This window comes from Pseudomonas sp. ICMP 8385 (assembly GCF_002699915.1).
Lineage (GTDB): Bacteria > Pseudomonadota > Gammaproteobacteria > Pseudomonadales > Pseudomonadaceae > Aquipseudomonas > Aquipseudomonas gessardii.
The window spans coordinates 1-57,671 of the sequence record NZ_LKBY01000089.1; the positions used below are offsets into that span (position 1 = coordinate 1).

The 57,671-nt window shown below is 60.4% G+C and carries 46 protein-coding genes, 4 tRNA genes and 1 riboswitch (1 of these 51 running past the window's edge); of the genes, 33 read left to right on the forward strand and 17 right to left on the reverse strand.

From position 1 onward, the window contains the following. The 5 genes from AO268_RS08620 to AO268_RS08640 form a co-directional block, all read right to left on the reverse strand. Positions 1-821 (reverse strand): ribonucleotide-diphosphate reductase subunit beta (locus AO268_RS08620; RefSeq protein WP_099168439.1); only part of this gene is annotated, 821 nt, incomplete at its 3' end. Positions 822-1,303: 482 nt separating this feature from the next. Next, complete coding sequence (locus tag AO268_RS08625) at positions 1,304-2,587, reverse strand: ABC transporter substrate-binding protein (protein ID WP_099168440.1); 1,284 nt, start codon at positions 2,585-2,587, stop codon at positions 1,304-1,306. 41 nt (positions 2,588-2,628) lie between these two features. Next, complete coding sequence (locus AO268_RS08630) at positions 2,629-3,894, reverse strand: DUF1479 domain-containing protein (RefSeq protein WP_099168441.1); 1,266 nt, start codon at positions 3,892-3,894, stop codon at positions 2,629-2,631. 139 nt (positions 3,895-4,033) lie between these two features. Continuing rightward, positions 4,034-4,894, reverse strand: a complete 861-nt coding sequence (locus tag AO268_RS08635) for a helix-turn-helix domain-containing protein (RefSeq protein WP_099168442.1) — start codon at positions 4,892-4,894, stop codon at positions 4,034-4,036. Positions 4,895-5,029: 135 nt separating this feature from the next. Beyond that, the gene (locus AO268_RS08640) at positions 5,030-5,299 is read right to left on the reverse strand and encodes a DUF2790 domain-containing protein (RefSeq protein WP_076962901.1); all 270 of its coding nucleotides are present in this window, start codon (positions 5,297-5,299) and stop codon (positions 5,030-5,032) included. A gap of 393 nt (positions 5,300-5,692) precedes the next feature. On the opposite strand from AO268_RS08640, the gene acs reads away from it, so the two are divergent. The 7 genes from acs (at position 5,693) to argR (ending at position 13,695) form a co-directional block, all read left to right on the forward strand. Next, positions 5,693-7,648, forward strand: a complete 1,956-nt coding sequence (acs, locus tag AO268_RS08645) for an acetate--CoA ligase (protein WP_076962900.1) — start codon at positions 5,693-5,695, stop codon at positions 7,646-7,648. Positions 7,649-8,319: 671 nt separating this feature from the next. Continuing rightward, positions 8,320-9,105, forward strand: a complete 786-nt coding sequence (locus AO268_RS08650) for an ABC transporter substrate-binding protein (RefSeq protein ID WP_099168443.1) — start codon at positions 8,320-8,322, stop codon at positions 9,103-9,105. 91 nt (positions 9,106-9,196) lie between these two features. Beyond that, entirely contained in the window at positions 9,197-9,886 is a 690-nt protein-coding gene (locus tag AO268_RS08655) for an ABC transporter permease (protein WP_029294434.1), read from the forward strand. Next, on the forward strand, positions 9,883-10,581 hold the full coding sequence (locus AO268_RS08660; RefSeq protein WP_076962898.1) for an ABC transporter permease: 699 nt from the start codon (positions 9,883-9,885) through the stop codon (positions 10,579-10,581). Before AO268_RS08655 ends, AO268_RS08660 begins: the two co-directional genes overlap by 4 nt. Before the next feature lies 1 nt (position 10,582). Beyond that, positions 10,583-11,695, forward strand: coding sequence for a succinylglutamate desuccinylase/aspartoacylase family protein (locus AO268_RS08665; protein ID WP_099168444.1), 1,113 nt, complete (start codon positions 10,583-10,585; stop codon positions 11,693-11,695). A gap of 27 nt (positions 11,696-11,722) precedes the next feature. Further along, positions 11,723-12,487 carry an ABC transporter ATP-binding protein gene (locus tag AO268_RS08670; RefSeq protein WP_076962896.1) on the forward strand — a complete coding sequence of 255 codons (765 nt, stop codon included), beginning with the start codon at positions 11,723-11,725 and terminating at the stop codon, positions 12,485-12,487. 227 nt (positions 12,488-12,714) lie between these two features. Then, positions 12,715-13,695, forward strand: coding sequence for a transcriptional regulator ArgR (gene argR, locus AO268_RS08675; protein WP_076962895.1), 981 nt, complete (start codon positions 12,715-12,717; stop codon positions 13,693-13,695). A gap of 9 nt (positions 13,696-13,704) precedes the next feature. Here argR and AO268_RS08680 read toward each other — a convergent pair whose 3' ends face one another. Further along, positions 13,705-19,635 (reverse strand): dermonecrotic toxin domain-containing protein, encoded by a 5,931-nt coding sequence (locus tag AO268_RS08680; RefSeq protein WP_099168445.1) that lies wholly within the window; start codon positions 19,633-19,635, stop codon positions 13,705-13,707. Positions 19,636-19,938: 303 nt separating this feature from the next. On the opposite strand from AO268_RS08680, the gene AO268_RS08685 reads away from it, so the two are divergent. The 7 genes from AO268_RS08685 to astE all read left to right on the forward strand — a co-directional run bounded on the left by AO268_RS08685 (position 19,939) and on the right by astE (position 27,778). Next, the gene (locus AO268_RS08685) at positions 19,939-21,159 is read left to right on the forward strand and encodes an aspartate aminotransferase family protein (protein WP_076962893.1); all 1,221 of its coding nucleotides are present in this window, start codon (positions 19,939-19,941) and stop codon (positions 21,157-21,159) included. Between the two features lie 193 nt (positions 21,160-21,352). After that, positions 21,353-22,372, forward strand: a complete 1,020-nt coding sequence (gene aruF / locus AO268_RS08690) for an arginine/ornithine succinyltransferase subunit alpha (RefSeq protein ID WP_076962892.1) — start codon at positions 21,353-21,355, stop codon at positions 22,370-22,372. A 50-nt stretch (positions 22,373-22,422) separates the two neighbouring features. Further along, positions 22,423-23,448 carry an arginine N-succinyltransferase gene (gene astA / locus AO268_RS08695; protein WP_099168446.1) on the forward strand — a complete coding sequence of 342 codons (1,026 nt, stop codon included), beginning with the start codon at positions 22,423-22,425 and terminating at the stop codon, positions 23,446-23,448. Beyond that, the gene (gene astD / locus AO268_RS08700; protein ID WP_176561352.1) at positions 23,445-24,914 is read left to right on the forward strand and encodes a succinylglutamate-semialdehyde dehydrogenase; all 1,470 of its coding nucleotides are present in this window, start codon (positions 23,445-23,447) and stop codon (positions 24,912-24,914) included. Before astA ends, astD begins: the two co-directional genes overlap by 4 nt. 185 nt (positions 24,915-25,099) lie before the next feature. Continuing rightward, a complete protein-coding gene (gene astB / locus AO268_RS08705; protein WP_099168448.1) occupies positions 25,100-26,446 on the forward strand; it encodes an N-succinylarginine dihydrolase in 1,347 nt (448 codons plus the stop codon). Between the two features lie 24 nt (positions 26,447-26,470). Beyond that, on the forward strand, positions 26,471-26,761 hold the full coding sequence (locus AO268_RS08710; RefSeq protein WP_029294458.1) for a hypothetical protein: 291 nt from the start codon (positions 26,471-26,473) through the stop codon (positions 26,759-26,761). A 12-nt stretch (positions 26,762-26,773) separates the two neighbouring features. Beyond that, on the forward strand, positions 26,774-27,778 hold the full coding sequence (astE, locus tag AO268_RS08715) for a succinylglutamate desuccinylase (protein ID WP_076962888.1): 1,005 nt from the start codon (positions 26,774-26,776) through the stop codon (positions 27,776-27,778). A 6-nt stretch (positions 27,779-27,784) separates the two neighbouring features. Here the strand turns inward: astE and AO268_RS08720 are convergent, their stop codons facing one another. Continuing rightward, entirely contained in the window at positions 27,785-29,350 is a 1,566-nt protein-coding gene (locus tag AO268_RS08720) for a M91 family zinc metallopeptidase (protein WP_141562801.1), read from the reverse strand. Between the two features lie 148 nt (positions 29,351-29,498). Next, entirely contained in the window at positions 29,499-30,008 is a 510-nt protein-coding gene (locus AO268_RS08725; RefSeq protein WP_099168450.1) for a 6,7-dimethyl-8-ribityllumazine synthase, read from the reverse strand. 113 nt (positions 30,009-30,121) lie between these two features. Beyond that, positions 30,122-30,291, reverse strand: a riboswitch (FMN riboswitch). A gap of 184 nt (positions 30,292-30,475) precedes the next feature. Here AO268_RS08725 and ltaE point away from each other — a divergent pair. The 8 genes from ltaE to mgtE all read left to right on the forward strand — a co-directional run bounded on the left by ltaE (position 30,476) and on the right by mgtE (position 38,267). Further along, the gene (ltaE, locus tag AO268_RS08730) at positions 30,476-31,480 is read left to right on the forward strand and encodes a low-specificity L-threonine aldolase (protein WP_076962885.1); all 1,005 of its coding nucleotides are present in this window, start codon (positions 30,476-30,478) and stop codon (positions 31,478-31,480) included. A gap of 147 nt (positions 31,481-31,627) precedes the next feature. Next, on the forward strand, positions 31,628-34,246 hold the full coding sequence (gene alaS / locus AO268_RS08735) for an alanine--tRNA ligase (protein ID WP_099168451.1): 2,619 nt from the start codon (positions 31,628-31,630) through the stop codon (positions 34,244-34,246). Positions 34,247-34,343: 97 nt separating this feature from the next. Further along, positions 34,344-35,585, forward strand: coding sequence for an aspartate kinase (locus AO268_RS08740; protein WP_038442619.1), 1,242 nt, complete (start codon positions 34,344-34,346; stop codon positions 35,583-35,585). 183 nt (positions 35,586-35,768) lie between these two features. Beyond that, entirely contained in the window at positions 35,769-35,957 is a 189-nt protein-coding gene (gene csrA, locus AO268_RS08745) for a carbon storage regulator CsrA (protein ID WP_003178872.1), read from the forward strand. 62 nt (positions 35,958-36,019) lie between these two features. Further along, positions 36,020-36,110 (forward strand) — tRNA-Ser (locus AO268_RS08750). Between the two features lie 108 nt (positions 36,111-36,218). Further along, positions 36,219-36,295 (forward strand) — tRNA-Arg (locus AO268_RS08755). Between the two features lie 72 nt (positions 36,296-36,367). Continuing rightward, positions 36,368-36,444, forward strand: a tRNA-Arg gene (locus tag AO268_RS08760). 380 nt (positions 36,445-36,824) lie between these two features. Beyond that, positions 36,825-38,267: a magnesium transporter gene (gene mgtE / locus AO268_RS08765; protein ID WP_076962883.1), complete on the forward strand. Its 1,443-nt coding sequence runs from the start codon at positions 36,825-36,827 to the stop codon at positions 38,265-38,267. 97 nt (positions 38,268-38,364) lie between these two features. Here mgtE and AO268_RS08770 read toward each other — a convergent pair whose 3' ends face one another. The 3 genes from AO268_RS08770 to AO268_RS08785 form a co-directional block, all read right to left on the reverse strand. After that, a complete protein-coding gene (locus AO268_RS08770) occupies positions 38,365-38,691 on the reverse strand; it encodes an Arc family DNA-binding protein (RefSeq protein ID WP_076962882.1) in 327 nt (108 codons plus the stop codon). A 423-nt stretch (positions 38,692-39,114) separates the two neighbouring features. Then, on the reverse strand, positions 39,115-39,294 hold the full coding sequence (locus AO268_RS08780) for a PA3371 family protein (protein ID WP_099168453.1): 180 nt from the start codon (positions 39,292-39,294) through the stop codon (positions 39,115-39,117). Between the two features lie 11 nt (positions 39,295-39,305). Next, positions 39,306-39,530 carry a hypothetical protein gene (locus AO268_RS08785; protein ID WP_076962880.1) on the reverse strand — a complete coding sequence of 75 codons (225 nt, stop codon included), beginning with the start codon at positions 39,528-39,530 and terminating at the stop codon, positions 39,306-39,308. 330 nt (positions 39,531-39,860) lie between these two features. Between AO268_RS08785 and AO268_RS08790 the strand changes: the two genes are divergently transcribed. Continuing rightward, positions 39,861-39,937: transfer RNA gene (locus AO268_RS08790), tRNA-Arg, on the forward strand. Positions 39,938-40,297: 360 nt separating this feature from the next. Beyond that, positions 40,298-41,677 carry an MFS transporter gene (locus tag AO268_RS08795; RefSeq protein ID WP_099168454.1) on the forward strand — a complete coding sequence of 460 codons (1,380 nt, stop codon included), beginning with the start codon at positions 40,298-40,300 and terminating at the stop codon, positions 41,675-41,677. A 60-nt stretch (positions 41,678-41,737) separates the two neighbouring features. On the opposite strand, the gene AO268_RS08800 is transcribed toward AO268_RS08795, so the two are convergent. The 4 genes from AO268_RS08800 to flgA all read right to left on the reverse strand — a co-directional run bounded on the left by AO268_RS08800 (position 41,738) and on the right by flgA (position 44,322). Then, positions 41,738-42,487, reverse strand: a complete 750-nt coding sequence (locus tag AO268_RS08800) for a flagellar brake protein (RefSeq protein WP_076962878.1) — start codon at positions 42,485-42,487, stop codon at positions 41,738-41,740. Positions 42,488-42,582: 95 nt separating this feature from the next. Further along, a complete protein-coding gene (locus AO268_RS08805) occupies positions 42,583-43,050 on the reverse strand; it encodes a flagella synthesis protein FlgN (RefSeq protein ID WP_076962877.1) in 468 nt (155 codons plus the stop codon). 48 nt (positions 43,051-43,098) lie between these two features. Beyond that, positions 43,099-43,416, reverse strand: coding sequence for a flagellar biosynthesis anti-sigma factor FlgM (flgM, locus tag AO268_RS08810; RefSeq protein ID WP_076962876.1), 318 nt, complete (start codon positions 43,414-43,416; stop codon positions 43,099-43,101). 141 nt (positions 43,417-43,557) lie between these two features. Further along, the gene (gene flgA / locus AO268_RS08815) at positions 43,558-44,322 is read right to left on the reverse strand and encodes a flagellar basal body P-ring formation chaperone FlgA (RefSeq protein ID WP_076962875.1); all 765 of its coding nucleotides are present in this window, start codon (positions 44,320-44,322) and stop codon (positions 43,558-43,560) included. Positions 44,323-44,403: 81 nt separating this feature from the next. Between flgA and AO268_RS08820 the strand changes: the two genes are divergently transcribed. The 7 genes from AO268_RS08820 to AO268_RS32680 all read left to right on the forward strand — a co-directional run bounded on the left by AO268_RS08820 (position 44,404) and on the right by AO268_RS32680 (position 50,741). After that, positions 44,404-45,336 (forward strand): chemotaxis protein CheV, encoded by a 933-nt coding sequence (locus tag AO268_RS08820; protein WP_099168455.1) that lies wholly within the window; start codon positions 44,404-44,406, stop codon positions 45,334-45,336. A 43-nt stretch (positions 45,337-45,379) separates the two neighbouring features. Next, positions 45,380-46,207: a protein-glutamate O-methyltransferase CheR gene (gene cheR / locus AO268_RS08825; protein WP_076962873.1), complete on the forward strand. Its 828-nt coding sequence runs from the start codon at positions 45,380-45,382 to the stop codon at positions 46,205-46,207. 313 nt (positions 46,208-46,520) lie between these two features. Further along, positions 46,521-46,928, forward strand: coding sequence for a flagellar basal body rod protein FlgB (flgB, locus tag AO268_RS08830; protein WP_099168456.1), 408 nt, complete (start codon positions 46,521-46,523; stop codon positions 46,926-46,928). A gap of 3 nt (positions 46,929-46,931) precedes the next feature. Beyond that, positions 46,932-47,375, forward strand: a complete 444-nt coding sequence (flgC, locus tag AO268_RS08835; protein ID WP_076962870.1) for a flagellar basal body rod protein FlgC — start codon at positions 46,932-46,934, stop codon at positions 47,373-47,375. A 16-nt stretch (positions 47,376-47,391) separates the two neighbouring features. Further along, the gene (flgD, locus tag AO268_RS08840) at positions 47,392-48,123 is read left to right on the forward strand and encodes a flagellar hook assembly protein FlgD (protein WP_076962869.1); all 732 of its coding nucleotides are present in this window, start codon (positions 47,392-47,394) and stop codon (positions 48,121-48,123) included. A gap of 31 nt (positions 48,124-48,154) precedes the next feature. After that, entirely contained in the window at positions 48,155-49,456 is a 1,302-nt protein-coding gene (gene flgE / locus AO268_RS08845) for a flagellar hook protein FlgE (protein ID WP_076962868.1), read from the forward strand. 169 nt (positions 49,457-49,625) lie between these two features. Beyond that, complete coding sequence (locus AO268_RS32680; RefSeq protein WP_169901616.1) at positions 49,626-50,741, forward strand: hypothetical protein; 1,116 nt, start codon at positions 49,626-49,628, stop codon at positions 50,739-50,741. Positions 50,742-50,898: 157 nt separating this feature from the next. Here the strand turns inward: AO268_RS32680 and AO268_RS08855 are convergent, their stop codons facing one another. Then, on the reverse strand, positions 50,899-53,790 hold the full coding sequence (locus tag AO268_RS08855; protein ID WP_076964184.1) for a ribonucleoside-diphosphate reductase subunit alpha: 2,892 nt from the start codon (positions 53,788-53,790) through the stop codon (positions 50,899-50,901). Between the two features lie 786 nt (positions 53,791-54,576). Between AO268_RS08855 and AO268_RS08860 the strand changes: the two genes are divergently transcribed. Then, positions 54,577-55,302 carry a response regulator gene (locus tag AO268_RS08860; RefSeq protein WP_099168458.1) on the forward strand — a complete coding sequence of 242 codons (726 nt, stop codon included), beginning with the start codon at positions 54,577-54,579 and terminating at the stop codon, positions 55,300-55,302. Then, positions 55,299-56,909, forward strand: coding sequence for an ATP-binding protein (locus AO268_RS08865; protein WP_076964182.1), 1,611 nt, complete (start codon positions 55,299-55,301; stop codon positions 56,907-56,909). The genes AO268_RS08860 and AO268_RS08865 overlap by 4 nt, the downstream gene beginning before the upstream one ends. A gap of 86 nt (positions 56,910-56,995) precedes the next feature. Here AO268_RS08865 and AO268_RS08870 read toward each other — a convergent pair whose 3' ends face one another. Beyond that, positions 56,996-57,671, reverse strand: partial view of a 4'-phosphopantetheinyl transferase family protein gene (locus AO268_RS08870; RefSeq protein ID WP_099168459.1) — the 3' portion only. It continues 41 nt past the right edge of the window; the window shows 676 of its 717 coding nt (coding positions 42-717); its start codon lies beyond the right edge, outside the window; the stop codon is at positions 56,996-56,998.

The following is a 57,671-nucleotide window of genomic DNA, read 5'->3' on the forward strand; positions in this document are numbered from 1 at the left end:
ATGGACAGGATCTGGGTGAAGCCGCAATAGAAGAAGATGCCTTCCAGGACGCAGTAGTAGGCGACCAGGTTGCGCAGCAGTTCCTTGTCGGTGTCGACGGTGCCGGTCTCGAACTTCGGGTCGGAGATCGAGCGCGTATATTTCAGGCCCCAGGCGGCCTTTTTGGCGACCGATGGGATCTCGTGGTACATGTTGAAGATCTCGCCTTCATCCATGGCCAGCGATTCGATGCAGTACTGGTAGGCGTGGGTGTGGATCGCCTCTTCAAAGGCCTGGCGCAGGATGTACTGGCGGCACTCCGGGTTGGTGATCAGGCGGTACACGGCCAGGACCAGGTTGTTGGCCACCAGGGAATCGGCGGTGGAGAAGAAGCCCAGGTTGCGCATGACGATGCGGCGTTCGTCGTCGGTCAGGCCTTCGGGGTTTTTCCACAGGGCGATGTCGGCGGTCATGTTGACCTCTTGCGGCATCCAGTGGTTGGCGCAGCCGTCGAGGTATTTCTGCCAGGCCCAGTCGTATTTGAAGGGGACAAGTTGGTTGAGGTCGGCGCGGCAGTTGATCATGCGCTTTTCGTCAACGGCGACACGGGCGGCGGCGCCTTCGAGTTCGGCCAGGCCTTCGGCGATGTCGAGTTTGTCCAGGGCGGCCTTGGCGCGCACGATGGCGGCGGAGTCATTGGCAGTGACGGCGCGGGCTTCGAGGGCGGCAGCGGCGCCGGCACCGTCGAGGCGGTCCATGTTGGCTTCGGTGGCGTGGCCGGCGTTGGCGCCTTTAGCGGCGACTTCGCCTTCTTCTTTGTCGAATTCGTCCCAGCTCAGCATGACGTGTCGTCTCCTGCGTGAGGGCCAATGGTGCCCGTGTGAAACCGGATGGTTGGGTGTTCACACGGCCCAGGGGCCGCGGTGGATCTTTAAGGAATCGTTTGTTGCAACAGCTCGCGCAGGCACTAAACGGAATAGGGCTACGGGTACTCTGCTTGAAGCCTGAGGGGCGGAGCGACAGTGTCGTACTCCTGCGGGGTCTCAGGCTTGGCTCGTTACCCCCATGTAAAGGGATATTGCAGGCCCGATTTACCCGCGCATTATAGGGAAAAATTTGCCTTTGTGTTGCGGCGGATGGTCTCGGTGGGCGGCCAATTTGATGGCGCTTGCGGCCAGAGTGCGGGTTTGCAAGGGTTTGCCCGGTGCGGATTTTTTTGACCGGCGGTCGGCGCTGCTTTTAAGGCACGGGTCTGGGGGCGGCCGCAGGTCGATTCGGCCCCGCCGTTCTTGCGCCCCTTGGCGCAAGAGCGGGCCACAGGGCGTTACTGCGCCGCGGCCTGAATACTGGCCAACATCTGCTTCCCTGCCTTGGCCGGGTCCGCGTCTTTATCGCTCATAAAGTGGCTGACCACATCAAATACCGCCCCTTGCACCGCCTGGGAGGTCGACATATTGAACGCCATGCTCGGCGCCAGGGTGCCGGCTTTCTCGGCTGCGGCAAAGTCTTTGGCAGAGGCCTGGGCGCAGCTGTCGAATTGGCTCATGTCCAGGCCGGTGATCACCGGGATGGAGCCTTTGTTCTGATTGAATACCGTTTGAAATTGCGGCTCCAGGGCGATCTTGGCCAGGTCGTCGCGCGCGGCATTGTTACCTGGCGTGTCGTTTTTACTGGACAGCTTGAACATCGCCAGGGAGTCGATGGTGTAGCTATAGAGGCCTTGGGAACCGGGGAAGGGCACGCATTCATAATCGATACCGGCTTGCTTGCCGGCCGCGCTCCATTCGCTCTTGGCCCAGTCGCCCATGATCTGCATGCCGGCCTGGCCCTTGATGACCTTGGCGGTTTCCATGTTCCAGTCCTGGCCCGCACCATTGGGGTCCATGTAGGTCTTGAGTTTGCGCAGCGCAACAAACACTTCGGTCATTTGGGGGCCGGTGAAGGTGGCTTCGTCGTGATCGATAAAGGCTTTTTTAAAACCGTCCGCACCGAGGAGGCTCAGCACCAGGCCCTCAAATACCGTGGTGTCCTGCCAGGGTTGGCCGCCGTGGGCGATCGCGATAAAACCGGCGGCCTTGAGTTTGTCGCCGGCGGCATACAGCTCTTCGAGGGTGGTCGGCGCCTGGGGCACGCCAGCCTGCTTGAGCACAGCGGGGTTGGTCCAGAGCCAGTTGATACGGTGGATATTCAGCGGTACGGCAACATAATGACCATCATATTTCATGAGCTGAGCAATGCTCTGGGGCAGCCGGTTATCCCACTGATTGGCCTTGGCCACGTCATCGATGCTGGTCAGCAAGCCCAGATTGCCCCACTCCTGGATATCCGGGCCCTTGAGCTGTGCGGCGGAGGGCGGGTTGCCGGACACGGCGCGGGTCTTGAGCACGGTCATGGCCGCTGCGCCCCCGCCACCGGCGACGGCACTGTTTTGCCAGGTGAAGCCGTCTTTTTCGATCAGTTGCTTGAGCACGTCCACAGACTTGGCTTCCCCGCCCGAGGTCCAGTAATGCACGACTTCCACGCGGCCCTTGCCCTCTGCGCCATGGGCGCTGAAGGTGCAGAGGCTGGCGAGGGAGGTGGCAACGGCAAGGCGATTGACGATTTTCATAGGGGGTGGCCCTTTTTGTTTTTGTGGTGAGAGGAGGGTGCTTATTCCAGCCCCAGCCCTTTGCGGCCGAGGGCGTTCAGTTGCCCGGTCATGAAGCGGTCGCGCCAGTGCTTTTCGTAGTCCTCGCGGGGGAAGTCATCGGGCGAGGCGCCTTGTTCAAAGGCCCGCAGCACGTCCCTGGCATAACGTAGGTTTTTCGGACACATGGGCGCAGCCGGTACGTACATCACATTGCCCCAGCCCTGCTGGTTTTCGACGGGAGCGACGCTATGGACTACATCGCAGTGCCACCACACCGAATCGCCGGCCTGCACGTCCGGGATCGGGGTCATGCCCTGGACCAGCAGCGGGTGCCACTGCTCCAGGATCGGCAGCACCTTACCCGGCACGACGCCACACAATTCATCCTCGGGCACATCATCCAGCAGCGGGCGCAGCAGCAGGTAGGCCATGGCCTTGGGGATCGGCAAGGTATGCAGTACGCCCTGGTCGGCAGTCATGTCGCACAGCGCGGTCCAACCCTGGAAGGTGCGGAAGGCCGAGCATTTGGTGCCTGGGTAGGCATATTCATCGACTTCGGTGCGATGGGCGGCATCCCAGGGGTCGTAGGATTTGAAGTCATTGCAGTAGATTTTCTCGAACACCTTCAGGTAGGCCGGGTGCAGCCAGCGCTCCAGCGCCCCGGAGTCGGTGTGCGGGCCCAGGCCCTTGGACGTGGTGCCGGGCGGGCGCCGCCGCACGCGGTCCGGGTACAGGGCATTGGTATCCGGGTCGAACCACTGACGGCCGTGGGATTCGATGGTCCACAGGCGGTTCAAAAAGGCTTGGGCACAGCCCATGCGCTCATGCTGGCGCAGTTGCATCTGGGCCTGGGACCAGTAGATCGGGAAGATTTCCGGGCGCGAGGCCTCCAGGTTGCCGAAGAAGTTGTCGGCAGGGCCACGGTAAACCGCGTCGAATTGGTTGTGGTCCAGGTAGTCCAACAGGCTCTTGTCCCATCCCAGCACCTGCTGCCTGGGGAAGTGGTTGCGGATCACCAGGCAGCCTCGGCGCTTGATCAGGGCGCGTTGTGCTTCTGTGACCTGGCCGTTGGCGAGGGTGGCAAAGTCGAGTTCGGGCCAGGCGGAGCCGGTCTGGGCTTGCTGGGTCTTGATCGAGGCGATTTCCGTGGCGATAAAGGCGCTGACTTCGGCAAACAGCGCAGGCACGTCGCCGATCTGTGCGCGCAGTACCTTTTTCATGGCGACGATGCTGCGTTTGTAGTCGTCGGGTAGCTCGGCACTGGCGAAGGATGGGGCGTTGTTCATGGGGTGGCCTGCATTTTTATTATTCATGCAGGTATGGAATCACTCCGAACGGCCTGGGCGGCAGCCTTATTTGGCGCGTTGAGCAATACGATTGTGGCGTTTGCTCCTGGCCCGGTAGAGGAATCAGCTTGGTGATGCCCTACTGGAAGTGATACCCATGCTGGCCACGGAAGTCTGAAGGTGTCATGCCTTTGTGTGCCTTGAACTGCCGGTTGAACAGGGCCTGGGAGGCGTAGCCGACCTGTTCGGCGATGGTGCTGACGGCCAGCTTGCTTTGCATCAGCAGGGCGCAGGCGTGCCCGATGCGCAGCCGCACGATGTAGTCCAATGCCGTGCAGCGTGTGTGTTTGCGGAACATGCGGTGGAAGGCGGAAACGCTGACGCAGGCCATTTGGGCCAACCCAGGAATGCTCAGGGGCTGTGCATAGTGACCGTGCAGGTAATCCAGGACCCGACGGATGCGCGCGTCTTCAATGATGTGAGGCGTGTCTTGCACGGCAATACGCTGCGCCGCGACATCCTGCGACAGGGTATTGAGCACGGTCAGCAGGGAAATCAGGCGCTGGGAGGCGTCTTGCTCGACCATGGCCTCGATCACCGGGCGCAGTGCGCGTGAGGTGGCGTCGCTGAAACTCAGTGCATGTTGCGCGGCCGCGAGCAGGGCACGGGTCGATGCCATTTCCGGGAACAGCTTGACCAGCGAGTCGGCCCAGGCCTCGGAAAACCAGATGACCAGGGCAATGTGCGGTTGGGCCGGGTCGATCGTCTCGGCCGACGACCAGCTATGGGGAACGTTCGGGCCCACCAGCACCAGGTCGCCATCATCGTAGCGTGCCACATCGTTGCTGATGTAACGGTGCCCACGACTGTTGAGGGTGAGGGTCAGTTCGTATTCGGGGTGGTGATGCCATTCAAACGGGATCGCCTGCGGCAGGCGCCTGTTGAGCAGGGTCCAGGAGGTATTGGCCTCGGTGGGGATTTTCTCGAAACTGGCTCTCATGAACCCATCCTGCCCGGCAGCGTCAGTAGCGACGCCACAATCGTAGCATTCGGGGGGCAGTGAACAAGCTTCTTGGCCGCAAGAACGATTCCTTGCGGCGAATATTGTCAGGGTAAGTTTCAACTAACTAAATTATTAGCCGTTAGAGCAACCACTGCCCATGACTTTGTAATTAAGGATATGACGCTGGCCCTGGTGATCTTCATATTCCATGCGTGCTGGAACAACTTCGCAGACATTGGGAATAGCACTCATGGACACCACCTTGGCAATATCCAGATCAGTGGAGTAGGTGTATTCCTCAACAATGGCGGTGTGCTGGCTGGCTACGTCAGTCGGGATCTCGTCGGCCAGGGCGGCGGTGGCGCACAAGCTGGCAAGGGCCATAACTAATAAAGCTTTCATTTCCAATTTACCTTTTTACAGTCGAAGGGGGGCACGGGGCCCTTGTGAGGCCACGTGTGTAACTTGAGTAGAGAGTTCGGATTAACGTGCCTTCGTGGGGGCTGCAACTTGGTTAATCACGGTGCCTTGTTGGCGAGGTTGATTTTAGGCGCCTGGGTTACATTCATATACCCGTGCTTTTGATAAACACTATTGGCGGTTTTCGTAACAATCCACGACAGAGGTTTTTTTAGATGCCGAGAAAAGCGCCACAGGCCCCGAGCCAGAGCATTGCAAGGGGATAACAGGGCAATTTGTAGGGGCTTGTTACTACCATCGTCGAATGGTTCTATAGGCCTACCCCGGCTACAACAGGGGCATACAACAACAACTATTGTCACCGAGGTAAGAAAGATGAGTGCGGCTTCCCTGTACCCCGTTCGCCCCGAAGTAGCAGCCAACACGCTGACTGACGAGGCGACCTACAAGGCCATGTACCAGCAGTCGGTGGTCAACCCCGACGGTTTCTGGCGCGAGCAAGCCAAGCGTCTTGACTGGATCAAGCCTTTCACCACGGTCAAGCAGACCTCGTTCGACGACCACCATGTCGATATCAAATGGTTTGCTGACGGCACCCTTAACGTTTCCTACAACTGCCTGGACCGTCACCTCGCCGAGCGCGGCGACCAGGCGGCGATCATCTGGGAAGGCGACGACCCTTCCGAGAGCCGCACCATCACCTACCGCGAGCTGCATGAACAAGTGTGCAAGTTCGCCAACGCCCTGCGTGGCCAGGACGTGCACCGCGGCGACGTGGTGACCATCTATATGCCAATGATCCCCGAAGCCGTGGTCGCCATGCTGGCCTGTACCCGCATCGGCGCGATCCACTCGGTCGTCTTTGGCGGTTTTTCCCCTGAGGCCCTGGCCGGTCGCATCATCGACTGCAAATCCAAGGTGGTGATCACCGCCGACGAAGGCATCCGTGCCGGCAAGAAAGTGCCGCTCAAGGCCAATGTCGACGACGCCCTGACCAACCCGGAAACCAGCAGCATCCAGAAAGTCATCGTGTGCAAGCGCACCAATGGCCAGATCAAGTGGAACCAGCATCGCGACATCTGGTACGAAGACCTGATGAAAGTGGCGGGCACGGTCTGCGCGCCCAAAGAGATGGGCGCCGAAGAAGCGCTGTTCATCCTTTATACCTCCGGCTCCACCGGCAAGCCCAAGGGCGTGCAACACACCACCGGCGGCTACCTGTTGTACGCGGCGCTGACCCACGAGCGCGTGTTCGACTACCGCCCGGGCGAAGTCTACTGGTGCACCGCCGACGTCGGCTGGGTCACTGGCCACACCTATATTGTCTACGGCCCGCTGGCCAATGGCGCGACCACGCTGCTGTTCGAGGGCGTGCCGAACTACCCGGATATCACGCGGGTGGGGAAAATCGTCGACAAACACAAGGTCAATATCCTCTACACCGCGCCGACCGCGATCCGCGCGATGATGGCTTCCGGCACCGCCGCCTGCGAAGGCACCGATGGCAGCAGCCTGCGCCTGTTGGGTTCGGTGGGTGAGCCGATCAACCCGGAAGCGTGGGACTGGTACTACAAAAACGTCGGCCAATCCCGTTGCCCGATTGTCGATACCTGGTGGCAGACCGAAACCGGCGCGACCCTGATGAGCCCGTTGCCGGGGGCCCACGCCCTCAAACCAGGGTCGGCGGCACGTCCGTTCTTTGGGGTGGTGCCGGCGTTGGTGGACAACCTGGGCAACATCATCGAGGGCGCCGCCGAAGGCAACCTGGTGATCCTCGATTCGTGGCCGGGCCAGGCGCGTACCCTGTATGGCGACCATGACCGTTTCGTCGACACGTACTTCAAGACCTTCCGTGGCATGTACTTCACCGGTGACGGTGCGCGTCGCGATGAAGACGGCTACTGGTGGATCACCGGCCGTGTGGATGACGTGCTCAACGTTTCCGGGCACCGCATGGGCACCGCCGAGATCGAAAGCGCCATGGTTGCCCACCCGAAAGTCACCGAGGCGGCCGTGGTTGGCGTACCTCACGACATCAAGGGCCAGGGCATCTATGTGTATGTCACCCTGAAAAACGGCGAAGAGCCGAGCGAAGCGTTGCGCCTGGAGCTGAAAAACTGGGTGCGCAAGGAAATCGGCCCGATCGCTTCGCCGGATGTGATCCAGTGGGCGCCGGGCTTGCCGAAAACCCGTTCGGGGAAAATCATGCGCCGTATCCTGCGCAAGATTGCCACGGCCGAGTATGACGGGCTGGGGGATATCTCCACCCTGGCTGACCCGAGCGTGGTGCAGCATCTGATCGATACCCACAAGACCATGAGCGTCGCGTAAGCGGGTCTAGGGGACCAAGCCCCATTCGGTGTAGGCCGGGTGGGGCTTTTTTGTGGGAATTCACTGTGAAATACCATCAATGTGGGAGCTGGCTTGCCTGCGATAGCGGTGGGTCAGCTAACCCATTTGAAACTGACCCACCGCTATCGCAGGCAAGCCAGCTCCTACAATAGGGTAGGGTGGCTGACAGACCGTTCTCAGCACCAAGCCAATAAATATCGGTTTATCTCGTAGGGCATTTCTGAATGTTACCCAGTGGTGCAAATGTGTAACCTTGCGCCCAAACATGAGGCAAAGTGCTACATCCATGCCGCGAAAACGCCCGTTTCAGACACCCGGCAAAATAAGATCAAACGCTACACTTGCCGGAATAGAAGGGTTTGCGAATAATAGGCCCGCAATTTGCAGCGTTAATAGGTTGAATATCTTTTGCCATTGCATAAAAAGCAGAGGCTGTCAATATGTCGGAGTCGTTTTCTCGGTGCTTCTGTAAATTGTTGTCGCATTGAGGAAATATCGGCTTCCGGCCTGTCGTTAGAATGCCGATCACTCGCTCGTCGTCGCCGTGTTGAACTGGTGTAGGACGCAGCACCGCTATTCGGTTTCACTCAGTCGCATCGTGGGCCATGGCTCATACTGCTGTTTTTGTCCTATACCGATGGAGTCCCAAGATGAAGAAACTCGTGCTGTTGGGCGCCCTGGCGCTGTCCGTGCTGTCCATGCAGGCCTTCGCTGAAGAGAAACCGCTGAAAATTGGTATCGAAGCAGCCTACCCTCCGTTTGCCTCGAAGGCGCCGGACGGCAACATCGTCGGTTTCGACTACGACATCGGCAACGCCCTGTGCGAAGAGATGAAGGTCAAGTGCACCTGGGTCGAGCAGGAATTCGACGGCCTGATCCCGGCGCTCAAGGTACGCAAGATCGACGCGATCCTGTCGTCCATGTCCATCACCGACGACCGCAAGAAATCCGTGGACTTCACCAACCGCTACTACCTGACCCCGGCACGCCTGGTGATGAAGGACAGCGTCACGGTCAGCGACAGCCTGGTTGAGCTCAAGGACAAGAAGATCGGCGTACAGCGCGGTTCGATCCATGACCGTTTCGCCAAGGAAGTCCTGGCGCCTAAAGGTGCGACCATCGTTCCCTACAGCACCCAGAACGAAATCTACCTGGACGTGGCTGCCGGTCGCCTTGATGGCACCGTGGCTGATGCGACCCTGCTTGAAGACGGTTTCCTGAAGACCGACGCTGGTAAAGGCTACGGGTTCGTAGGTCCTGCATTCACCGACGCCAAATACTTCGGCGACGGCATCGGTATCGCGGTACGTAAAGGCGACAAGGCCAACCTGGACCGCATCAACGCAGCCATCGCCGCGATCCGCGCCAATGGCAAGTACAAAGAAATCGAGAAAAAGTATTTCAACTTCGATATTTACGGCGCTGACGCCAAGTAAACCTTCGCAGTTGTCTGTCTGAAATGGCGCAAGCACCAGGATCTCTGAAGTTTGCGCCATTTTTTCATCCGCCTTTTCGAGGACCTGAATCATGTTGAAAGGCTACGGGGCCGTTATCCTCGATGGCGCATGGTTGACGCTTCAGCTCGCCTTGTCGTCCATGGCCTTGGCCATTGTTCTGGGTCTGATCGGAGTTGCCTTGCGCCTGTCGCCGGTCCGCTGGCTGGCTTGGTTGGGTGACCTGTACTCCACGGTGATCCGCGGGATCCCCGACCTGGTGCTGATCCTGCTGATTTTTTACGGCGGCCAGGACCTGCTCAACCGTGTCGCGCCGCTTTTGGGCTACGACGACTATATTGACTTGAACCCCTTGGCCGCCGGTATCGGCACCCTGGGTTTCATCTTTGGCGCCTACCTGTCGGAAACCTTCCGCGGTGCGTTCATGGCCATCCCCAAGGGGCAGGCCGAAGCGGGCATGGCCTATGGCATGAGCCCGTTTCAGGTGTTTTTCCGGGTGATGGTGCCGCAGATGATCCGCCTGGCAATCCCCGGCTTTACCAATAACTGGCTGGTATTGACCAAGGCCACCGCGCTGATTTCGGTGGTGGGCCTGCAAGACATGATGTTCAAGGCCAAGCAGGCGGCAGATGCCACCCGCGAACCTTTTACCTTCTTCCTCGCGGTGGCGGCGATGTACCTGGTGATCACCAGCGTCTCGTTGCTGGCCCTGCGTTACCTTGAGAAGCGCTACTCGGTAGGCGTAAAGGCGGCTGATCTATGATCTTCGACTACAACGTCATCTGGGAGGCCATGCCGCTGTACCTTGGCGGCCTGCTGACCACCCTCAAACTGCTGCTGGTCTCGCTGTTCTTCGGCCTGCTCGCCGCCGTGCCCCTGGGCCTGATGCGGGTGTCCAAACAGCCGTTGGTCAATGGCACGGCCTGGCTCTACACCTATGTGATCCGCGGCACGCCGATGTTGGTGCAGCTGTTTTTGATCTACTACGGCCTGGCCCAGTTTGAAGCGGTGCGCGAGAGTGTCCTCTGGCCGTGGCTGTCCAGCGCAACCTTCTGCGCATGCCTGGCCTTTGCCATCAATACCAGCGCCTACACCGCCGAGATCATTGCCGGCAGCCTCAAGGCCACGCCCCATGGCGAGATCGAAGCGGCCAAGGCCATGGGCATGTCGCGCTACAAGCTGTACCGCCGCATCCTGCTGCCATCGGCCCTGCGCCGGGCGCTGCCGCAGTACAGCAACGAAGTGATCATGATGTTGCAGACCACCAGCCTGGCCTCCATCGTCACCCTGATCGACATCACCGGTGCCGCGCGCACGGTGAACGCCCAGTACTACCTACCGTTTGAAGCCTATATCACCGCAGGCCTGTTCTACCTGTGCCTGACGTTCATCCTGGTGCGCCTGTTCAAGTTGGCCGAGCGTCGCTGGTTGAGCTACCTGGCACCCCGGAAGCACTGATATGGAACGCATCGAGCACGTACTGCCCTGGGGGCACCTGGGTTGCGAGCGCCAGTTGACGGTATTCCGTTTTGGCCATGGCGAGCGCAAGGCGTATATCCAGGCCAGCCTGCATGCCGATGAGTTACCGGGGATGCGCGCCGCCTGGGAGCTGAAAAAGCGCCTGGCCGAACTGGAACAGCAAGGTGCCCTCAACGGGGTGGTCGAGCTGGTGCCGGTGGCCAACCCGATGGGCCTGGGCCAATTGCTGCAAGGCAGCCACCAGGGGCGTTTCGAGGTCGGCACCGGCAAGAACTTCAACCGGGATTTCGTCGAGTTGAGCGAGCCGGTTGCGGCCTTGCTGGAGGGCCGGCTGGGGGATGATCCCCACGCCAACGTGCGCATGATCCGCCAGGCGATGGGCGATGCGCTCCGTGCACTGCCCGAGCCGAGCAGCCAGTTGCAAGGCATGCAGCGGGTCTTGCTGGGCCATGCCTGCACTGCCGATGTGGTGCTCGACCTGCACTGCGACGCCGAAGCCGCGCTGCACATGTACGCGCTGCCCCAGCACTGGCCGCAGTGGCGCTCGTTGGCGGCGCATTTGAATGTGAAGGTCGGCCTGCTGGCGGAAGACTCCGGCGGCAGCTCGTTTGACGAGGCCTGCTCGTTGCCGTGGCTGCGTTTGTCGCGGGCATTTGCCGAGGCGCCGATCCCCCTGGCGTGCCTGGCCACGACCCTGGAGCTGGGCGGCCAGGCCGACACGGGGCGCGATGAGGCGATTTTCCACGCCCAAGGCATCCTCGCATTCCTCGCCGAACAGGGCCTGATCAAGGGGCAGTGGCCGGCGCCGCAACATGAACCGTGTGAAGGCGTGCCCTTTGAAGGCACCGAATTGCTGTTTGCCCCCCACGCCGGGGTGATCAGTTACCTGCGTAAAGCCGGGGACTGGGTGGACGCCGGCGAACCGATTTTTGAAGTGATTGACCCTTTGGCCGACCGCGTCAGCATTGTCTGTGCCGGCACGCCGGGGGTGTTGTTTGCCGTTGAACGGCTACGTTATGCCCAAGCGGGTTTCTGGCTGGCCAAGGTGGCGGGGCGCGAAGCGTTGCGTCACGGGCGCTTGCTCAACGACTGACCAACTGTTTTTGTGAGAACCGACCGCATGTACAAACTTGAAGTCCAAGACCTGCATAAATGCTATGGCAGTCATGAAGTGCTCAAAGGCGTGTCCCTGGCCGCCGCGGCCGGTGATGTGATCAGCATCATCGGTTCCAGTGGTTCGGGTAAAAGTACCTTTTTGCGCTGCATCAACCTGCTGGAGCAGCCCCACGCCGGCAAGATCCTGCTCAATAACGAAGAGCTGAAACTGGTGCCCAACAAGGACGGCGCCATGAAGGCTGCCGACCCCAAGCAGCTGCAGCGCATGCGTTCGCGCCTGTCGATGGTGTTCCAGCATTTCAACCTGTGGTCGCACATGACTGCCCTGGAAAACGTCATGGAAGCCCCGGTGCATGTGCTGGGCATGTCGAAAAAAGACGCCCGTGAAAAGGCCGAGCACTACCTGGCCAAAGTCGGCGTGGCCCATCGCAAGGATGCGTTCCCCGGCCATATGTCCGGTGGCGAGCAGCAGCGCGTGGCGATTGCCCGGGCGCTGGCGATGGAGCCTGAGGTGATGCTGTTTGACGAGCCGACTTCGGCCCTCGACCCGGAGCTGGTTGGCGAAGTGTTGAAAGTCATGCAGGACCTGGCCCTGGAAGGCCGGACCATGGTGGTGGTGACCCACGAAATGGGCTTTGCCCGTGAAGTGTCCAACCAGTTGGTGTTCCTGCACAAAGGCATTGTCGAAGAGCGTGGCAACCCGCGTGAAGTGCTGGTCAACCCGCAGTCCGAGCGGTTGCAGCAGTTCTTGTCCGGGAGCTTGAAGTAAACAAGGCTGCGTTTGTGCACTGGAATAGTGCATGCTTGGCAGCCTTGAGGTTGGCCTCGATTCCCTGTGGGAGCTGGCTTGCCGGCGATGGCGGTAAGCCAGTCCCACCGCTATCGCCGGCAAGCCAGCTCCCACATTAGATCTCTGTTTGCTTTGAGATTTGTGTTGGTTTACGGGCTAGCATTGGCCCTTGTCTTCATTACCGTTTTCGCTTCGGATAGCCCTCCATGACAGCCCATCGCATCGGTTTCCTGATTTGGCCCAGCACTAAAGCCCTGACGCTTGCGCTGGCTGAGGAGGCCTTGCGCGTGGCCCAGCGGGTGCATCCGGATGTGGTCTACGAGGTGTCATTCCTGCAGGCCGAGCCACCGCTCGACGGCGAGTGGACATTGCCCGGCGAACCCTGGGCCGGCAAGCTGGAAGGCTTCCAGAAGCTGTTCCTGCTGGCCGATGAGCCGCCTACGGTAATCGCGTCCCAGCTGGGCACCGCGCTCAAGCAACTGGTGCGCGCCGGCTGCGTGATCGGCGGCTTGTCGGCGGGGGTGTATCCCCTGGCGCAACTGGGCTTGCTCGACGGTTATCGCGCCGCCGTGCACTGGCGTTGGCAGGACGACTTTGCCGAGCGTTTTCCCAAGGTCATCGCCACCAGTCATTTGTTCGATTGGGATCGTGATCGCCTGACCGCCTGCGGTGGCATGTCGGTGCTCGACCTGCTGCTGGCGGTGCTGGCCCGTGACCACGGCGCCGAACTGGCCGGTGCGGTCTCCGAAGAGTTGGTGGTAGAACGCATCCGCGAAGGCGGCGAGCGCCAGCGTATCCCCCTGCAAAACCGCCTGGGTTCCAGCCATCCGAAGCTGACCCAGGCGGTGTTGCTGATGGAGGCCAATATCGAAGAGCCGCTGACCACCGACGAAATCGCCCAGCATGTATGCGTGTCGCGACGACAACTGGAGCGGATCTTCAAGCAATACCTCAACCGCGTTCCCAGCCAGTACTACCTGGAGCTGCGCCTGAACAAGGCGCGCCAGATGCTGATGCAAACCAGCAAGTCGATCATCCAGATCGGCCTGTCCTGCGGCTTCTCCTCGGGGCCGCACTTCTCCAGTGCCTACCGCAACTTCTTTGGCGCCACCCCCCGTGAAGACCGCAACCAGCGGCGCAGCAGCAGCCCGTTCGAGCTCTCGTCGGTGCCCTCCGAGCGCGGCTGAGTCGCGGGTTTATTCCTCCATTGGCCTCGGCGTGCCCGGGGCGGGCAGTTCTATGCCGAACGCGTCGAACATTGCCTCTTCCACACCCAGTTCGTAGCCTGTCTGGCGGTAATAGTTGCGCAGCAACTCAAGGCTCTGCTCGGACAATGGGTTGCCGCTCAAGTCAGAGTCATCGTTGAGTGGCAAGGGCATCTCCATCAGGTCGCTGGGCAGTTCGGTGATTTGGTTGTCGCTCAGGTCCAGCACCCGCAGGCGACCCAGGCTGAACACCCCCTCCGGCACTTGTACCAGCTCGCAGTTGTGCAGGTAGATTGACTTCAGGCGCGTCAGGTTGCGCAGGTCCGGCAACAGGGTCAGCGGGTTGTCGCTCATGTCCAGGTATTCCAGGTGGACCAGGCGCGAGAGCTGTTCCTGGCTGTTGGGCGTCAGGCGGATCTGGTTGTCCGCCAGCTTCAGGTAGCGCAGGCGTGGAAGGTTGAACACCGTCGTGGGGATGTCGAGCAATGCGTGGCCCTCAAGGGTCAGGTTGATCAGGTTGGGAAGGCAGCGCAGCAATCCATCGACCTGTTGATTGGTGCCGTCGCCGATGATTTCCAGCAGGCTCACATGGTTGAACCGGGCGTTCAGCTGGGGCATGTCCCCCAGCAGTTGCCCGTGAAACACCAGCTTGTAGCTGCGGCGGATGACGCTGTTGGAGTCGTCCAGTTCGCTTTCCCGCCGCCAGCAGCGTTCGAGCAGGTCTTTGAAGTGCAGGCGGCGGATCTGTTCTTCGGCCCGGGCGCCTTCATCCAGCACGGTGTCGAGCAGAGGGTCCCTTTGCGGGATGTCGAGGGCCCAGGCCTGCAGCTGGGTTTGCATCTGTGGGTACTCGAGGGCCAGGCGCTCGACTTCGGCGGGAGCGTTGTTCAGGTCGCCGGGCAGTTGGAAGTACAGGCGGCTGGCTTCACGGGTGTCGAGCCGTGGGTACAGCGCCTGGAGCTGTTGCAGTTGCGGCTGGGGCGCCTGGACATTCCAGTGTTCGGCCGTGCGCTGGCAATAGGTCTTGAGACGTACCAGGGTTTGTTCGGACAAGGGGTTGCCCGATAGATCAAAGGCTGCGGCAACGATGGCGGGCAACTTGAACCCGGCTTCGGGAATCCGCTCGATGGCGTTATGGCTCAGGTCTACCCGGCTTCGCAAGACCCTGCCGGAGAGCAGCGCCGGTGGAATCTCCCGCAGGCCGGTGTTGCTCAGCGACACACTGGTCAGCCCCGTCAGGCGATTGAAGTCCGGCACCCAGGCCAGGCGATTATTGGCCAGGTCCAGGTGCTTGAGCTGGGGCATGCCGGAAAGGGCCAGGGCGCTGGCGGGGTTCATTTCGATGGCGCAGCGGTCCAGGCGCAGATGGGTCAGTCGGTTCAGTTGGGCAATGGTCTTGGGCAGGTGAACCAGGGTGTAGCGGTCGATGGACAGTCGCTCCAGTCCCGTAAAACTGCGCAAAAACTCATCCACCTGCAGGGCGGCCCCGTTGCCGGTCAGGCTCAGTGACGAGATGTGCCTGAACGGTGTACGCATGGCCGCCAGCGTGCCGCTGATGGGGTAAGCCAGCCGCAGGGTGAAGCGCGGTACGCCGCCCTGGGCATCGGCATCCAGTTCGGTTTCACGGCGCCAGGCCGCCTCAAGCGTATCAAGGAACAGTGAGCGGTAGGTGCGCTCCTGGGTCGATACCTGTTCATCCTCGGCCCAGGGCGTCAGGTCCTGGCGGATCATTGGGTATTCGCTCTCCAGCTGTTGCAGGGCGACCCTTCCGGCCTCCAGGTCGCCCGGCAGGCCAAGGATCAAGTGATTGATCTCTTCGTTGCTGAGGGTGGGGTACAGGCGCTGGGCCAGTTCGACATCCGCGCTGGGGGCTTCTATCTCCCAGTGGCCGCCGGTCCTTTGGTAATAGGCCTTGAGCTGTTCCAGGATGGGGCGTGACAGCGGGTTGGCGGAAAGATCGAACTTGCGGCTGGTATCGGCCGGCAAATTGAAGAGCGCGGCCGGCAGTTCGCGAATCTGGTTGTTGGACAGGACCACCAGTTCCAGCTGCGGGCGGCTGAGTATGTCCGCCGGCAGTTCACGCAAGCCGGTGTGGCTCAGGTCCAGGTGTTGCAGGGCGGGCATGTTGGCGACGCTGAAGGGCAAGCCCAGGGGGTTGTTGTACAGGTCCAGGGTCATCAGGCGGGTCATGCCGCTGAGGGCTGCCTGGCTTTCTTCGGTCAGGGTGATATTGCAGGTGTTTAAGACCAGGGCGGTGAGGTTGGGCAATTGCGGGATGCTCGGTGGCAGGTGCCCCAGGGCAAACTGCTTGATGCTCAAGTGCCGCAGCCGGGGGAACAGTTGCAAGAAGTCATTGACCTGCAAGGGTGTGTGTTCGCCCTGCATCTCCAGCAGGCTGATGTGCTCGAAACGCGCCGTGAGCCTGGGCAACTCGCCGTAGATGGGGATTGTCAGTTGCAGCTTGTGGCCATTGAGGGTCAGGGGTTCGTGGTAGTGATCGATTTCGGTTTCCTGGCGCCAGCCGCGTCTGATTTCCTGGGCCCACAGCGCGCGATTGCGGCGAGCGTACTGATATTCCTGGGGGGCCAGCGGGGTTTCGCTCAAGGGGTGGAAGGCCGGTGTCATGGCCTCCCAGATGGCCAGCTCAAGGTCTAGCCTGTTGTATTCGGCTTGCAGGGTGGCCAAGGTCGCCAGGGCCCCTGTTGGCCGGTCTTCCAGGGTTTGCACCACTTCGGCGATCTGTTGTGGGTTGAGGCTGGGCAGCAGGTGGTGCGCGCGCTCCTCAAGGGTGGGCGGTCGGGTTGCGGCCGGTTGGGAAGGGCCGGCGGCCTGGTAGCCGTCCATGCCGCCACGCAGGCGCATGACCTGGGGGTCATAGGTGGGTTTGCGATAGAGGTCTTTGTGCAGCCAGCCGCGCAACTGATCGCGATCCACGGCATATTCGCCAATCACTTGGCGCAGGCGTTCGCCCTGGCCTGCCTGGAGGTTGAGGGCATGGCGCTGGCGGTCCGGGAGGGCCTGGAGCACTGCGTTGTAAAAATCGCTCTCGGCCGACCCCGGGCCCTGGTCGGCGTGCGCGGTGTAGTGGCCTGTTTCGGTGTAGACCAGCGTGCGCCTGGTCGGCGCCTCTGCGCTCCCGATCGCCTCCAGCAAGGGGCCGTCGATACGGTACTGGCGGACCTCCAGGCGCAGGTTGGTCGACCATCCGGGCAAACGTTCCAGGGATAACAGGCTGAGCAGGTGTGTGTCCGGGTTGTCGATGGCGTCCAGATACAGCCCCTCGTAGGCCCGGGTGGTGCGGACATCCAATTGGGCCGAGGCCGCCTGCGCAACAATGCGCGCAGGCACCGTGCCCTGGTCGATTTGTCGCCATTCTTCCCCGCTGGCACCGGCCAGCAGTTCCTCGGCGACGCTGGTGGGCAACCCGGGCTCGGGCGCCGCGTCGATGATTTTTTGCAGCGAAGGGGTCTGGATACGTTCTGCTGTGCGGTAATGGGAGTCGAACAGGGCGAAGCGTTTGAGGTAGGCAAACCGGGCGATTTTCTGGCGCAGGGCGGCGACGCGCAGGTGGGCGTCAGGCGTGGCAAGCTCGGCAGGCTCTTCCAGGAGTGCCTTGCGTTCCGGTTCATTCAGGCTTTCCAGCAGAATGTGCAGTAAATCACCACGCTTGAGTTGGGCTTCGTGGACTTGCACCACACTCGCCCCTGGGCGGCCGGCAAACTCCCATTGGGTTTTGCCGCTGGGGTCGAGAAAGCGCAAGGTCCTGGAGGCAGGCCATAACCCGGAGCCGGTCAGCACTTGCAACTGGGTCTGGGGGTCGGCCTGGCGATAAATCATGGGGTCGTTGCTGTTCAACTGCGTGATGAAGTCTTGCAGGGACTGGTCGATCTGAAAGCGCTTGAGGCTGTCGGCCAGCAACGGCGGAGGTGCCTGATGGTTGAGGTGCATGCTGCGCAGGGCGTTGTCATGGGTGCCGCTGACGCTGCGCACCTGTTGCAGTTGGGCGTCGCTGAGGCCGTCGGTCTGGTAGCCGAGACGGCGCATCAAGGTGGCACTGTCCCAGCTCAACGGGCGCTCCAGTTCCGTGATCCAGGCCCCCTGGCCGTTGGTCATCACCGCCGGCTGATAGGCCGATGGCCGGGTCGGGTGTTGTATGAAATAGCGCTGGCTGGAGGGGTCTTGCCGCAGGTTGTAGTGGCCGTCGTCCAGGCGCAACAGGTTGTTGCCGTTGTAACGGTACAGGCCTTGTGCGTCGGGGCGCAGGGTCTTGGGCGGTACGCGCGCGTGGCGATAGGGGGCCAGGTCAGGGTGCCACAGGCGGGCGCTGCCGTCGGGTGTGGTCACCGGTGTGTGGCTGTCGATAAAGCGCAGGCTCTCAACCGGCAGTACCTTGCGCAGAATGCCCTGGGCGATGGGGACTCCGGTGGCAAACAGGCCCAATTGCACCACTTGCTCGACAAGCCCCATGCCATGCACAAAGGCTTCCTGCACCCGGCCTTCAGACCAGTCGATGATCCCTTCAAAGGCTTCGTCCAGCAGTTGATAGGCGGTGTAGCCGAGCATCAGCAGACCCAGCGGCGCAACAAACGGTGCGACAAACAAGGTGGCCACTTGCAGCACCACCGAGGCGATTTTTTGCACCAGGTCCCAGCGCTCCCAGCGCGCTTGCTGGTTGACGCTGGCGGTGGACACCGCCTGGCTACTGGCATCGTCCAGCAGTTTGCTCAACTTCATCTGATGCAGATGCTGGAACAGCGGCTGCTTGATGGGGATGCCACGCACTTGCAGGTTGGGCCGCTCCACATCGGTTGCCCGCCAACTGGGCAGCGGGTCGCCTGGCGTATGGGGATGCCAGGTCACTTCGGAGAGGCGGCGGGTGAGGTCGGCAAAAAAACGGCCGGTATCGGCGTGGCTGACAAAACGACTGAAGAATTGTTGAAAGTCCGTGGAACGCAGGCGTGCGCTGAGCGCCTGGACAAACGCCTGGGCGCTGGCATATTGCTTGATTGGGTGTTGCGGGTCGTCGGGGATATAGACAATCACCGGCACCACCTCGCGGCTCGTCTCCAGGTGCTGCGCAAACAGGACGATCCCGCTCAGGCGGCTGGACATGATCACCAGCTCGTGGGCGATCAGTGCCGGGCGCGAGTGGCCGTGATTGATCAGGCTGTGCATTGCGTCATACCCGGCTTGTGGGAGATCGCCCTTGAGCAGTGCCATGTACAGCACCAGATGGAGGGCGCTGGTCAGGCTTTGCGTCACCCGTGCCTGCAACACGGCCCTGGCCACGGGGTTGGCCAGCCCCAGATAGTCATGGAGATAGCGCTGGTAGCGGCCACCGATATCCAGGTCGCGGCACAGGGTGGCGAATTGCGCGATGCTGATTTTTGCATCAACCGCCGGCAGGCTTTGGAAGTGCCCGGCGGCATTGGGTTGGGTGCTGAAGCCGGAGTGCTGCTGGTAGGCCCCGGGCTCGGCTTCGGCAGGTTCAAAGTTATGCAGGGCGGCCTGCAGCACGGACACGCTCCAGGTGCGCGCAGCACCGGCCTTGACCTGGAACCCGGCGAGGGTCAGCGGGACATAGAGTTGCAGCCAGGTGCTGTGCACATCCAGATCCAGGCCATAGTGGCGCTTGAGCGCCGGTTGCAGCAGCTCGGCGCCGAAGGTCTCAGGGCTTTTGAGCCCCGCCAGGGCCTTGTCCACTTGGTTCTGCCGGGTCCAGGCGTCACTGTTGAGGCGCTTGAGCGTTTCATGCTGGGCGGCCGAGGCGTTTTTGTACCAGTCGGGGAAGCTCGGCGCCAACTCGCGCAGGGCCGAGCGCCTGGCGGGGGTGGCGTCCCCGAGCCAGCGAGGAATGGCCTGGGCGAGGATGGCGTGGTGCGCCTGGGGGGTGGCTGGGGCAGGAAGGTGGGGCAGAGGCATGGGGTCGGTCCTTGACGCGGTTAATGTCTTGCCAGCAGACCAGTCGGCACCCGACCGACGGCGGTAGATAGTTGCTGCGGTATGCTTGGGCGCCGTTGCGAAGATCACCTGCCCACGGAGTGGGCGCACGGTTTAAACTGCGCCATTGCGACGCTATTTGTCGCATTGGCGTAAACCCACGCACATCGCGGGTTAGCGCTATAAGAAGTTGTCGCTTGGCGGCAAGGCTGCACTGAAAACTGTCCTTACAATCCCTGCATCGCCCGCCAGTTCCAGGCAGGCGTTCCTCTTCAGGAGACTCCGATGTCCGTTGAGCAAACCCCGGTGCAACGTGCCGATTTCGACCAGGTCATGGTGCCCAACTATGCCCCTGCCGCCTTTATCCCTGTGCGTGGCGAAGGTTCCCGCGTGTGGGACCAGTCGGGTCGCGAGCTGATCGATTTTGCCGGTGGCATCGCAGTGAACGTGCTGGGCCACGCCCACCCGGCGCTGGTCAGTGCGCTGACCGCACAGGCCAACAAGCTGTGGCACGTCTCCAACGTTTTCACCAACGAACCGGCCCTGCGCCTGGCCCACAAGCTGATCGACGCCACCTTTGCCGAGCGGGTGTTCTTCTGCAACTCCGGTGCCGAAGCCAACGAGGCCGCCTTCAAGCTGGCCCGTCGTGTGGCATTCGACCGTTTCGGCAGTGAGAAATACGAGATCATCGCCGCGCTCAACAGCTTCCACGGCCGCACCCTGTTTACCGTCAACGTCGGTGGCCAGTCGAAGTACTCCGATGGTTTCGGTCCTAAAATCACCGGCATCACCCACGTTCCCTTTAACGACCTGGCCGCGCTGAAAGCCGCCGTGTCGGACAAGACTTGCGCCGTGGTGCTGGAGCCGATCCAGGGCGAAGGCGGCGTGATGCCGGCCGAGCTTGCGTACCTGCAAGGGGCTCGCGACTTGTGCGACGCCAACAACGCGCTGCTGGTGTTCGACGAAGTGCAGACAGGCATGGGCCGTACTGGCAACCTGTTCGCCTACCAGCATTACGGTGTGGTGCCGGACATCCTCACCAGCGCCAAGAGCCTGGGCGGCGGTTTCCCGATTGCCGCGATGCTGACCACGGACGCCCTGGCCAAGCACCTGGTGGTCGGTACTCACGGCACCACCTATGGCGGTAACCCGATGGCGTGTGCCGTGGGCGAAGCGGTGATCGACGTGATCAACACCCCGCAAGTGCTGGCGGGTGTCCACGCCCGGCATGACCTGTTCAAGGCCCGCCTGGAGCAGATCGGCAAGCAGTACGGCATCTTCACCGAGATACGTGGCATGGGCCTGCTGCTCGGTTGTGTCTTGAGCGATGCGTTCAAAGGCAAGGCCAAGGACGTGTTCAACGCGGCCGAGAAAGAAAACCTGATGATCCTGCAAGCCGGCCCGGACGTGGTGCGCTTTGCGCCGAGCCTGGTGGTGGACGAGGCGGATATCACCGAAGGCTTGGACCGTTTTGAACGTGCGGTAAAAGCGCTAACACAAGCCTGACAGATACACCTTTATCTGCCGAACCGGATCAAGTGTGGGAGCGGGCTTGCCCGCGATAGCGATCTGTCAGTCGATGTTGTTGTGACTGGCCCACCGCAATCGCGGGCAAGCCCGCTCCCACATTGGGACCTGGGTGATTCCAGGTTCAATGTCCGATATTTTTTATGAAGTTTTCGAGTTAAGGAGTGACACCATGCTGGTGATGCGCCCCGCGCAAATGGCTGATCTGGGCGAGGTACAGCGTCTGGCTGCGGACAGCCCGATTGGTGTCACCTCCCTGCCGGATGACGTTGAACGCCTGAGCGACAAAATTGCCGCCAGCGAAGCTTCCTTCGCCGCTGAAGTGAGTTTCAACGGCGAAGAAAGCTATTTCTTTGTCCTCGAAGACACCGTTGCCGGCAAGTTGGTGGGCTGTTCGGCCATCGTCGCCTCGGCCGGTTATTCCGAGCCGTTCTACAGCTTTCGCAACGAGACGTTCGTCCACGCCTCCCGTGAACTGAAGATCCACAACAAAATCCACGTCCTGTCCCAGTGCCACGACCTGACCGGCAACAGCTTGCTGACCAGTTTCTACGTGGTGCCGGAGCTGGTGGGGTCGGCCTGGTCGGAACTCAACTCCCGTGGCCGCCTGTTGTTTGTCGCCAGCCACCCCGAGCGGTTTGCCGACTCGGTGGTGACCGAAATTGTCGGCTACAGCGACGAGAACGGTGATTCGCCGTTCTGGGACGCCATCGGCCGCAACTTCTTCGACCTCAACTACGCCGCCGCCGAGCGCCTGTGCGGGTTGAAAAGCCGCACCTTCCTCGCCGAACTGATGCCCCATTACCCGATCTACGTGCCGCTGTTGCCCGACCAAGCCCAGGAAGCCATGGGCCAGGTGCACCCGCGTGCGCAGATCACCTTCGACATCCTGATGCGCGAAGGTTTTGAAACCGACCATTACATTGACATTTTCGACGGTGGCCCGACCCTGCATGCACGGGTCTCGGGCATCCGCTCGATTGCCCAGAGCCGCGTGGTGCCGGTGAAGATCGGCGAGATGGTCAAGGGCGTTGGCCGTCAGTACCTGGTGAGCAATGCGCAGTTGCAGGATTACCGTGCGGTGATGCTGGAACTGGACTACGCGCCGGGCAAGCCAGTGACCCTGGACCTGGAAGCGGCCGAAGCCCTGGGCGTCGGCGAAGGCGCCAGCGTGCGCCTGGTAGCGGTTTAAAAAGCAGAGTTTCGCGGGTGGCTGCACAGCGGCCCGTCTGAGGAGATAGCATGATCGTTCGTCCCGTACGCAGCAGCGATTTACCGGCCCTGATTGAGTTGGCGCGCAGCACCGGCACCGGTCTCACCACCTTGCCGGCCAACGAAGAGCGCCTGACCCACCGGGTGGGCTGGGCTGAAAAGACTTTTCGCGGCGAAGCCGGGCGCGGCGATGCCGACTACCTGTTTGTGCTGGAAAGCGACGAAGGCCGCGTGGTGGGGATTTGCGCCATTGCCGGCGCCGTGGGCCTGCGTGAGCCGTGGTACAACTTCCGGGTCGGCCTGACGGTCAGTGCCTCCCAGGAGCTGAATATCTACCGCGAGATCCCCACGCTGTTCCTGGCCAACGACCTGACGGGCAACTCCGAGCTGTGCTCGCTGTTTTTGCACGCCGATTACCGCAACGGCCTCAACGGCCGCATGCTGGCCAAGGCGCGGATGCTGTTTATCGCCGAGTTCCCGCAGCTGTTTGGCAACAAAATCATCGCCGAGATGCGCGGGGTGTCCAATGACGCCGGGCGTTCGCCGTTCTGGGAGAGCCTGGGCCGGCACTTCTTCAAGATGGAATTCAGCCAGGCCGACTACCTCACCGGCGTGGGCAACAAGGCGTTTATCGCCGAACTGATGCCCAAGTTCCCGCTGTACACCTGCTTTTTGTCTGAAGATGCGCGCAACGTGATCGGCAAGGTTCATCCCGATACCGAGCCGGCCTTGAGCATGCTCAAGAGCGAGGGTTTCAGCTACCAGGGCTATGTCGATATCTTCGACGCGGGTCCTGCGGTGGAGTGTGAGACCAGCAAGATCCGCGCGGTGCGTGACAGCCAGGCGCTGGTGCTGGCTATCGGCACGCCGGGGGACGATGCCACGCCGTTTTTGATGCACAACCGTAAACGTGAAGAGTGCCGCATTACCGCCGCGCCGGCGCGCCTGGCTGCCGGCACCCTGGTGGTCGATCCGCTGACCGCCAAGCGCCTGCAACTGGTGGCCGGTGATCAAGTGCGTGCCGTACCGTTGTCTGCTGCCCGGGAGTCGAAATAATGAATTCGCTGTATATCGCAGGGAGCTGGCTGGCTGGCCAGGGTGAGCGCTTTGAGTCGCTGAACCCGGTGACCCAGCACGTGGTCTGGGCTGGCAATGGCGCCAGCGTCGAACAGGTCGAATCCGCCGTGCAGGCCGCACGCCAGGCCTTCCCGGCCTGGGCCGGGCGCCCGCTGGAAGAGCGCATCGGCGTGCTGGAAACCTTTGCCGCCACCCTGAAAAGCCGCGCCGATGAAATCGCCCACTGCATCGGTGAGGAAACCGGCAAGCCGCTGTGGGAATCGGCCACCGAAGTCACCAGCATGGCCAATAAAATCGCGATCTCGGTGCAAAGCTACCGCGAACGTACCGGCGAGAAGAGCGGTCCCCTGGGCGACGCCACTGCCGTGTTGCGCCACAAGCCTCACGGCGTGGTCGCGGTATTCGGCCCTTACAACTTCCCGGGCCACTTGCCCAACGGGCACATCGTCCCGGCCTTGCTCGCGGGTAATACCGTGTTGTTCAAGCCAAGCGAACTGACCCCTAAAGTGGCCGAGCTGACGGTGCAGTGCTGGGTCGAAGCCGGCCTGCCGGCGGGCGTGTTGAACCTGCTGCAAGGCGCGCGGGAGACCGGGATCGCCCTGGCCTCCAATCCAGGCATTGATGGCCTGTTCTTCACCGGCTCCAGCCGCACCGGTAACCACTTGCACCAGCAATTCGCCGGGCGCCCGGACAAGATCCTGGCGCTGGAGATGGGCGGCAACAACCCGCTGGTGGTGGACCAGGTGGCCGATGTGGACGCGGCGGTCTACACCATCATCCAGTCGGCCTTTATTTCTGCCGGCCAGCGCTGCACCTGTGCCCGGCGCCTGCTGGTGCCGGAAGGCGCCTGGGGCGATGCACTGCTGGCGCGCCTGGTTGCCGTCAGCGCGACCATTGCAGTGGGGGCCTTCGACCAGCAACCGCCGCCATTCATGGGCTCGGTGATTTCCCTGGGCGCGGCCAAGGCCTTGATGGCGGCCCAGGAGCTGATGCTGGCCAACGGCGCCGTGGCGTTGCTGGAAATGACCCAGCCCCAGGCGCAGGCCGCCTTGCTGACACCGGGCATCATCGACGTGACGGGCGTGACCGAGCGCGAGGACGAAGAACTGTTCGGCCCGTTGCTGCAAGTGATTCGCTACGCGGATTTCGCTGCGGCGATCAGCGAGGCCAACAACACCCAGTACGGCCTGGCCGCAGGTTTGCTGTCGGACTCCGAGGCGCGCTACCAGCAATTTTGGCTGCAAAGCCGGGCCGGTATCGTCAACTGGAACAAACAGCTGACCGGCGCCGCGAGCACCGCGCCCTTTGGTGGGGTAGGGGCCTCGGGCAATCATCGCGCCAGTGCTTATTACGCGGCGGATTATTGTGCGTACCCGGTGGCCTCGCTAGAGACCTCAAGCCTGGTCTTGCCAGCAACACTGAGCCCAGGCGTAACACTGATCTAAATGTGGGAGCAGGCTTATGTAGGAGCTGGCTTGCCTGCGATGCGAGCACCTCGGTCTTTCAGCCAGACCGAGGGGATGCCATCGCAGGCAAGCCAGCTCCCACACAAGCCTGCTCTCCCAGTTGATTTGTGGTGTATTCAAGTAAATTGATGCCTATAAAAACAGATGTTCGTGGAGCCTCGCCGATGAAATCCTGTGAAGTCAATTTTGACGGTCTCGTGGGGCCGACCCATAACTACGGCGGTCTGTCCTACGGCAACGTCGCGTCCCAGAGCAACAGCCAGCAATCTTCCAACCCCAAGGAGGCGGCGCTGCAGGGCCTGGCGAAAATGAAAGCCCTGATGGACATGGGCTTTGTGCAAGGTGTGCTCGCCCCCCAGGAGCGCCCGGATGTGGCCGCATTGCGCAACCTTGGCTTTGCCGGCAGCGACGCCCAGGTGATCCAGCAGGCGGCCAAGCAGGCGATGCCTTTACTGGTGGCCAGTTGTTCCGCATCGAGCATGTGGGTGGCCAACGCCGCGACCGTCAGCCCGAGTGCCGACACGGCCGACGGCCGCGTGCATTTCACCGCCGCCAACCTCAACTGCAAATACCACCGCAGCATCGAGCACCCGACCACCAGCCGTGTGCTGGGGGCGATGTTTGCCGATCAGCAGCACTTTGCCCACCACGCCGCATTGCCGGCCGTGACGCAGTTCGGTGACGAAGGCGCCGCCAACCACACCCGCTTCTGCCGCGACTATGGCGAGGCGGGCGTGGAATTCTTCGTGTTCGGCCGCAGTGCGTTCGACACCCGCTACCCGGCGCCGCAAAAGTACCCGGCGCGCCAGACCCTCGAAGCGTCCCAGGCGGTCGCCCGTTTGCATGGCCTGCAGGACAGCGGGGTGGTCTACGGCCAGCAGAACCCGGCGGTGATCGATGCCGGGGTGTTCCACAACGACGTGATCGCGGTGGGCAACGGTGAAGTGCTGTTCTATCACGAGGATGCGTTCCTCAATACCGAACAGATGCTCGCCGAACTGCAGGCCAAGCTGGGCAAGCTCGGCGGCAACTTCCAGGCGATCTGCGTGCCCCGCGCCCTGGTCAGCGTCGAAGACGCCGTGCGCTCCTACCTGTTCAACAGCCAGTTGCTGAGCCGCGCCGACGGTTCGATGTTGCTGATCGTGCCCGAAGAGTGCCACAACAACGAGCGCGTCTGGCATTACTTGCAAAGCCTGACCCGTTCCGGCGGGCCGATTGGCGAAGTGAAAGTCTTCGACCTCAAGCAAAGCATGCAGAACGGCGGCGGCCCGGCCTGCCTGCGTTTGCGCGTGGCGTTGAAGGAGGCTGAACTGGCGGCGGTCAATCCAGGGGTTATCATGACGGCGCCGCTGTATGAAACGTTGACCCAATGGGTCGGCAAGCACTACCGCGACAGCCTGCGCGAAACCGACCTGGCCGACCCGCAGTTGCTGCTCGAATGTCGCACGGCATTGGATGAACTGACGCAAATCCTTAAACTGGGCGCGGTTTATCCTTTCCAGATCAATTAAAGCCCCCACGGCTGAGACCTATTTATGACCACCGATACCCTGAAGCTGATTCTTGAAGACACCGACGGCACCCAGCTGGAAACCTCCTGCACCCGCCTCGCCGTGGTGTGGCAGGGCAAGGAAATCTGGATCCAGCACGACGGCCGTGGCCAACTGCTGATCGGCGTGGACGTGGAAGAAGGTGATGCCGAATACGCCAACCTGCTGATGCGCCCCCTGGCCACCAACCTGATGAGCCTGCAGCTGGAAATGGAACCGGCCGACGTTGAAGGTGATGACGACGACCACGTCCACGGCCCAGGCTGCAACCACTAAGGAAGCTGCTCTATGCTCGCCCTCGGCAAACTGCTTGAACTGACCCTCGCCGGTCGTGAACCGGCGCAAAAAATTCAACTGACTGTCGACGGCGTGCAAATGCGCTGGCTGAGCGAAGGGGCGCTGGAAGTCCGGCCGCCCCAGGCTCGCGACAATGGCGCCGATGTGCTGTTGTCCAGTGGCATCCATGGCAATGAAACGGCACCGATCGAGTTGCTCGACCGCTTGCTGCACGGCATTGCCCGCGGGGAGATCAAGCCCCGCACCCGTATTCTGTTCCTGTTCGGCAACCCCGAGGCCATGCGTCGCGGCGAGCGTTACCTGGAACAGGACGTCAACCGGCTATTCAATGGCCGTCACGAACAAAGCATCGGCCCCGAAGCCATACGCGCTGGCGAGCTTGAACAGTTGGCCCGTACCTTCTTCAGCGTGCCCGACCGTTCGCGCCTGCACTACGACCTGCACACGGCCATCCGGGGCTCGAAGATCGAACAGTTCGCCCTGTACCCGTGGAAAGAAGGGCGCCAGCATTCACGTGCCGAACTGGCCCGCCTGCGGGCGGCCGGTATGGCTGCGGTGCTGTTGCAGAACAAGACGTCCATCACCTTCACCGCCTTTACCTACGAACAGCTGGAGGCCGAGTCATTCACCCTGGAGCTGGGCAAGGCCCGGCCATTCGGGCAGAACCAGGGGGTGGACGTCTCGCGCCTGGAAACCCGCCTCAAGCAGATCATCGAAGGCAACGAGCCGGCCACCGAGGGCCTGGACGGCCTGAAGTTGTTCAGCGTGGCCCGGGAAGTCATCAAGCACAGCGATGCCTTCACCCTGCATTTGCCGGCGGATGTGGAGAATTTTTCGGAACTGGAGAAGGGCTACCTGCTGGCCGAGGACATTGCCAAGACCCGCTGGGTGATCGAGGAGGAGGGCGCGCGCATCATTTTTCCCAACCCGAAGGTCAAGAATGGGCTTCGGGCGGGGATCCTGATTGTGCCGACGGATGACCAGGGGCTGGCCTAGGCCCTGTCAGTTGTCATAGCGCTCGCGCAGTGGCAGCCCCAACTCCTTGCGCAGACCATTTTCGGTGAAGGCCTCGGGGTTGGTATCGGTGGGCGGTGTGCTGGGGTCGTCATCAAAGTCGAAGCGGTATTCGGAGGCTGGCAGACCAATAGCTTGTCGTTCTTGCCTGGCAGTTAATGAGCCGTCTTGCGGGTCTTGGATGCCCCCGGGCACCACGCTGCCGGTGACGTAGTTGTACGCGTGGCAGAGTTCATGGAAGAGGATGATGATGCCGGGCTGATCCGGTAGATCGGGCAGGCTATTGCTGGTGTTGATCCAGATGTTACCGCCATAGGACCCGCTTGCGCGCTGGCCGTTTACGAGGTACGCGTTGGGGCTTGGGGCGTCGCTGGCGACAAAGTTGTTTTGCTTGGAGAGGGTGAGCTCATTGATGGTGATAGGGGTGCCCGACTTGAGGGCGGCCTGATGCAGCACAGTGAGCAGTTTTTGCCCTGTGGGCGAATTGAGCAGTAGCCGCAGGTCATCGTGGATGCGTTCGATAAATGACACGCTACCCTTGACGGTGATCCCGCTTTCACTGATGTCTTTGGGCTCTATCAGGGTGGAGCGGGAGGTCGGTTGACCGTTCGGCATCGAGGCGAAGGCTTCTGCGGTTGTCGGGCAATTGATGGCGAGCGTGCTGTGCGTGGTGTGATAGGTGATGTCGTGCGGCTTGAGTGCTGTCACCAGGTCTCGTGTTCCCTGGCCCGTAAAGATGACATTGCTGGAAGGTCCGGCCTTGATATGGTCGCTGCCAGGGCCGCCACTGAGGATGTTATGGCCCGGGCCACCGGTGATGTCGTCATTGCCCTGGCCACCATCAATAAACGAAAAACCGCCGCCCATCACATCGTCGTCGCCTGGGCCGGCGTAGACGGTGATGCGGGCCTCCTTGCTGGCTGTCACGTCATCATCCCCTTCACCGGTATCAATGTAGTTTGAACCGCCGTGGATGATCACGGTGTCATTTCCTGCCCCGGTGTAGAACGAGGCGATCGAGGCGGCGCTGATGATGCTGTCGTCACCCTCGCCGGTATTGACGATGATGGGCGTGTCGATGTTGTCTGCGATGTGGAGCCTGTCATTGCCGCCCTGGGTGATGAAGACCAGGGCCTGGTTATACGCGGGGATAATGCAGTAGTGCTCGTCGTTGATTTCCAGCATCAGCGTGATGCCTGGAAAAAACGGCACGCCCAGGCCTGTGGGCTGGCTGCCCAGGTCGATGTCGGAGTTGGGGACGACAAACTGTAGCCGGTCCATTTCATGAGCGTCCTTGCGCCTGAGTACGAGGTTGTCATGCCGATTCTGTGTGATGAACACCAATTGGTGGGCGTGGGGTGATTTGCGGATTTCGATCGTAACGTGATCGGTTGCACGAACCGGATAGGTCGTGAAGTTGCCCCGGCCACCCTGGACTTCATTGTTGATGTGCAGCGAATGCTCTGCTCCTCGCAAGTCGCCGAAGATGAAATAGACGCCGCGTCGTTGCATTTCGTGCATTTCCCGATCGGCCGGCATGTCTGAAGTGATCAATTACGAGTCTCCCTATTAAGTAAGGGTCGCGGGCTCGCGACGCCGGGTTTACTTGACCGCAGATCGGGTAGGGGAGAGAGGTAATTATCGCTGGCAAAAAAAAGCCGCCCGGTCAGGGGCGGCTTTTGTTCAGCGGCTGCTGGCGTGATCAGACGGCCAGCTTGTGCTGCTCGCTGCGCTGGATGGCGCGGATCTTGTGCAGCGTGTTGGCGCAGGTCTGCGCAGCTTCCTTGCCCTTGTGCACAAAGTGCTCGGAGAAGAAGGCGTGGTGCTCGCTGCCCGCGTGGAAATGATGAGGCGTGAGAGACACCGAGAACACCGGCACTTCGGTTTCCAGCTGCACCTGCATCAGGCCGCTGACCACCGACTGGGCGACAAACTCATGGCGGTAAATCCCGCCGTCCACCACCAGGGCGGCGGCAACAATGCCGGCGTAACGGCCGGTCTTGGCCAGCAGCTTGGCGTGCAGGGGCATTTCAAAGGCGCCGCCGACTTCAAAGAAATCGATGTCCGATTCTTGGTAGCCCTGGGCGAGCATTTCGGTGAGGAAGCCTTTACGGCTTTGATCAACAATATCTTTGTGCCAGCAAGCCTGGATAAACGCGACGCGCTCACCGTGGTGGTGTTTGCTCTTGCTGTCGATTGCGGTGGGTTGCATGTTCTGACTCCTGTTTATGAAAAAAACAGGGCGTTATGAATCGAATGGGATTTAAGGGTGCGAGCGACTATGTCATGCAGGTATGCAATCAGCGTACGGCCCTTAGGTGTCAATCCCGTTCTCTCTTCATCCGGACTATGACCGTCGGCCCCGGGATCACACCGGGTCTGCTGACCTTGGCGCCGTCCTGCGTGAGCAGTTCGAGGCGCCAAGCGCTCGCGGGCTATGCGCATTGCGCGCAATTACCGCCGGTGGGGAATTGCACCCCGCCCTGAGAACGTTGCCGCCAGAACCCTGGCGACGCAGAGTTTTTACCATACATTTCAAAAAACTGCATAGGGTGCTTGTTAATATCGACTATCGACAGATTTGCTGGCAGCCCTTGCAGGTGTCGGCTTGATATTTGCCGGTGATGTCCGCAGTAATCGGTTACAACAGGGAATTCCCCACTCGCAGAGGCCCGCTTGATGTCCGTGATTGATCTTCGTAGTGACACCGTGACCCAACCCACGCCAGGCATGCGCGATGCCATGGCCAGTGCGCCGAGCGGCGATGATGTCTACGGTGAAGACCCCAGCGTCAACCTGCTGGAAGCCGAACTGGCCCAGCGCCTGGGGTTTGCCGCCGCGCTGTTTGTGCCCACCGGCACCATGAGCAACCTGCTGGCGCTGATGGCCCACTGTGAGCGGGGCGAGGAATACATCGTCGGCCAGCAGGCCCACACCTACAAATACGAAGGTGGCGGCGCGGCGGTGCTGGGCTCTATCCAGCCGCAACCCCTGGAAGTGCAGGCGGACGGGTCGCTGGACCTGGCCCAGGTTGCCGAGGCGATCAAGCCGGACGACTTCCACTTTGCCCGCACCCGGTTGTTGGCGTTGGAAAACACCATGCAGGGCAAAGTATTGCCCATGAGCTACCTGGCCGCTGCCCGCGCATTTACCCGCGAGCATGGCCTGGCCCTGCACCTGGACGGCGCGCGCCTGTACAACGCGGCCGTCAAGCTGGGCGTGGAGGCCCGGGAGATTGCCGGGCATTTCGATTCGGTCTCGGTATGCCTGTCCAAGGGCCTTGGCGCGCCGGTGGGCTCGGTGCTGTGTGGCGCCAGTGCGTTGATCGCCAGGGCCCGCCGTTTGCGCAAGATGGTCGGCGGCGGCATGCGCCAGGCCGGTTCGCTGGCGGCGGCGGGGTTGTATGCCCTGGACCACCAGGTGGCGCGCCTGGCCGACGACCACGCCAATGCCCAATGGCTGGGCGATGAACTGCGCCGGGCCGGCTACAGCGTGGAGCCGGTACAGACCAATATGGTCTACGTGCAGATCGGCGAGCAGGCCCAGGCCCTGAAGGCCTTTGCCCAGGCGCGCGGGATCAAGTTGAGTGCCGCGCCGCGCCTGCGCATGGTCACGCACCTGGACGTCAGCCGGGCACAAATCGAACACGTGTTGGCGACATTTGTCGAGTTTTCCCGGAAATGACAGTGCAGACCGTCTAATTGACTGTTTCTATCGTATAAACACGCTGTACCACGGGCAAAGGGCCGATATAATGCGGCCCTTTGCCGTCGCTCCGTCTGATTGATGTTGCGCACTGGCCTTTGGCCGCAGCCTCCGTGGAAGAACCTAATGAAAAGCGCAGAAATCCGTGAAGCCTTCCTTCGCTTCTTCGAAGAGCAAGGTCACACCCGTGTCTCCTCCAGCTCTTTGATCCCAGGCAATGACCCAACCCTGCTGTTCACCAACGCGGGGATGAACCAGTTCAAGGACTGCTTCCTGGGCCAGGAAAAACGCGCCTACACCCGTGCTGTCAGCAGCCAGAAGTGCGTGCGCGCCGGTGGTAAGCACAACGACCTGGAAAACGTCGGCTACACCGCCCGTCACCACACCTTTTTCGAAATGCTCGGCAACTTCAGCTTTGGCGATTATTTCAAGCAAGACGCGATCAACTTCGCCTGGACCTTCCTCACCGGCGTGCTGAAACTGCCGAAGGAAAAGCTCTGGGTGACGGTCTACGCCAGCGATGACGAGGCCTACGACATCTGGACCAAGGACGTCGGCGTGCCGGCCGAGCGCATGGTGCGTATCGGCGACAACAAGGGCGCCCCGTACGCCTCCGACAATTTCTGGACCATGGGCGATACCGGCCCGTGCGGCCCGTGCACCGAGATCTTCTACGACCACGGCGCCGATATCTGGGGTGGCCCACCGGGCTCGCCAGAGGAAGACGGCGACCGCTACATCGAGATCTGGAACAACGTATTCATGCAGTTCAACCGCACCGCCGATGGCGTGTTGCATCCGTTGCCAGCGCCGTCGGTGGACACCGGCATGGGCCTGGAGCGGATCAGTGCGGTGATGCAGCACGTGCACTCCAACTACGAAATCGACCTGTTCCAAAGCCTGCTGGCGGCGGCGGCCAAGGCTATCGGCTGCGCCAACGAAGACCAGGCCTCGCTCAAAGTGGTGGCTGACCACATCCGTTCCTGCGGCTTCCTGATTGCCGATGGCGTGCTGCCGTCCAACGAAGGCCGTGGCTACGTGCTGCGTCGCATCATTCGTCGCGCCTGCCGCCACGGTAACAAGCTGGGCGCCAGTGGCAGCTTCTTCTACCAGATCGTCGCGGCCCTGGTGGCCGAGATGGGCCAGGCGTTCCCGGAGCTGACACAGAACCAGGCGCACATCGAGCGCGTGCTCAAGGCTGAAGAAGAGCAGTTCGCCAAGACCCTGGAGCAGGGCCTGAAAATCCTCGAGCAAGACCTCGCCGAGTTGAAAGGCGACGTGGTGCCGGGCGATGTGGTGTTCAAGCTCTACGACACCTACGGCTTCCCGATGGACCTGACCGGCGATATCGCCCGCGAGCGCAACCTGACCCTCGACGAGGCCGGTTTCGAGCGCGAGATGGAGGCCCAGCGCGTGCGCGCCCGTTCGGCCAGCGCCTTTGGCATGGACTACAACAGCCTGGTCAAGGTTGACGTGGCCACCGAATTCACCGGTTACACCGCCACCAGCGGCTCGGCCAAGGTGATTGCCCTGTATAAGGACGGGCAGTCGGTCGACGTCTTGAATGAAGGCGATGACGGTGTGGTGATCCTCGATCAGACGCCGTTCTACGCCGAATCCGGTGGCCAGATTGGCGACTGCGGTGTGCTCAAGGCCGCGTCCGGTCGTTTTGATGTGCGTGACACCACCAAGACTGGCGGCGCATTCCTGCACCACGGTGTGCTGGCCTCGGGCAGCCTGGTGGTGGGCGCGCCCGTGCAAACCCAGGTGGACGCCGACGTGCGCCACGCCACCTCGCTGAACCACTCGGCCACCCACTTGCTGCACGCGGCGCTGCGCCAGGTATTGGGCGAGCATGTGCAGCAGAAGGGCTCGTTGGTCGACAGCCAGCGCCTGCGCTTCGACTTCAGCCACTTTGAAGCGATCAAGCCGGAGCAGATCAAGGCCCTGGAAGATATCGTCAACGCCGAGGTGCGCAAGAACACCCCGGTGGAAACCGAAGAAACCGATATCGAGACCGCCAAGGCCAAAGGCGCCATGGCGCTGTTCGGCGAGAAATACGGTGACAACGTGCGCGTGCTGAGCATGGGCGGCAGTTTCTCCGTGGAGCTGTGCGGTGGTATCCATGCCCAGCGCACCGGCGACATCGGCCTGCTGAAAATCATCAGCGAAGGCGGTGTGGCGTCCGGCGTCCGGCGTATCGAGGCGGTGACCGGCGCTGCGGCCCTGGCCTACCTCAATGCAGCCGAAGAACAACTCAAGGAAGCGGCGACCCTGGTCAAGGGCAGCCGTGACAACCTGATCGACAAGCTCTCTGCTGTCCTGGAACGCAACCGCCAGCTGGAAAAACAGCTGGAACAGTTGCAGGCCAAGGCGGCCAGCGCAGCGGGCGACGACTTGTCGGCCTCGGCCCTGGATATCAAGGGCGTGAAGGTTCTGGCCGCACGCCTGGACGGTCAGGACGGCAAGGCGTTGTTGGCCTTGGTCGATCAGTTGAAGAACAAGCTCGGCCGCGCAGTGATCCTGCTCGGCAGTGTCCATGAGGAAAAGGTCGTACTGGTTGCCGGTGTAACCAAGGACCTGACTGGCCAACTCAAGGCTGGTGATTTGATGAAACAAGCCGCTGCGGCAGTGGGCGGGAAGGGCGGTGGTCGTCCAGACATGGCGCAAGGCGGTGGTGTAGACGCCGGTGCCCTGGACGCGGCCCTGGCCCTGACCGTGCCGTTTGTCGAAGCCGGTATTTAAGGCGCTGTTAACGGGCCCATGGTCTAGTCATGGGCGTGTTTAGGTGCTGGACGATTTGTTTATTGGGCGCCCCTTTACGGGCTGAGGCGGCTTAGAAATGGCTTTGATCGTACAGAAATTTGGAGGCACCTCGGTCGGCTCTGTCGAAAGAATCGAGCAGGTCGCCGACAAGGTTAAGAAATTCCGCGATGCCGGCGATGACCTGGTGGTGGTGCTGTCGGCCATGAGCGGCGAGACCAATCGCCTGATCGACCTGGCCAAGCAAATCAGCGGTGATCAGGCGCCGCTGGCGCGTGAGCTGGATGTGATCGTGTCCACCGGTGAGCAGGTGACCATTGCCCTGTTGGCCATGGCGCTGAACAAGCGTGGCGTGCCTGCGGTGTCCTACACGGGCACCCAGGTGCGGATCCTGACGGACAGCGCGCATACCAAGGCGCGTATCCTGCAGATCGACGACCAGAAGATCCGGGGTGACCTGAAGGCCGGTCGCGTGGTGGTGGTCGCCGGTTTCCAGGGCGTCGACGAGCACGGCAATATCACGACCCTGGGCCGTGGCGGTTCCGACACTACCGGTGTGGCGCTGGCGGCAGCCCTGAAGGCTGACGAATGCCAGATCTACACCGATGTGGACGGCGTCTACACCACCGACCCGCGGGTAGTGTCCGTGGCCCAGCGCCTGGACAAGATCACCTTTGAAGAGATGCTGGAAATGGCCAGCCTCGGGTCCAAGGTGTTGCAGATCCGTGCGGTGGAGTTCGCCGGCAAGTACAACGTACCGCTGCGCGTATTGCACAGCTTCAAGGAGGGTCCGGGCACCCTCATTACTATTGATGAAGAGGAATCCATGGAACAGCCGATCATTTCCGGCATCGCCTTCAATCGCGATGAAGCCAAGCTGACCATCCGTGGCGTGCCAGACACCCCGGGCGTGGCCTTCAAGATCCTCGGGCCGATCAGTGCCGCGAACATTGAAGTCGACATGATCGTGCAGAACGTTGCGCACGATAACACCACCGACTTCACCTTCACGGTGCACCGCAACGAGTACGATGCGGCCGAGCGGATCCTGCAGAACACGGCCCAGGAAATCGGGGCCCGTGAAGTGGTTGGCGACACCAAGATCGCCAAGGTGTCGATCGTCGGTGTGGGCATGCGCTCCCATGCGGGTGTTGCCAGCCGTATGTTCGAGTCCCTGGCCAAGGAAACCATCAATATCCAGATGATCTCCACGTCGGAGATCAAGGTGTCGGTGGTGATCGAAGAGAAGTACCTGGAGCTGGCTGTGCGTGCACTGCACACCGCTTTTGAACTGGACGCGCCGGCCCGACAGGGCGAGTAACGCGTTGCCAGGAAGGCGCGGTTGATCCGCGCCTTTCTTTTTTGTCGGGTGAGGGCGCAGGCCTGTTCTTTTGCCCGGGCTCGACAATACTTAGGCATGCCGGGCCATGGCCGCAGGGTCATGGGTCCAAGGCCTTTTTTTGCAGACTGTTGTTCCCGAAATGAAATGCGTGAGGAGAAAGGTATGCTGATTCTGACTCGTCGATGCGCAGAAAGCCTGATTATTGGTGATGGCGAAATCACCGTGACCGTGCTCGGCGTCAAAGGCAATCAAGTGCGGATTGGGGTCAATGCCCCCAAAGAGGTGGCTGTCCACCGTGAGGAAATCTACCTGCGGATCAAGAAAGAGAAGGACGACGAACCAAGCCATTAATTTTTATCGTTTTTTATGTTTGCAAACGGGGATGAAGCTGGTTAATATACGCCCCGTGTTGCGGAGAGCTGGCCGAGTGGCCGAAGGCGCTCCCCTGCTAAGGGAGTACACCTCAAAAGGGTGTCGGGGGTTCGAATCCCCCGTTCTCCGCCATTATTTGCTTAGTACGTTGCAATCTGGTTTTTTCGCTAAGTTGTTGAAATTAAACGAAAAAATAGCTTTACATAGAGATTGAACGGCCTATAATGCGCGGCAACAAATGCACTCGTAGCTCAGCTGGATAGAGTACTCGGCTACGAACCGAGCGGTCACAGGTTCGAATCCTGTCGAGTGCACCATTTAAGAGTTAGTTGCAGCAATGCAGGTAACTTGGCTCCAACCAGTCGTGATCTGGTATAAAACCACAATCTGCACTCGTAGCTCAGCTGGATAGAGTACTCGGCTACGAACCGAGCGGTCACAGGTTCGAATCCTGTCGAGTGCACCATACAAACAAAAAGCCCGCCAAGTGCGGGCTTTTTGCCGTCTGGGGTTTTATTTCCCGGCTGCCGGTTGAGCGTGGCCGTGTAGGAATAGTCTCGGACAGGGAGGTTTTTCTCTCGCCCATGTGTTTTCTTTTCTGCGGCTGTCGTCGCAGTTTCATAAGTGTGGGCAACACTCAGCTTTGTTGCGCAAGCGCTTGTTCTTTCCAGTTTTTTAACGTTTAAAGCGGGCGCACGGTGTATCATTGCGCCCGTCAGCCCCGCCGGGGCTTGTGGAATACCTCCATGGACTTACCCAGTAGTTACTCAGTACCCCGTTTTACCAATCATGAATTGACTGATTGATCCTTCCGGCGTGCCCCGCTGCTGGGAGTGGAGTTCGCCTATGACCGAAGTTGAAGTAAAGAAAACACAAGAAAGCCTGCAGGATCGCCTGGCTCAAGTCGTCGAGCTGCTGCAGCGCCAGCGTGTGGTCGAAGATCTGACCCATCGCCAGGAAGGCCCTCATCAAGACCGGGTCGAGAACCTGGTCCACCGGCAGAACCTCGTCGAATTGCAGCGCAAGCTCGATGACCTGCACTCTGCCGACGTTGCCTACATCCTTGAAGCCCTGCCGCTGGACGACCGTCTGACGCTCTGGCAGCTGGTCAAGGCTGATCGCGATGGCGACATCCTCCTTGAAGTATCCGATTCGGTGCGGGAAACCCTGATCGCCGACATGGACGATCACGAGCTCCTGGCGGCAGCCAAGGAGATGGACGCTGACGAACTGGCCGACCTGGCCCCCGAACTGCCCCGTGATGTTGTGCATGAGCTGATGGAGACCCTCGACGGCCAGCAGCGTGAGCGCGTGCGCTCCGCGTTGTCCTATGACGAGGAGCAAGTCGGCGCATTGATGGACTTCGAGATGGTCACCATCCGCGAGGATGTCAGCCTGGAAGTGGTCCTACGTTACCTGCGGCGCCTCAAGGAGCTGCCGGGGCACACCGACAAGCTGTTTGTGGTCGACTACGAAGGTATCCTCAAGGGCGTGCTGCCGATCAAGCGCCTGCTGGTCAATGACCCGGATAAACAGGTTGCCGAGGTCATGGCCAGCGACCCGGTAAGCTTTCATCCTGATGAAGATGCCTACGATGCCGCCCAGGCATTCGAGCGTTATGACTTGATCTCGGCCCCGGTGGTCGACAAGAACGGTAAGCTGATCGGCCGTTTGACTATCGACGAGATGGTCGACCTGATCCGTGAAGAAAGCGAAAACGAAGTCCTCAACATGGCGGGTCTGCGTGAAGAGGAAGATATTTTTGCGTCAGTCTGGCGATCCCTGAGCAACCGTTGGGCGTGGCTGGCGGTCAACCTGATCACGGCATTTATTGCCTCGCGGGTCATTGGCCTGTTTGAAGGCTCTATCGAGAAACTGGTGGCGCTGGCGGCGCTGATGCCGATCGTGGCCGGTATTGGTGGCAACTCGGGTAACCAGACCATCACCATGATTGTGCGGGCGATGGCCCTGGATCAGGTGAGCACCGGGAACACCTCGCGCCTGATGCGCAAGGAGCTGGCGGTGGGCTTGATCAATGGCCTGGTGTGGGGTGGGGTTATCGGTGTGGTGGCCTACCTGCTGTATGACAGCTGGTCCCTGGGCGTGGTCATGACCGCGGCCATGACCCTCAACCTGCTGTTGGCGGCACTGATGGGGGTATTGATCCCCATGACCCTGGCGCGCCTTGGGCGCGATCCTGCGATGGGTGCCAGTGTGATGATCACGGCCATGACTGACAGTGGTGGCTTCTTCATCTTCCTGGGCCTGGCGACGATCTTCCTGCTTTGAACCCAATAGGAGCCGGCAAGCCGGCTCCTGCATCCAAAGTAAAAATCCCATGCAAAAAAAGCCAGCGCAAGGCTGGCTTTCAGCGTTCAGTTGCCGATTATTCGGCTTCTGCGGCTGCCTCAACGTCGTGGGCAATCAGCGACACCAGCGCGTTTTGCTGACGGTGGGACAGTTGGCGAAACCGCTGTAGCAGCTCACGCTCGTGCAGTGACAGCTCCGGGCTGTCCATGCGCATGTTCAGTTCGTCACCCAGCGCGCCTTCCTGAATAAGGCTTTGCTCCATGCGCGCGATGATTTCAGAGTTCATGCTGCGGTGATGATTGCGAGCCACCTCGGCAATGCGTTCCCGCATTCCGTCTGGCAGACGTACGACGAACTTGTCAGCCGTACGGCTGGAATAAATTGCCTGTTTCAATGGGCGCATATATTTAACCGGTTAGTTCAGGGGAGCGGTTTTTGGAATTGGCCGCAAGATGTGTGTTAGGACAAGGCTTGCGGACAAATGTTCAACCTGAATTGCAAAGAGGCCGCATCATGCCTCAAATTTGCCAGTTCCTTGGCGTCAATTCTGTGACAAATATTGAACTGCATAAAGGCTTTATGCCAGTACTCATTTTCAAATTTGCGGACTGGTTGGAAAACTTTTCTGCCGGCCGATCTGACGGAGGATCAGCCCGCAGGCTCTCGATGCAAGAGGGTTTTCGGGCGCACATCCTATAGCAATGTGGCCTTTTGCCCTTAATTTTAAGACTAGTGGCAAATGGCCGATTTGCGAGCCGAGGCGATATAAGGTCGGGTGGCATGCGGAGGGGATTGGCAGGGTGTCAATCTCTCGTCGCAGAGGCGTTCAGCGCAGGACGGGGTCGAACTTGAAGCGACGCCCGACGACCACGGCGATCACCAATGCGACGGCGAACACGGCGCAGGCGCTGAGGCAAAGGGTCTGCCAGTGCGCCGATGGAGGATTGAGCCCCAGGATGCACGTGGACACGGCCAGGACGAGAAATAGCCAGGCTGGCTTGGTCATGGTGGGCTCGCTTAGAAGATCCAGTGTTCAGAAGAGCTGCTGGCCTGCGTGCCCTGTGTCAGGTGAGCCGACGATTGGCCATTGGCTGTCATCACGGCCAGTTGAGGTCGTTGCTGGGTCTGGTGGCTACCCGTGTGGCTGATCTGTGCCGTATCGCTGTCGCTGCTGGCCTGGAAGTGGAACATCACCAGTACGGCCAAGGCCAGGGCGTTCAGGATCAGAAGTGTGCTGTTCATGGGTGTTTCCCCGTGTTCACGTGCAGGACCGTTTTATAAGCATAAAGAGTGCAGTCATCGTGCCAGCGGTTAATTTGAAAAATATCATTGTAAATCAATGATATAGATTGATCTCAAACGTATGGCTCGTTGCAATATGCAATGATGGCATTTCGCATCAATGCATTTTGCACGATGGCGTGGGTGGGCCCGTGGGCCCAGGTTTATCGCTGGCGGGGCGGGATGAAGGCTTACGCCTAAAAAGCTGACGGACGACATGACAAAACTCACCTTGGCCGTTAACATGCACGCCGTCTGTCGCAACGCCATCTGGCCGTGCGCCTGTCATTAGTCCCAGTAGCTCAATTGGATAGAGCATCCCCCTCCTAAGGGGAAGGTTGGCCGTTCGAACCGGCCCTGGGACACCATTTGCAGTCTCGCCGCCCACCCGGCCGAGACGCTGAAAAACCCCGCTCAGCCTGCGCTGGCGGGGTTTTTTTATGGGTGGCTGCTTTCTTGGCCGTTTGGCCAGTGCCTTCAGCCCGGCTGGCGAGATATATTGTCACAACCTTGTACCGCGCCTTGTGTCTGAGTGCGTCTGACAGGTAACGCAACGGCGAAGGAACTGTTGGCGGTCGAGTTCATCGAAGGCTGCATGCTTGAACGTTACCGGATCCAAATGCTTCTGGGCGCCTGTGTCGTCAGGTGCCTGGGTTTAACGATGCTTCGCCCTCGGTCTATTGTGTCAATAGCCTGAAACCCACTGCAAGGAGCCGCTCGGACCGCCGATGCGCCAGATCTGGAAATCTTTTCGAGCCCTTTATTTCGCCTCCTTGATGATGCTGATCGGCTCCGGCCTGCTCAGTACTTACCTGGCCTTGCGCCTGGCAGCGGATAACGTCGACAGCCTGTGGGTCGGCGCGTTGATGGCGGCCAACTATTTTGGCCTGGTGCTGGGGGGCAAGATCGGGCATCGCCTGATTGCCCGGGTCGGGCATATCCGGGCCTATGCCACCTGTGCCGGGATTGTTGGTGCGGCGGTGCTGGGCCATGGCCTGGTGGATTGGCTGCCGGCCTGGATCGTGCTGCGGATCATCGTCGGCCTCGGCATGATGTGCCAGTACATGGTCATCGAGAGCTGGCTCAACGAGCAGGCGGATGCCAAGCAGCGCGGCGTGGTGTTCAGTGGTTATATGATCGCCTCCTACCTGGGCCTGGTGCTGGGCCAGTTGATTCTGGTCATGCACCCCCAATTGGGGCTTGAGCTGCTGATGCTGGTGGCGCTGTGTTTTGCCCTGTGCCTGGTGCCGGTGGCCATGACCCGGCGTATTCACCCGGCGCCCTTGCACCCGGCGCCGATGGAACCGCGTTTTTTTATCAAACGTGTGCCACAGTCCTTGAGTACGGTCTTGGGGGCCGGCCTGATCGTTGGCTCCTTCTACGGCCTGGCGCCGCTGTATGCGGCCCAGCAGGGGTTGAGCACCGAGCAGGTCGGCCTGTTCATGGGTAGCTGTATTTTTGCCGGCCTGTTGGTGCAATGGCCGCTGGGCTGGCTGTCGGATCGCTATGACCGGGCCCTGTTGATTCGCTGCTTCGCCCTGTGCCTGGCGGTGGCGGCATTGCCGCTGGCGATCATGACCCAGGTGCCGCTGGAAGTGCTGTTTGTCGCCGGCTTCCTGTGCTCGCTGGTGCAGTTCTGCCTCTACCCGCTGGCCGTGGCGTTTTCCAACGACCATGTCGAAGGTGATCGCCGGGTATCGCTCACCGCGATGCTGCTGGTGACCTACGGGGTGGGCGCGAGTATCGGGCCGTTGCTGGCGGGGGTGGTCATGAAGCTGTTTGGCAACCAGATGCTCTATGCGTTCTTCAGCTTGTGCGCCTTGATCCTGGTCTGGCGCATTCGCCCTAAGGCGGTGACCAACCTGCATCAGGTGGACGATGCGCCGCTGCAGCACGTAGCGATGCCAGACAGCATGTCCAGCTCGCCCTTGGTGGCAGCCCTCGATCCGCGTGTGGATGAGCAGGTGGTCCAGGACCAGATGCAAACCGCTGCGCCAGAGCCAGGGCCCGAGGCAGAACCGGAGGTAGAGCTGCAACCTGAGCCTGACCCGGCGGAGCATCCCGACCCGGATGAGCACCCGCATGACTTGAGTCGGGCCCGTCCCTGAAACAAAAAACGGGCAGTTCCCAAAGGAGCTGCCCGTTTTTTTGTGCCTGTGGTTCGGTGTTTACAGGTCGTCGTCTTTATCGAACCGTCGCGCCTCGCGCTGCAGTTGGTAGACAAAGCGCTCGACCTGGCGCTGCACCAGGCCGCTCATATTGTGGAAGCGCACACCGGCAAAGGTGGTGTTGATCCTTTCTTCAACGTGCAGGTAACGCAACTCCACCGCAGTGGTCATGCTGCCAAAGGGCAGGGCGGCGATAAAACGGTCGTAGACCTGGCCCAGTTGCAGGCGCTCGGAGATGTCCCCGTCAAAGCGCAGCTTGCAGCCGGTGGCGGAGATATCCAGCAACTGACCGCTGATAGGCGTCTTGAGTTTCTCGCCGCCCAATTCGATATTTACCAGTTGCGCCAGTTTCAAGGCTGCGCGAAAGGCATTGCGGCGCTGATGGTAGACCACTTCTTCAGGCAGGCTGCCTTTGTAGATACGGTGGCCGTCCTGTGTGCCGATTGTCAGGCTGCCATTACTGTCCCAGGCCACGCGCACGCCTTCGTGAAAGCCTTCGATGCGAAAGGCTTCGCCATTTTCCAGGTAGCGTTCACCGTCGGGCGGGATCATCTCGTCCAGGCTCAGGGTCTTGCTGTCCTTGTCGACCTCCACCAGGTAGCTCTGGAAGCGCTGGTTGCGTTCGTGAAAGGTGATGATCAGCGGGTCGTGGCTCTCTTGCAGCAGCCGCAGGGTGCTGGCAATTTCCAGAGGGGTGGTGAGGACCTTGGGTGGCTGCGGAGCATCTACCGCGCTAAGGGTGTTGAACACGGTTCTTCCATCTCCAGACAAAATACGACTACACGCAAGAACCGGCATTTTGCCAGTATGTGGCGCGCCTTGATAGGGCGCCCGATAAACCGGCGTCAGGCTTGGCTGAGGGTGCTGGGCTTGACCAGTCGCGAGGTGGAGCCCTGGGCGTTATACAGTGCTGGAGGTTCGCCGCCATGCAGGATGCGCAACTGGTTGGCGGTGGTAGCTTGCTGCAGTTGGATCGACTGGCCATTGAGCACATTGGCTTGCTGGCAGTTGATCAACAACTCATTGAGTGCTTTGCTCTGGGCCAGCAACTGGTCGCCGACCGACGAATGGCTGGCCAACTGTTCCAGGCCGCTGTGGTCAGCGGGCAGGCCCAGGCTGAGCAGGATCTGGCTGCGTTTCTGGCCGTGTTGTTCAAGCAGGATGATCAGCGATTGCTTGCGTGCCAGGATGTCTTCCAGCAGGCGCATGTCGCGACCGCACAGGGCCACGAATTCGTCTTGAAGCAGCTCCAGCAGGTGTTGCGCGGGAGCCAGGTCTTCAGTGATCAGTTGCAGCAGATTTTCGTCGTGCATGGCTGGCCTTGGGGTTTAAGCGTCCAAAAGCCCGGCGCAGGCCTGTGCCTAGCGCTCGGCTTTGATGATTTTGCCGGCTAAACGGTCGTTGTCGATCTGATAGCTGCCATCGGCAATCGCCTGTTTCAACTCGGCCACGCGGGCTTTATTGACAATCGGCTGATCGCGCAGCGAGTCAGTGATCTTCTGCAACTGTTGAGCCTCGTTGCTCAAATGGACCGATTCGCCACTTTGCGTCGAAACGGTTTGTTCTGCCTTGGCAGGCACTGCCGGTGCCTTGGCTTCAACGCTGTCCTTGGCCGCGTTGGTACGCGTGCTGCCGGGCGTTGCCTGGGCGTTATTCAATCGGCTGAAATCAATGACCATGTTAAAAAACCTCTGGGTATTTGGACGCTTGCCATGTTTTCGGCCATACCCGGACAAACTTTAGGCGCGATCGACAATAAACCTATGCCTCGCAATATCGTGCGCACAGTGTAGGAAAAGCCAGCGTCCCACGCCAGTAATCTATAACGCCACCTCCACTTGGCCAGGGGCCGTGACACGGGCCTTGATCACCCGCTTGGAGTTGAGGTTCTTGACGCGGATCTGTTCGCTCATCCCGCCATTGGCCAGGGCCTCCCCCGGCATTTTCACGTTCAGGCCGCCACTGCTGGCGGAGATCACCACCTGGTCGCCCTTGCGCACCACTTCTGCCTGTTCCAGGTGAACCAGGGTAATCACCTGGTCGCTGACCATTGGTCGGGTTAATTTCTGCCCAATGGCCTGGTCCACGGAGGTGAGGTAGCCCTGGCTGATCTGGCTGATGTCGCGTTCGCGCATGGCCACGTCTTCAAAACCGATGATGCCGGTGCGCTTGAGTGGGCGGGTAACGGTCACCACTTCGCGGAACAATCGCACCTGGGCCGGCACGAACACGGTCCAGGGCGAGCTGCCGTCGCAGCGTACGCGCACGGTCACGCGGCCAATGGGCTGGGCGGGGCTTTCCAGTGAGCCTGTCAATTCCTTGTCGCACATGGGCATGCGCAAACGCGGGTCCAATGGGTTGACTTGGATCTCATAACGCCCCGGTGTCTGTGTGGTTGCCAGATAATCTTCTACAGTGAACTCAAGAAAGCCTTGAGTGACGCCGATAAGCAGATCAGGCAAGGTGACATTGTCGGCACGGGCCTGGTGGCCTGCGCCCAAGGCAAGCAACGCCATCCAGGCACAGAGCGATCTGCGGTACTGGGGCGAGCCAAGGCGTCGGAAAACTGTCGTTTTGATGTTCATAGCCAATAAAAAGCAAGGCTCGTGCCGTTTTGTGTTGGGTGCGCGTCGTACCCGTAAGTTTTGTAGCGTAGGAGTCTGGGCATGGCAGGTGTAATGGATTCAGTGAACCAGCGCACGCAGCTGGTAGGGCAGAATCGCCTGGAGTTGTTGCTGTTTCGACTCGATGGCAAGCAGCTATATGGCATCAACGTCTTCAAGGTACGGGAGGTGCTGCAATGTCCCAAACTCACCATAATGCCCAAGTCCAACCCCGTGGTGTGTGGCGTGGCCAACATCCGTGGCTCGACGATTCCGATTCTTGACCTGGCGATGGCCACCGGTACTTCCGGCCTGCAGGACCGCGAGAGCCCGTTTGTGATCATCACCGAATACAACACCAAGACCCAGGGGTTCCTGGTGCGCTCGGTGGAACGTATCGTCAACATGAACTGGGAAGAGATCCATCCGCCACCCAAGGGCACCGGGCGCGATCACTACCTCACGGCAGTGACCCGGGTCGATAACCAGTTGGTGGAAATCATCGACGTCGAGAAGATCCTCGCGGAAGTAGCGCCGACGTCGGAACAGATTTCGGTGGGTGTGGTCGATGAGCAGACCCAGCAAAAAGCCCTGACCCTGCGGGTGCTGACGGTGGATGACTCGTCGGTGGCGCGCAAGCAGGTGTCCCGTTGCCTGCAGACGGTGGGCGTCGAAGTAGTGGCGCTCAATGATGGCCGCCAGGCGCTGGACTATCTGCGCAAGCTGGTGGACGAAGGCAAGAAGCCGGAAGAAGAATTCCTGATGATGATTTCCGACATCGAGATGCCGGAAATGGACGGTTACACGCTTACGGCCGAGATACGCAGCGATCCACGCATGCAAAAATTACATATAGTCCTGCATACTTCATTGTCCGGTGTATTCAATCAGGCGATGGTCAAGAAGGTCGGTGCCGATGACTTCCTGGCCAAATTCCGTCCTGATGACCTGGCATCCCGGGTAGTCGACCGGATCAAGTCTGCAGATCACGGCTAGGGGCTTTCTCCCTGGCGGTCACACGAGTTAAGAGGCGGTTGCATTGTCTACGGGTAATTTGGATTTTGAACAGTTCCGGGTATTCCTGGAAAAAGCCTGTGGCATATTGCTCGGTGAAAACAAGCAGTATCTGGTATCAAGCCGCCTCAACAAATTGATGGAGCAGCAGGGTATCAAGTCCCTGGGCGAGTTGGTGCAGCGTATCCAGGGCCAACCGCGCAGCGGGCTCAAGGAGATGGTGGTCGATGCCATGACCACCAACGAAACCTTATGGTTTCGCGATACCTACCCCTTTGAGGTGCTCAAGAGCAAGGTATTGCCCGAGGCCATCAAGGCCAGCCCCGGCCAGCGCTTGCGCATCTGGTCGGCGGCCTGTTCTTCGGGGCAGGAACCGTATTCGCTGTCGATGTCCATCGATGAGTTCGAGCGGACCAACATGGGCCAGCTGAAGGCAGGGGTGCAGATTGTTGCCACTGACTTGTCCGGCACCATGCTGACCAACTGCAAGACCGGCGAGTACGACAGCCTGGCCCTGGGCCGCGGCCTGTCCCAGGAACGCCTGCAGCGTTACTTCGACCCCAAGGGCGCCGGGCGCTGGGGGGTCAAGGCACCGATCAAGAGCCGGGTGGAGTTCCGTTCGTTCAACCTGCTGGACAGCTACGCCAGCCTGGGCAAGTTTGACATCGTGTTTTGTCGCAACGTTTTGATCTACTTCTCGGCTGAAGTGAAGAAGGACATCCTGTTGCGCATTCACGGTACGCTCAAGCGCGGTGGCTATCTGTTCCTCGGCGCGTCCGAGGCGCTGAACGGCTTGCCGGATCATTACCAGATGGTGCAGTGCAGCCCCGGCATTATCTACCAGGCCAAGTAACAACTCGCTCAAAATGTGGGAGCTGGCTTTTTTTGGGGGGCCCCCCCCCAAAAAAGCCAGCTCCCACACTTATTTTTGCCGACCCCGCTCTCAGCGCCCGCCGCAGTTCCCACTTTTTTGTGCCAAACCTTCTATAGCGGCAACTGCCCATTGCCGCTTTCCTGACGCTTCGCGGTAAAGCGTTGCCGCTTTTGCGCCATTGCCACCGGCAATATCTCCCTAACCCCTTGATTTATTGGGCCTGAAAAACCTGGCATGGCGCTTGCTATAACCCTGTTACAGAACAGCAGGTCAGCCCCTAAAGGTTTCCGCCATGAGCATCAGCTTCGATAAAGCGCTCGGTATCCACGAACAGGCCCTGGGCTTTCGCGCCCGACGTGCCGAAGTCCTGGCTAACAACATCGCCAACGCCGACACCCCGAACTACAAGGCTCGGGACCTGGACTTTGCCGCCGTGCTCGCCGCACAGAGCGACAAGACCCAGAACGGCTCCTTCGCCTTGAACATGACCAATAACCGTCATATCGAAGCGCAGGGCCTGGGCAGTGGCGATGAGTCGCTGATGTATCGCACGCCGATGCAGCCGTCGATCGACCAGAACACCGTCGACGCGCAGCTGGAGCAATCGAACTACGCCGAGAACTCGGTGAACTTCCAGGCCAGCTTCACCCTGCTCAACAGCAAATTCAAAGGGCTGATGGCAGCCCTGCGCGGAGAGTAAGCCATGTCTCTATCCAGTGTTTTCAATATTGCCGGTAGTGGCATGAGCGCCCAGACCACGCGTCTGAACACGGTCGCCAGTAACATCGCCAACGCCGAGACCGTGTCGTCGAGCATCGACCAGACCTACCGTGCGCGGCACCCGGTATTTGCCACCATGTTCCAGGGGGCCCAGGGCAGTGGCGGCGATTCGTTGTTCCAGGACCAGGATGCTGCCGGCCAGGGCGTCCAGGTGCTGGGGGTGGTCGAAGACCAGAGCAACCTCGAAGCGCGCTACGAACCCAACCATCCTGCCGCGAACGAAAAAGGGTACGTGTACTACCCCAACGTCAACGTGGTCGAAGAAATGGCTGACATGATTTCTGCCAGCCGCTCGTTCCAGACCAACGCGGAAATGATGAACACCGCCAAAGCCATGATGCAGAAGGTCCTGACCCTCGGTCAGTGATAAGGGGCGCTAAAGCATGTCCGTCACTAACGATGTGTCGAGTCAGTCGACAATCCAGAGTCTGTTCGACTCCAAGGTCAAGGATGCCAAGTCCACTCAGGGCAACCTGGCCGATACCGCCAAGGCGGCTTCGGGCAACCAGTCCCTGGGCAAGGATGCGTTCCTGCAATTGCTGGTTACCCAGCTGAAGAACCAGAACCCGCTGTCGCCCCAGGACAACGGCGCGTTCGTCGCGCAACTGGCGCAGTTCAGCAGCCTGGAAGGCATCAACACCCTGAACGACTCGGTGAACACCATCACCGGCAACTACAAGTCGTCGCAGGCGCTGCAAGCCTCGTCGCTGGTGGGGCGTTCGGTGATTATTGAAACCAACAAGGCCATGGTCGATACGAGCAAGAGCTTTACCGGCTCGGTCGCCGTGGGGTCGTCGGTGGGCAACGTCACCGTCAAGGTCACCGACAAGGACGGCAAGCTGGTCAAGACCATCGAACTGGGCGCCCAAAGCGCCGGCAAGGCGGACTTTATCTGGGACGGCAAGAACGAAGCGGGCGAGCCACTGGATTCTGGCTCTTACACCTTCGCGGCCAGTACCAAGAATGACGCCGGTGAGTCAGTGGCGTTGAAAACCTCGCTGCCCGCCACGGTCACCAGCGTGACCCTGAGTCAGACCGGCGGCGAAATGCTGCTCAATCTTTCTGGCGGCATGGGCAGTATCAAGCTGTCGCAAATTCAGACTATCGGTACATAGAGCCGGCTAAATACGGCAAGAGGAGAGAAACATGTCTTTTAATATCGGCCTTAGCGGCCTCTATGCGGCCAACAAACAACTGGACGTGACCGGCAACAACATCGCCAACGTCGCGACCACCGGCTTCAAGTCGTCCCGTGCCGAGTTCGCCGACATCTACGCGGCGTCGCGCCTGGGCACTGGCAACAAGACTATTGGTACAGGTGTGAACCTGGCCGCGGTCTCCCAGCAGTTTACCCAGGGTGAAGTCACCAGCAGCGGCGGTTTGCTGGATATGGCGATCCAGGGTGGTGGCTTCTTCGTGCAAAAAGGCAGCGACGGCTCGTTGGAATACACCCGTAGCGGCTCGTTCAAGCCGGACAAGGATGGCTACATCACCAACAACACCGGCACCTCGCGCCTGCAGGGCTATGCCGCCGATGAAGACGGCAAGATCAGCAAGAGCGGCCTGACCGACCTGCGTATCAACCTGTCCAACCTGCCGCCCAAGGCGTCGACCAAGGTTGATTCGAGCAGCAACCTGAACTCTTCCAAGTTGCCGATCGACCAGGTGACCAAGCCATTCAACCCGGGCGATACGTCGACGTTTACCGAACAATATGGCACCACCTTGTATGACACCCAGGGCAATGCCCACGAGATGGTGCAGTACATGGTGAAAACCGACTCCAATACCTGGAAGTCCTACACCCTGGTCGATGGGCACAACCCGGATGGCAGCTCGATCACGGCCTCGCCACCTGTTGCCTCGACCGTGACGTTTGATACCGCCGGCGCGCTGCAAGGGATCATCACTCCGCCGAGCAACGTGTCCAATACCACCCTGACCATCGACTGGAAACCGGGCGTGATGGAAAACGGCGTGTGGAACCCTGACAACGGCGCCGCCGGGGGCAAGATTGCGATCAACATGGGCAATATCACCCAGTACAACTCGGCCAGCTACCGTAACCCACCGATCACCGATGGCTACGCTACTGGCGAAATCACCGGGCTGAAAATCGACGGCAGTGGTGTACTGTTTGCTACCTTCAGCAACCAGCAAAGCAAGGCCATCGGCCAGGTTTCCCTGGCCAGCTTCAACAATGAGCAAGGCCTGCAGCCTGCCGGTGGCACCGCCTGGAAAGAAACCTTTGCTTCGGGCCAACCGGGCTATGACGCACCCGAGTCCGGTACCTTGGGTTCGCTGGTGGCCAACTCCCTGGAGAACTCCAACGTCAACCTGACCAATGAGCTGGTGGACCTGATCAAGGCCCAGAGCAACTACCAGGCGAACGCCAAGACCATCTCCACCCAGAGCACCATCATGCAGACCATCATTCAGATGACGTGATGCTGTTGGTCTGATCCCCAGGCGACAGAAAACCCCTCGGTCGAGGGGTTTTTTTTCGCCTTTTTTCGCGCTATCTGCCTGTTCATGCAATCACACATTTCTATTGGAACTGCCGACAACCTTCTTCTCACTCATTGAAACCAACAGGTTTTGATAAAAGGGGAAGGCCATGTGGGGTGTGTCGATATCGGGCCAAAAAAATCCTGTGTATTTCGAAAGTAGCAGGGGCATACCGCGTACTGAAGAAGCCCAAGACAACACGGCTACTGTTTTAAAGCTACTCAAGGAGCTGGAAGATGCTCAGAAAACTTCCAAGAACCAGACCGCCCAAGAGTTGCGTAACAGGCTTAATGATTTGCGCGAGAGATTGGGTGATGACAAGTTCAAGGAGATTATCGAGCAGCTAAAGAAAGATGCTCCTATCAGTTGGCTTGAGTTTTTGAAGAGGCTTTTTCCAGAACTGTTTGCAGATGACGTATCTACTGATGCTGGATCGCAGATAGGTAGCAGGGATGGAGGTGGTGTAGGAAACAGTGGCGGCGGCGGCGGCGGCGGCGGTGTAGGTGGCAGCGGTCGCTATGTGGGCGGGGGGCTAGGGGGCGGCATTGACGCCGGCGGGGGGTTGGGGCTCGGAGAGCGAGTCGGTAACTTGCCGGTTACGGAGGGAACCAATCAAACCAATTTCGAGCCAGGTAGCTACAAACCCGGTGAAATGCCGAAAGACCTCTTTTCTGGCGCCTATCAGGGGCAAACAGGCAATTGTGGTGCTATCTCAGCATGTAAGGCCATGATTGCGCAGTTCGGGCCAGCTGGTGTGTTTAAAGATATCCAGCGGGATTCGGCGGGCAATTATGATGTGACTCTTAAAGACGGTACTCATGTTCCGGTAACGCAGGCACAGTACCGTGAGTCAGCAGCAGGGGCTCAGCTAAAAGGGCAGGATCCGAAACTGCTCGGATTTATGAATCTGATGTTGGCCGTGAACAATGTTCAGGCAATGAATCAGCGTAACGATGGGATTTCGGGGAGGAGTTTTGGCGAAGCTATTAACAGCGTCAATGATGGGGAGTGGGCAATAGAGACTTATAGGCGGATGGGCTATGGAAATCTTATGGAGAGGGTCAGTCCTTCGGAATTGCTCAGGGGCAGAGTCGGCAGCCTGGACAACAATATACATTCGGTCGCTGTATTTAATGGTAGTGAGGATCGATGGGGTACGAAATACAGCAACGTGCGCACTGATCCCAATTTGATTGCCTGGGGCTTCAAGCGGGAATATGCGTAAGTTAAAAAAAGAGAGTTGGGTCGCTAAGTGTTCTGGAGGCTTGTACCCACCTGCTTAATCAAGCAAGAACAAGGAAAAAAAACCTCCCGTGAACCCCGTTGGAATTCAGGGTGTGCGGGAGGCTGGCTGTTTCAATTAAGCCTGGGTGGGCCTCAGCTTATTGGCAAGCCTCACAATCCGGCTCGTCAATCGCACAGGCCTTTGGCACTGGCGCCGGGCCGGCAGGCGCTGCAAGCACCGAATCATCACCGTGGTTGCCGCTGGACACAGCGTTCAGCTTGCCGGTGTTGATGGTCGACTTCTCGGTGCTGGTCGCGGCCAGGGCACGGAGGTAGTAGGTGGTTTTCAGGCCACGGTACCACGCCATGCGGTAGGTCACGTCCAGCTTCTTGCCCGAGGCGCCGGCGATGTACAGGTTCAGGGACTGGGCCTGGTCGATCCACTTCTGGCGACGGCTGGCGGCGTCAACGATCCACTTGGTGTCCACTTCAAACGCGGTCGCGTAGAGCTCCTTGAGTTCTTGCGGGATGCGCTCGATCTGCTGTACCGAACCGTCGTAGTACTTCAGGTCGTTGATCATCACCGAGTCCCACAGGCCGCGGGCTTTCAGGTCGCGGACCAGGTACGGGTTGATCACGGTGAATTCGCCCGACAGGTTCGATTTCACATACAGGTTCTGGTAGGTCGGTTCGATCGACTGCGACACGCCAGTGATGTTGGCGATGGTGGCGGTCGGTGCGATGGCCATGATGTTGGAGTTACGAATGCCTTTTTGCACACGGGCACGGACCGGCGCCCAGTCCAGGGATTCGTTGAGGTCAACGTCGATGTACTTCTGGCCACGCTGCTCGATCAGGATCTGTTGCGAGTCCAGCGGCAGGATGCCCTTGGACCACAGCGAACCCTGGAACGTCTCGTAGGCGCCGCGTTCGTCGGCCAGGTCGCAGGAAGCCTGGATCGCGTAGTAGCTGACCGCTTCCATGGACTTGTCGGCGAACTCGACCGCAGCGTCCGAACCGTAGGGAATGTGCTGCAGGTACAAGGCATCCTGGAAGCCCATGATCCCCAGGCCCACCGGACGGTGCTTGAAGTTGGAGTTCTGCGCCTGTGGCACCGAGTAGTAGTTGATGTCGATCACGTTATCGAGCATGCGTACGGCGGTGTTGACGGTGCGCTGCAGCTTGGCGGTGTCCAGCTTGCCGCCCACGATGTGGTTCGGCAGGTTGATCGAGCCCAGGTTGCAAACGGCGATCTCGTCCTTGTTGGTGTTCAAGGTGATCTCGGTGCACAGGTTCGAGCTGTGGACCACGCCCACGTGCTGCTGCGGGCTGCGCAGGTTGCACGGGTCCTTGAAGGTCAGCCATGGGTGGCCGGTTTCAAACAGCATCGACAGCATCTTGCGCCACAGGTCTTTGGCCTGGATGGTCTTGAACAGCTTGATCTTGCCTGGGTACTGGGACAGGGCTTCGTAGTACTCGTAGCGTTCTTCAAAGGCCTTGCCGGTCAGGTCGTGCAGGTCTGGCACTTCGGAGGGCGAGAACAGGGTCCACGGGCCGTCATCGAAGACGCGCTTCATGAACAGGTCTGGGATCCAGTTGGCGGTGTTCATGTCGTGGGTACGACGACGATCATCACCGGTGTTCTTGCGCAGCTCGATGAACTCTTCAATGTCCATGTGCCAGGTTTCCAGGTACGCACACACAGCGCCTTTGCGCTTGCCGCCCTGGTTGACCGCGACGGCGGTGTCGTTCACGACCTTGAGGAACGGCACGACGCCCTGGGACTTGCCGTTGGTGCCCTTGATGTACGAACCCAGTGCACGCACCGGGGTCCAGTCGTTGCCCAGGCCGCCGGCGAATTTGGACAGCATGGCGTTGTCGTGGATCGCGTGGTAGATACCCGACAGGTCATCCGGCACGGTGGTCAGGTAGCAGCTCGACAGCTGTGGACGCAGGGTGCCGGCGTTGAACAGGGTCGGGGTCGACGACATGTAGTCGAAGGACGACAACAGGTTGTAGAACTCGATCGCACGGTCTTCCTTGTGCTTCTCTTCGATCGCCAGGCCCATGGCCACGCGCATGAAGAACACTTGCGGCAGCTCGAAGCGGATCCCGTCCTTGTGGATGAAGTAACGGTCATACAGGGTTTGCAGGCCCAGGTAGGTGAACTGCTGGTCACGCTCGTGGTTGATCGCCTTGCCGAGTTTTTCCAGGTCGAAGGTGGCCAGGATCGGGTTCAGCAATTCAAATTCGATACCCTTGGCGATGTAGGCAGGCAGGGCCTTGGCGTACAGGTCGGCCATTTCGTGGTGGGTAGCGCTCTGGGCGACGTTCAGGAAGCCCAGGCCTTCGGCACGCAGGGTGTCCATCAACAGGCGGGCGGTGACGAACGAGTAGTTCGGCTCACGCTCGACCAGGGTACGGGCGGTCATCACCAGGGCGGTGTTGACGTCGGTCAGGGCCACGCCGTCGTACAGGTTCTTCAGGGTTTCACGCTGGATCAGGTCGCCATCGACTTCTTCCAGGCCTTCGCAGGCTTCGGTGATGATGGTGTTCAGGCGGCCCAGGTCCAGCGGCGCGAACGAACCATCAGCCAGGGTGATGCGGATCGATGGGTGGGCTTTCACGGCTTCGGCGGACGGCGCGTGTACAGCACGTTCCTTGGCGCGCGAGTCACGGTAGATCACGTAGTCGCGGGCCACTTTCTGCTCGCCGGCACGCATCAGGGCCAGTTCGACCTGGTCCTGGATTTCTTCGATGTGGATGGTGCCGCCCGAAGGCATGCGACGCTTGAAGGTCGCGGTGACTTGTTCGGTCAGGCGGGCAACGGTGTCGTGGATACGCGACGAAGCGGCAGCGGTGCCGCCTTCAACTGCAAGAAACGCTTTGGTGATGGCGACGGTGATTTTGTCATCGGTGTAAGGAACGACAGTGCCGTTACGCTTGATCACGCGCAATTGGCCGGGCGCGGTGGCGGACAGATCCATATTTGAATCAGCAGCCTGCGGCACGGAGCCTTGCGGGTTCTCGCGAGTTGTGTCGGTTTGCATGGGGGGTTGTCTCCACATTCTATATTTATTTGGGCACCATCACGGTGCCCACCGTTCCGTCCTGAAGCACTTACAACAGGCCTGGGCCTGGCATAACAACCTCGGGACAGGAGGAAGGGAGCTGTTCGCGCCGCTTCCATGCCGAAGTCTTCGGCGCCGAGCCTCACGCTCTTTGCCGTATTCCTGCTGGGTGTCGCTTGTATTGCAACACCCGTACCGCTTTCTCCCATTCGGGCTTGAAAACAGCAGCCATCCGCGTGCGCGGTTTGGGCTTTCGAAAAAGGTTTAAGTTCCACCAAACAGGAGCAAGAAAGCACTTGAGTTTCTTGTCTGATTTGTGTTTGGTCTTTTCGCTTCAAACCCTACATGTAGGGTTTTTTCGGCGACGGGCTACAAGATAATGCGTTTTGGGGGGCTTAGCAACGCACGACCTGTGGATAACGCTGTGGGTAAAATGTGTATGAAAGGTGGAACCGCCGTGTAGGCCGCAGTACTGCTGCATCGCACCGTTTGTCACCGAATATTCCAAGCTGAAAACACCCGGCTGGATTTTTGCGGGCGCGAACCCTATCACAAAAAAACGCGATCACCGAATGCATTTCCTGGCTTGTGTTTGAGGGCTGGGCCATGGATACAATCGGCCTTTTATTCCTACACGGTTATGCCCTTTGTGCATGACAAATTAGGTACGGCTGGCAAGGATCAAAATGTGGGAGCTGACAAGCCCACTCCCACATTTGAACCTGTGCAGTCCTGACAAAGCACTTATAAAAACGAGGACCACCCGTGGAGCAAGAAGCCTGGCAGGTATTGATTGTCGAGGATGACCAGCGTCTGGCTGAGTTGACCCGTGACTACCTGGAAAGCAACGGCCTGCGGGTCTCCATCGAAGGCGACGGCGCCTTGGCGGTGGCGCGGATCATTGCCGAGCAGCCGGACCTGGTGATCCTCGACCTGATGTTGCCCGGTGAAGACGGCCTGAGCATCTGCCGCAAGGTGCGCGAGCGCTACGACGGGGCGATCCTGATGCTCACCGCGCGCACCGACGACATGGACCAGGTCCTGGGTCTGGACATGGGCGCCGACGACTATGTGTGCAAACCGGTGCGCCCGCGCCTGTTGCTGGCACGGATCCAGGCCTTGTTGCGGCGCAGCGAAAGTACCGAGCCCGTGGCCCCGGAAAAACAGCGGCGCCTGCAATTCGGCCCGCTGGTGGTGGACAACGCCTTGCGCGAAGCCTGGCTGCACGGCGGTGGCATCGAGCTGACCAGCGCCGAATTCGACCTGTTGTGGCTGTTGGTGGCCAATGCCGGGCGCATCCTGTCCCGGGAAGAGATCTTCACCGCCCTGCGCGGCATCGGCTACGACGGCCAGGACCGTTCCATTGATGTGCGTATCTCGCGGATCCGCCCGAAAATCGGCGACGATCCCATCCATCCGCGCCTGATCAAGACCATTCGCAGCAAAGGCTACCTGTTCGTCCCCGAAGCCTGCGCCGATAGGCTGTCATGAACTCGATCTTCCTGCGCATCTATGGCGGCATGTGCGCGGCGCTGATCCTGGTGGCCCTGCTGGGCGTCCTGGCCCTGCACCTGCTCAATGAAGTGCGCAGCGGCCAGTATCGCGAGCGCCTGGCCCACGGCACGTTTGCCCTGATGGGCGACAACCTGCAACCGATGAGCAGCATCGAGCGCCAACGCGCCCTGGCGGTGTGGGAGCGTTTGCTGGGGATTCCCTTGCAACTGCAGGCGGTGGCGGATGCCCGCCTGGACCTGAGCCAACGCAACCGCCTGCAGCGCGGCCAGGTCTTGGTGGAGCAGACCGGGCCCCATGCGGCCCGGGTGTTGCGCCTGGTCAGTGAAAAAGAGCAACTGCTGCTCAGCGGCGAAGTGCAGCAGATCAGCGAGCAACTGGCCCGGGCCACCATTTATTTGCTGGCCGACGAACTGGTGCGGTTTCCGGTGGCCGAGCAGCCGCAACGGCTGGCCGACCTGAAAGAGGCCAAGGGTTTCGGCTTTGAAATGCACCTGCTGAAACTGGACGCCGCCGATATGGACGAAGACCAGCGGCGACGCGTGGCCGAAGGCGATACGGTGATGGCCCTGGGCAAGGGCGGCGACTCGATCCGCGTGTTTGCCGGTATGGTCGGTACGCCATGGGTCCTGGAAATCGGTCCGCTGTACCAGATGAACCCTTACCCGGCGCAATGGCTGGTGCTGATCGCCTTGATCGGTCTGACCCTGATCGGCCTGATCGTGTATTTACTGGTGCGCCAACTGGAGCGCCGCCTGCGCGGGCTGGAAGCGGCCGCCACGCGCATCGCCAAAGGCAACCTGGAAGCCCGGGTGCCGGCGCGCGGGGCCGACTCGGTAGGGCGCCTGGCGGCGGCCTTCAATGGCATGGCCGAGCACTTGCAGCGCTTGTTGGCGATCCAGCGCGAACTGGTGCGCGCGGTGTCCCATGAATTGCGCACGCCGGTGGCGCGCCTGCGGTTTGGCCTGGAGATGATCGGCGACGCCGCCACGCCCGAAGCCCGGCGTAAATACATGGAAGGCATGGACAGTGATATCCAGGACCTCGACGGCCTGGTGGATGAGATGCTCACCTATGCGCGACTGGAACAGGGCTCGCCGGCCCTGAGTTTCCAGCGGGTCGACCTGAGTGCCTTGCTCGACCAGGTGATTGGCGAGCTGGCGCCCTTGCGGCCGGGGATCAAGGTGGCGCGGGGCGTGTGCCTGTCATCGGCGCACCTGGACGCGGCCTGGGTCGATGCCGAACCACGCTACCTGCACCGTGCCCTGCAAAACCTGGTGAGCAATGCCATGCGCCATGCCCAGTCGCGGGTGCTGATCAGCTACCAGGTGGGCCAGGTGCGTTGCCGTATCGATGTCGAAGACGATGGCCCGGGCGTGCCGGAAAGTGCCTGGGAGCGCATCTTCACCCCCTTCCTGCGCCTGGATGACAGCCGCACCCGCGCCTCGGGCGGGCATGGCCTGGGCTTGTCGATTGTGCGACGGATTATCTACTGGCATGGCGGGCGGGCGTTGATCAGCAAGAGCAACAACCTGGGCGGCGCTTGCTTCAGCCTGAGTTGGCCGCGGGACCAGGACAAGACTTGAGACCGACATCGCAGGCAAGCCAGCACACATTTTGATGTGTGAACACCGTCAAATATGGGAGCTGGCTTGCCTGCGATAGCTATCTATCAGGCGCCGACAGCTACCAGGCTCAACAACTGCCCTTCATGCACCACAAACTGCCCCTCCAGCTCCTTGCCATAACACCACTCACTGGACAAATCCGTCAGCAATCGCAAGCGCAAAAATCCTGAATCGGACCACTCCACCACTTCTGCATGCTCAAAATAGAAGCGCTTGTGCACAATCGGATAGAGCGCCTTGAACAGGCTTTCCTTGGCCGAAAACGTCAGGGTCACTAGCTGCGCAATCTGCTCCCGGGGCCCTGTGGCCATGCGTTGCAGCTCATCCGGGGTAAGGATTTCCCCTGCCAGGCGCTCGGCCCGTTCAAGGGGCAGCAGGTTCTCCAGGTCCATGCCCAGCCCGCGCCATTGCGCCTTATGCCCGACGATGGCCGCTGCATGCCCGGTGCTGTGGGTGATCGAGCCGCTGATGTGGCCGGGCCACACCGGGGCACGGTCCTCGCCAATGGCCGGGATGCAGTCCAGGCCTTCGAGCCGTTGCAAGGCGGCGCGGGCGCACAGGCGGCCGGCGAGGAACTCGGCCTGGCGCTTGGCCACTGACCGTTGGATGCTGGCCGGCGGCGGCACGGCGCAGCGCTGAAAATCGCTGGCCTCAAGCAATGTGGGCTCGAAGCGGGTGCTCAGCAACACCGTGCCGGACAGGGCGGTGGGTAGCGGCCAA

Coding starts and splice junctions, on each gene's coding strand:
- AO268_RS08625 (WP_099168440.1), bottom strand. CDS start 2,587: ATGAAAATCGTCAATCGCCTTGCCGTTGCCACCTCCCTCGCCAGCCTC.
- AO268_RS08630 (WP_099168441.1), bottom strand. CDS start 3,894: ATGAACAACGCCCCATCCTTCGCCAGTGCCGAGCTACCCGACGACTAC.
- AO268_RS08635 (WP_099168442.1), bottom strand. CDS start 4,894: ATGAGAGCCAGTTTCGAGAAAATCCCCACCGAGGCCAATACCTCCTGG.
- AO268_RS08640 (WP_076962901.1), bottom strand. CDS start 5,299: ATGAAAGCTTTATTAGTTATGGCCCTTGCCAGCTTGTGCGCCACCGCC.
- acs (WP_076962900.1), top strand. CDS start 5,693: ATGAGTGCGGCTTCCCTGTACCCCGTTCGCCCCGAAGTAGCAGCCAAC.
- AO268_RS08650 (WP_099168443.1), top strand. CDS start 8,320: ATGAAGAAACTCGTGCTGTTGGGCGCCCTGGCGCTGTCCGTGCTGTCC.
- AO268_RS08655 (WP_029294434.1), top strand. CDS start 9,197: ATGTTGAAAGGCTACGGGGCCGTTATCCTCGATGGCGCATGGTTGACG.
- AO268_RS08660 (WP_076962898.1), top strand. CDS start 9,883: ATGATCTTCGACTACAACGTCATCTGGGAGGCCATGCCGCTGTACCTT.
- AO268_RS08665 (WP_099168444.1), top strand. CDS start 10,583: ATGGAACGCATCGAGCACGTACTGCCCTGGGGGCACCTGGGTTGCGAG.
- AO268_RS08670 (WP_076962896.1), top strand. CDS start 11,723: ATGTACAAACTTGAAGTCCAAGACCTGCATAAATGCTATGGCAGTCAT.
- argR (WP_076962895.1), top strand. CDS start 12,715: ATGACAGCCCATCGCATCGGTTTCCTGATTTGGCCCAGCACTAAAGCC.
- AO268_RS08680 (WP_099168445.1), bottom strand. CDS start 19,635: ATGCCTCTGCCCCACCTTCCTGCCCCAGCCACCCCCCAGGCGCACCAC.
- AO268_RS08685 (WP_076962893.1), top strand. CDS start 19,939: ATGTCCGTTGAGCAAACCCCGGTGCAACGTGCCGATTTCGACCAGGTC.
- aruF (WP_076962892.1), top strand. CDS start 21,353: ATGCTGGTGATGCGCCCCGCGCAAATGGCTGATCTGGGCGAGGTACAG.
- astA (WP_099168446.1), top strand. CDS start 22,423: ATGATCGTTCGTCCCGTACGCAGCAGCGATTTACCGGCCCTGATTGAG.
- astB (WP_099168448.1), top strand. CDS start 25,100: ATGAAATCCTGTGAAGTCAATTTTGACGGTCTCGTGGGGCCGACCCAT.
- AO268_RS08710 (WP_029294458.1), top strand. CDS start 26,471: ATGACCACCGATACCCTGAAGCTGATTCTTGAAGACACCGACGGCACC.
- astE (WP_076962888.1), top strand. CDS start 26,774: ATGCTCGCCCTCGGCAAACTGCTTGAACTGACCCTCGCCGGTCGTGAA.
- AO268_RS08725 (WP_099168450.1), bottom strand. CDS start 30,008: ATGCAACCCACCGCAATCGACAGCAAGAGCAAACACCACCACGGTGAG.
- ltaE (WP_076962885.1), top strand. CDS start 30,476: ATGTCCGTGATTGATCTTCGTAGTGACACCGTGACCCAACCCACGCCA.
- alaS (WP_099168451.1), top strand. CDS start 31,628: ATGAAAAGCGCAGAAATCCGTGAAGCCTTCCTTCGCTTCTTCGAAGAG.
- AO268_RS08740 (WP_038442619.1), top strand. CDS start 34,344: ATGGCTTTGATCGTACAGAAATTTGGAGGCACCTCGGTCGGCTCTGTC.
- csrA (WP_003178872.1), top strand. CDS start 35,769: ATGCTGATTCTGACTCGTCGATGCGCAGAAAGCCTGATTATTGGTGAT.
- mgtE (WP_076962883.1), top strand. CDS start 36,825: ATGACCGAAGTTGAAGTAAAGAAAACACAAGAAAGCCTGCAGGATCGC.
- AO268_RS08770 (WP_076962882.1), bottom strand. CDS start 38,691: ATGCGCCCATTGAAACAGGCAATTTATTCCAGCCGTACGGCTGACAAG.
- AO268_RS08780 (WP_099168453.1), bottom strand. CDS start 39,294: ATGACCAAGCCAGCCTGGCTATTTCTCGTCCTGGCCGTGTCCACGTGC.
- AO268_RS08785 (WP_076962880.1), bottom strand. CDS start 39,530: ATGAACAGCACACTTCTGATCCTGAACGCCCTGGCCTTGGCCGTACTG.
- AO268_RS08795 (WP_099168454.1), top strand. CDS start 40,298: ATGCGCCAGATCTGGAAATCTTTTCGAGCCCTTTATTTCGCCTCCTTG.
- AO268_RS08805 (WP_076962877.1), bottom strand. CDS start 43,050: ATGCACGACGAAAATCTGCTGCAACTGATCACTGAAGACCTGGCTCCC.
- flgM (WP_076962876.1), bottom strand. CDS start 43,416: ATGGTCATTGATTTCAGCCGATTGAATAACGCCCAGGCAACGCCCGGC.
- flgA (WP_076962875.1), bottom strand. CDS start 44,322: ATGAACATCAAAACGACAGTTTTCCGACGCCTTGGCTCGCCCCAGTAC.
- AO268_RS08820 (WP_099168455.1), top strand. CDS start 44,404: ATGGCAGGTGTAATGGATTCAGTGAACCAGCGCACGCAGCTGGTAGGG.
- flgB (WP_099168456.1), top strand. CDS start 46,521: ATGAGCATCAGCTTCGATAAAGCGCTCGGTATCCACGAACAGGCCCTG.
- flgC (WP_076962870.1), top strand. CDS start 46,932: ATGTCTCTATCCAGTGTTTTCAATATTGCCGGTAGTGGCATGAGCGCC.
- flgD (WP_076962869.1), top strand. CDS start 47,392: ATGTCCGTCACTAACGATGTGTCGAGTCAGTCGACAATCCAGAGTCTG.
- flgE (WP_076962868.1), top strand. CDS start 48,155: ATGTCTTTTAATATCGGCCTTAGCGGCCTCTATGCGGCCAACAAACAA.
- AO268_RS32680 (WP_169901616.1), top strand. CDS start 49,626: ATGTGGGGTGTGTCGATATCGGGCCAAAAAAATCCTGTGTATTTCGAA.
- AO268_RS08855 (WP_076964184.1), bottom strand. CDS start 53,790: ATGCAAACCGACACAACTCGCGAGAACCCGCAAGGCTCCGTGCCGCAG.
- AO268_RS08865 (WP_076964182.1), top strand. CDS start 55,299: ATGAACTCGATCTTCCTGCGCATCTATGGCGGCATGTGCGCGGCGCTG.